This is a genomic window from Halapricum salinum (genome assembly GCF_004799665.1).
Taxonomy (GTDB): domain Archaea; phylum Halobacteriota; class Halobacteria; order Halobacteriales; family Haloarculaceae; genus Halapricum; species Halapricum salinum.
In genome coordinates, this window is record NZ_CP031310.1 from 2928624 (window position 1) to 2982733 (window position 54110).

At 64.7% G+C, this 54110-nt stretch carries 62 protein-coding genes (1 of these 62 only partly in view); 40 read left to right on the plus strand and 22 right to left on the minus strand.

All coding sequences use genetic code 11. The features are described from left to right. Positions 1 to 43: 43 nt before the first annotated feature. The 3 genes from DV733_RS14360 to DV733_RS17395 are packed head-to-tail and all read left to right on the plus strand — an operon-like array spanning position 44 to position 1885. On the plus strand, positions 44 to 1261 hold the full coding sequence (locus DV733_RS14360) for an ATP-binding protein (protein WP_049992675.1): 1218 nt from the start codon (positions 44 to 46) through the stop codon (positions 1259 to 1261). A 12-nt stretch (positions 1262 to 1273) separates the two neighbouring features. Beyond that, on the plus strand, positions 1274 to 1684 hold the full coding sequence (locus DV733_RS14365) for a hypothetical protein (RefSeq protein ID WP_049992676.1): 411 nt from the start codon (positions 1274 to 1276) through the stop codon (positions 1682 to 1684). 39 nt (positions 1685 to 1723) lie between these two features. After that, positions 1724 to 1885, plus strand: coding sequence for a hypothetical protein (locus tag DV733_RS17395; protein ID WP_170178710.1), 162 nt, complete (start codon positions 1724 to 1726; stop codon positions 1883 to 1885). On the opposite strand, the gene DV733_RS14370 is transcribed toward DV733_RS17395, so the two are convergent. From DV733_RS14370 to DV733_RS14380, 3 genes are all read right to left on the minus strand, one after another. Further along, positions 1886 to 2521: a DsbA family oxidoreductase gene (locus DV733_RS14370; RefSeq protein ID WP_049992677.1), complete on the minus strand. Its 636-nt coding sequence runs from the start codon at positions 2519 to 2521 to the stop codon at positions 1886 to 1888. Positions 2522 to 2685: 164 nt separating this feature from the next. Then, a complete protein-coding gene (locus DV733_RS14375) occupies positions 2686 to 4056 on the minus strand; it encodes an FAD-dependent oxidoreductase (protein WP_049992678.1) in 1371 nt (456 codons plus the stop codon). Positions 4057 to 4221: 165 nt separating this feature from the next. Beyond that, a complete protein-coding gene (locus DV733_RS14380; RefSeq protein WP_049992679.1) occupies positions 4222 to 4512 on the minus strand; it encodes a DUF7091 family protein in 291 nt (96 codons plus the stop codon). Between the two features lie 150 nt (positions 4513 to 4662). Between DV733_RS14380 and DV733_RS14385 the strand changes: the two genes are divergently transcribed. Beyond that, a complete protein-coding gene (locus tag DV733_RS14385) occupies positions 4663 to 5595 on the plus strand; it encodes a replication factor A (protein WP_049992680.1) in 933 nt (310 codons plus the stop codon). Position 5596: 1 nt separating this feature from the next. Continuing rightward, positions 5597 to 6196 carry an RPA family protein gene (locus DV733_RS14390; RefSeq protein WP_049992681.1) on the plus strand — a complete coding sequence of 200 codons (600 nt, stop codon included), beginning with the start codon at positions 5597 to 5599 and terminating at the stop codon, positions 6194 to 6196. Between the two features lie 15 nt (positions 6197 to 6211). Here DV733_RS14390 and DV733_RS14395 read toward each other — a convergent pair whose 3' ends face one another. Together DV733_RS14395 and DV733_RS14400 are read right to left on the minus strand one after the other, a co-directional pair. Continuing rightward, positions 6212 to 6628, minus strand: coding sequence for a VOC family protein (locus tag DV733_RS14395; RefSeq protein ID WP_049992682.1), 417 nt, complete (start codon positions 6626 to 6628; stop codon positions 6212 to 6214). Positions 6629 to 6676: 48 nt separating this feature from the next. After that, positions 6677 to 7081 (minus strand): DUF6069 family protein, encoded by a 405-nt coding sequence (locus DV733_RS14400; protein WP_049992683.1) that lies wholly within the window; start codon positions 7079 to 7081, stop codon positions 6677 to 6679. A 108-nt stretch (positions 7082 to 7189) separates the two neighbouring features. Here DV733_RS14400 and DV733_RS14405 point away from each other — a divergent pair, with 108 nt between their 5' ends. Further along, positions 7190 to 7618: a CopG family transcriptional regulator gene (locus DV733_RS14405; protein WP_049994258.1), complete on the plus strand. Its 429-nt coding sequence runs from the start codon at positions 7190 to 7192 to the stop codon at positions 7616 to 7618. On the opposite strand, the gene DV733_RS14410 is transcribed toward DV733_RS14405, so the two are convergent. Next, positions 7615 to 8067 carry a DUF5814 domain-containing protein gene (locus tag DV733_RS14410; RefSeq protein WP_049992684.1) on the minus strand — a complete coding sequence of 151 codons (453 nt, stop codon included), beginning with the start codon at positions 8065 to 8067 and terminating at the stop codon, positions 7615 to 7617. The two genes, DV733_RS14405 and DV733_RS14410, sit on opposite strands and share 4 nt — an antisense overlap. Positions 8068 to 8185: 118 nt before the next feature. Between DV733_RS14410 and DV733_RS14415 the strand changes: the two genes are divergently transcribed. From DV733_RS14415 to DV733_RS14455, 9 genes are all read left to right on the plus strand, one after another. Continuing rightward, a complete protein-coding gene (locus DV733_RS14415; RefSeq protein WP_049992685.1) occupies positions 8186 to 8590 on the plus strand; it encodes a Rieske (2Fe-2S) protein in 405 nt (134 codons plus the stop codon). Positions 8591 to 8658: 68 nt separating this feature from the next. Next, a complete protein-coding gene (locus DV733_RS14420; protein WP_049992686.1) occupies positions 8659 to 9252 on the plus strand; it encodes a DUF998 domain-containing protein in 594 nt (197 codons plus the stop codon). Between the two features lie 57 nt (positions 9253 to 9309). Next, positions 9310 to 10941: a potassium channel family protein gene (locus DV733_RS14425; protein WP_049992687.1), complete on the plus strand. Its 1632-nt coding sequence runs from the start codon at positions 9310 to 9312 to the stop codon at positions 10939 to 10941. A gap of 108 nt (positions 10942 to 11049) precedes the next feature. Then, positions 11050 to 11778 carry an ABC transporter ATP-binding protein gene (locus tag DV733_RS14430; protein ID WP_049992688.1) on the plus strand — a complete coding sequence of 243 codons (729 nt, stop codon included), beginning with the start codon at positions 11050 to 11052 and terminating at the stop codon, positions 11776 to 11778. Between the two features lie 40 nt (positions 11779 to 11818). Next, positions 11819 to 13237 (plus strand): hypothetical protein, encoded by a 1419-nt coding sequence (locus tag DV733_RS14435; protein ID WP_049992689.1) that lies wholly within the window; start codon positions 11819 to 11821, stop codon positions 13235 to 13237. A 44-nt stretch (positions 13238 to 13281) separates the two neighbouring features. Further along, on the plus strand, positions 13282 to 14685 hold the full coding sequence (locus DV733_RS14440; protein ID WP_237560466.1) for a sensor histidine kinase: 1404 nt from the start codon (positions 13282 to 13284) through the stop codon (positions 14683 to 14685). A 37-nt stretch (positions 14686 to 14722) separates the two neighbouring features. Next, positions 14723 to 17131: a penicillin acylase family protein gene (locus tag DV733_RS14445; RefSeq protein WP_049992690.1), complete on the plus strand. Its 2409-nt coding sequence runs from the start codon at positions 14723 to 14725 to the stop codon at positions 17129 to 17131. Then, a complete protein-coding gene (locus DV733_RS14450; RefSeq protein ID WP_049992691.1) occupies positions 17128 to 17463 on the plus strand; it encodes a hypothetical protein in 336 nt (111 codons plus the stop codon). The genes DV733_RS14445 and DV733_RS14450 overlap by 4 nt, the downstream gene beginning before the upstream one ends. Before the next feature lie 93 nt (positions 17464 to 17556). Further along, on the plus strand, positions 17557 to 18147 hold the full coding sequence (locus tag DV733_RS14455) for a DJ-1/PfpI family protein (RefSeq protein ID WP_049992692.1): 591 nt from the start codon (positions 17557 to 17559) through the stop codon (positions 18145 to 18147). Between the two features lie 159 nt (positions 18148 to 18306). On the opposite strand, the gene DV733_RS14460 is transcribed toward DV733_RS14455, so the two are convergent. Both DV733_RS14460 and DV733_RS14465 read right to left on the minus strand, forming a co-directional pair. After that, positions 18307 to 19632 (minus strand): PQQ-dependent sugar dehydrogenase, encoded by a 1326-nt coding sequence (locus tag DV733_RS14460; protein WP_049992693.1) that lies wholly within the window; start codon positions 19630 to 19632, stop codon positions 18307 to 18309. A 41-nt stretch (positions 19633 to 19673) separates the two neighbouring features. Continuing rightward, a complete protein-coding gene (locus DV733_RS14465) occupies positions 19674 to 21419 on the minus strand; it encodes an acyl-CoA dehydrogenase family protein (RefSeq protein ID WP_049992694.1) in 1746 nt (581 codons plus the stop codon). Between the two features lie 191 nt (positions 21420 to 21610). On the opposite strand from DV733_RS14465, the gene DV733_RS14470 reads away from it, so the two are divergent. From DV733_RS14470 to DV733_RS14495, 6 genes are all read left to right on the plus strand, one after another. Next, the gene (locus DV733_RS14470) at positions 21611 to 21862 is read left to right on the plus strand and encodes an MTH865 family protein (RefSeq protein WP_049992695.1); all 252 of its coding nucleotides are present in this window, start codon (positions 21611 to 21613) and stop codon (positions 21860 to 21862) included. Positions 21863 to 21902: 40 nt separating this feature from the next. Continuing rightward, positions 21903 to 22565 (plus strand): metal-dependent transcriptional regulator, encoded by a 663-nt coding sequence (locus DV733_RS14475; RefSeq protein ID WP_049992696.1) that lies wholly within the window; start codon positions 21903 to 21905, stop codon positions 22563 to 22565. 32 nt (positions 22566 to 22597) lie between these two features. Continuing rightward, a complete protein-coding gene (locus DV733_RS14480) occupies positions 22598 to 22885 on the plus strand; it encodes a DUF211 domain-containing protein (RefSeq protein ID WP_049992697.1) in 288 nt (95 codons plus the stop codon). A gap of 2 nt (positions 22886 to 22887) precedes the next feature. Further along, positions 22888 to 23460, plus strand: a complete 573-nt coding sequence (locus tag DV733_RS14485; RefSeq protein ID WP_049992698.1) for a VIT1/CCC1 transporter family protein — start codon at positions 22888 to 22890, stop codon at positions 23458 to 23460. Between the two features lie 106 nt (positions 23461 to 23566). Further along, complete coding sequence (locus tag DV733_RS14490; protein WP_049992699.1) at positions 23567 to 26134, plus strand: heavy metal translocating P-type ATPase; 2568 nt, start codon at positions 23567 to 23569, stop codon at positions 26132 to 26134. Positions 26135 to 26815: 681 nt separating this feature from the next. After that, complete coding sequence (locus DV733_RS14495; RefSeq protein ID WP_049992700.1) at positions 26816 to 27637, plus strand: TrmB family transcriptional regulator; 822 nt, start codon at positions 26816 to 26818, stop codon at positions 27635 to 27637. A gap of 68 nt (positions 27638 to 27705) precedes the next feature. Here DV733_RS14495 and DV733_RS14500 read toward each other — a convergent pair whose 3' ends face one another. Further along, positions 27706 to 28287, minus strand: a complete 582-nt coding sequence (locus DV733_RS14500) for a DsrE/DsrF/DrsH-like family protein (protein ID WP_049992701.1) — start codon at positions 28285 to 28287, stop codon at positions 27706 to 27708. A gap of 2 nt (positions 28288 to 28289) precedes the next feature. Then, positions 28290 to 28544: a sulfurtransferase TusA family protein gene (locus tag DV733_RS14505; RefSeq protein WP_049992702.1), complete on the minus strand. Its 255-nt coding sequence runs from the start codon at positions 28542 to 28544 to the stop codon at positions 28290 to 28292. A 229-nt stretch (positions 28545 to 28773) separates the two neighbouring features. On the opposite strand from DV733_RS14505, the gene DV733_RS17175 reads away from it, so the two are divergent. The 4 genes from DV733_RS17175 to DV733_RS14520 all read left to right on the plus strand — a co-directional run bounded on the left by DV733_RS17175 (position 28774) and on the right by DV733_RS14520 (position 30852). Beyond that, on the plus strand, positions 28774 to 28914 hold the full coding sequence (locus DV733_RS17175; RefSeq protein WP_154019509.1) for a hypothetical protein: 141 nt from the start codon (positions 28774 to 28776) through the stop codon (positions 28912 to 28914). After that, positions 28911 to 29402, plus strand: coding sequence for a YeeE/YedE family protein (locus DV733_RS14510; protein WP_049992703.1), 492 nt, complete (start codon positions 28911 to 28913; stop codon positions 29400 to 29402). Before DV733_RS17175 ends, DV733_RS14510 begins: the two co-directional genes overlap by 4 nt. Continuing rightward, positions 29399 to 29857, plus strand: a complete 459-nt coding sequence (locus DV733_RS14515; protein ID WP_049992704.1) for a YeeE/YedE family protein — start codon at positions 29399 to 29401, stop codon at positions 29855 to 29857. Before DV733_RS14510 ends, DV733_RS14515 begins: the two co-directional genes overlap by 4 nt. A 146-nt stretch (positions 29858 to 30003) precedes the next feature. After that, a complete protein-coding gene (locus DV733_RS14520) occupies positions 30004 to 30852 on the plus strand; it encodes a universal stress protein (protein ID WP_049992705.1) in 849 nt (282 codons plus the stop codon). Between the two features lie 840 nt (positions 30853 to 31692). Here the strand turns inward: DV733_RS14520 and DV733_RS14525 are convergent. Then, positions 31693 to 32691, minus strand: a complete 999-nt coding sequence (locus tag DV733_RS14525) for a sulfite exporter TauE/SafE family protein (RefSeq protein ID WP_049994260.1) — start codon at positions 32689 to 32691, stop codon at positions 31693 to 31695. 29 nt (positions 32692 to 32720) lie between these two features. Continuing rightward, complete coding sequence (locus DV733_RS17400) at positions 32721 to 32870, minus strand: DUF7512 family protein (RefSeq protein WP_170178711.1); 150 nt, start codon at positions 32868 to 32870, stop codon at positions 32721 to 32723. Between the two features lie 326 nt (positions 32871 to 33196). Here DV733_RS17400 and DV733_RS14530 point away from each other — a divergent pair, with 326 nt between their 5' ends. Both DV733_RS14530 and DV733_RS14535 read left to right on the plus strand, forming a co-directional pair. Beyond that, a complete protein-coding gene (locus DV733_RS14530; protein ID WP_049992706.1) occupies positions 33197 to 34390 on the plus strand; it encodes an MBL fold metallo-hydrolase in 1194 nt (397 codons plus the stop codon). 30 nt (positions 34391 to 34420) lie between these two features. After that, positions 34421 to 35590 carry an inorganic phosphate transporter gene (locus tag DV733_RS14535; RefSeq protein ID WP_049992707.1) on the plus strand — a complete coding sequence of 390 codons (1170 nt, stop codon included), beginning with the start codon at positions 34421 to 34423 and terminating at the stop codon, positions 35588 to 35590. 288 nt (positions 35591 to 35878) lie between these two features. Here DV733_RS14535 and DV733_RS14540 read toward each other — a convergent pair whose 3' ends face one another. Beyond that, positions 35879 to 37447, minus strand: a complete 1569-nt coding sequence (locus DV733_RS14540) for a DUF790 family protein (protein WP_049992708.1) — start codon at positions 37445 to 37447, stop codon at positions 35879 to 35881. A gap of 134 nt (positions 37448 to 37581) precedes the next feature. On the opposite strand from DV733_RS14540, the gene DV733_RS14545 reads away from it, so the two are divergent. Then, positions 37582 to 37878, plus strand: coding sequence for an AbrB/MazE/SpoVT family DNA-binding domain-containing protein (locus tag DV733_RS14545; RefSeq protein ID WP_049992709.1), 297 nt, complete (start codon positions 37582 to 37584; stop codon positions 37876 to 37878). After that, positions 37875 to 38312 carry a PIN domain-containing protein gene (locus DV733_RS14550; protein WP_049992710.1) on the plus strand — a complete coding sequence of 146 codons (438 nt, stop codon included), beginning with the start codon at positions 37875 to 37877 and terminating at the stop codon, positions 38310 to 38312. Before DV733_RS14545 ends, DV733_RS14550 begins: the two co-directional genes overlap by 4 nt. Positions 38313 to 38321: 9 nt before the next feature. On the opposite strand, the gene DV733_RS14555 is transcribed toward DV733_RS14550, so the two are convergent. Then, on the minus strand, positions 38322 to 39656 hold the full coding sequence (locus DV733_RS14555; RefSeq protein ID WP_049992711.1) for a DEAD/DEAH box helicase family protein: 1335 nt from the start codon (positions 39654 to 39656) through the stop codon (positions 38322 to 38324). 88 nt (positions 39657 to 39744) lie between these two features. Here DV733_RS14555 and DV733_RS14560 point away from each other — a divergent pair, with 88 nt between their 5' ends. The 3 genes from DV733_RS14560 (at position 39745) to DV733_RS14570 (ending at position 41920) form a co-directional block, all read left to right on the plus strand. Beyond that, the gene (locus tag DV733_RS14560; protein ID WP_049992712.1) at positions 39745 to 40251 is read left to right on the plus strand and encodes a hypothetical protein; all 507 of its coding nucleotides are present in this window, start codon (positions 39745 to 39747) and stop codon (positions 40249 to 40251) included. 80 nt (positions 40252 to 40331) lie between these two features. Further along, a complete protein-coding gene (locus DV733_RS14565; RefSeq protein ID WP_049992713.1) occupies positions 40332 to 41216 on the plus strand; it encodes an aldo/keto reductase in 885 nt (294 codons plus the stop codon). Next, positions 41216 to 41920: a class I SAM-dependent methyltransferase gene (locus DV733_RS14570; protein ID WP_049992714.1), complete on the plus strand. Its 705-nt coding sequence runs from the start codon at positions 41216 to 41218 to the stop codon at positions 41918 to 41920. The genes DV733_RS14565 and DV733_RS14570 overlap by 1 nt, the downstream gene beginning before the upstream one ends. On the opposite strand, the gene DV733_RS14575 is transcribed toward DV733_RS14570, so the two are convergent. Further along, positions 41917 to 42237, minus strand: a complete 321-nt coding sequence (locus tag DV733_RS14575; protein WP_049992715.1) for a cupin domain-containing protein — start codon at positions 42235 to 42237, stop codon at positions 41917 to 41919. The genes DV733_RS14570 and DV733_RS14575 overlap by 4 nt on opposite strands. Before the next feature lie 94 nt (positions 42238 to 42331). Between DV733_RS14575 and DV733_RS14580 the strand changes: the two genes are divergently transcribed. The 4 genes from DV733_RS14580 to DV733_RS14595 all read left to right on the plus strand — a co-directional run bounded on the left by DV733_RS14580 (position 42332) and on the right by DV733_RS14595 (position 47632). Further along, the gene (locus DV733_RS14580; RefSeq protein ID WP_049992716.1) at positions 42332 to 44095 is read left to right on the plus strand and encodes an acyl-CoA carboxylase subunit beta; all 1764 of its coding nucleotides are present in this window, start codon (positions 42332 to 42334) and stop codon (positions 44093 to 44095) included. Positions 44096 to 44173: 78 nt separating this feature from the next. Continuing rightward, the gene (locus tag DV733_RS14585; protein ID WP_049992717.1) at positions 44174 to 45382 is read left to right on the plus strand and encodes an MFS transporter; all 1209 of its coding nucleotides are present in this window, start codon (positions 44174 to 44176) and stop codon (positions 45380 to 45382) included. Positions 45383 to 45464: 82 nt separating this feature from the next. After that, on the plus strand, positions 45465 to 47132 hold the full coding sequence (locus DV733_RS14590; RefSeq protein WP_161569360.1) for a methyl-accepting chemotaxis protein: 1668 nt from the start codon (positions 45465 to 45467) through the stop codon (positions 47130 to 47132). 134 nt (positions 47133 to 47266) lie between these two features. After that, entirely contained in the window at positions 47267 to 47632 is a 366-nt protein-coding gene (locus tag DV733_RS14595; RefSeq protein WP_237560467.1) for a DUF5658 family protein, read from the plus strand. 16 nt (positions 47633 to 47648) lie between these two features. Here the strand turns inward: DV733_RS14595 and DV733_RS14600 are convergent, their stop codons facing one another. Together DV733_RS14600 and DV733_RS14605 are read right to left on the minus strand one after the other, a co-directional pair. Then, entirely contained in the window at positions 47649 to 48098 is a 450-nt protein-coding gene (locus DV733_RS14600) for a MaoC family dehydratase (RefSeq protein WP_049992719.1), read from the minus strand. A 56-nt stretch (positions 48099 to 48154) separates the two neighbouring features. Then, positions 48155 to 48748, minus strand: coding sequence for a protein sorting system archaetidylserine decarboxylase (locus tag DV733_RS14605; protein WP_049992720.1), 594 nt, complete (start codon positions 48746 to 48748; stop codon positions 48155 to 48157). Between the two features lie 114 nt (positions 48749 to 48862). Between DV733_RS14605 and aglJ the strand changes: the two genes are divergently transcribed. Further along, the gene (aglJ, locus tag DV733_RS14610) at positions 48863 to 49855 is read left to right on the plus strand and encodes an S-layer glycoprotein N-glycosyltransferase AglJ (protein ID WP_049992721.1); all 993 of its coding nucleotides are present in this window, start codon (positions 48863 to 48865) and stop codon (positions 49853 to 49855) included. Here aglJ and DV733_RS14615 read toward each other — a convergent pair. Together DV733_RS14615 and DV733_RS14620 are read right to left on the minus strand one after the other, a co-directional pair. After that, positions 49832 to 50158 carry a DUF5789 family protein gene (locus DV733_RS14615; RefSeq protein ID WP_049992722.1) on the minus strand — a complete coding sequence of 109 codons (327 nt, stop codon included), beginning with the start codon at positions 50156 to 50158 and terminating at the stop codon, positions 49832 to 49834. The genes aglJ and DV733_RS14615 overlap by 24 nt on opposite strands. 33 nt (positions 50159 to 50191) lie before the next feature. Next, complete coding sequence (locus tag DV733_RS14620; protein WP_049992723.1) at positions 50192 to 50536, minus strand: winged helix-turn-helix transcriptional regulator; 345 nt, start codon at positions 50534 to 50536, stop codon at positions 50192 to 50194. 142 nt (positions 50537 to 50678) lie between these two features. On the opposite strand from DV733_RS14620, the gene DV733_RS14625 reads away from it, so the two are divergent. Then, positions 50679 to 51098, plus strand: coding sequence for a DoxX family protein (locus tag DV733_RS14625; RefSeq protein ID WP_049992724.1), 420 nt, complete (start codon positions 50679 to 50681; stop codon positions 51096 to 51098). Positions 51099 to 51116: 18 nt separating this feature from the next. Here DV733_RS14625 and map read toward each other — a convergent pair whose 3' ends face one another. Continuing rightward, positions 51117 to 52013 (minus strand): type II methionyl aminopeptidase, encoded by an 897-nt coding sequence (map, locus tag DV733_RS14630; RefSeq protein WP_049992725.1) that lies wholly within the window; start codon positions 52011 to 52013, stop codon positions 51117 to 51119. A gap of 45 nt (positions 52014 to 52058) precedes the next feature. Beyond that, the gene (locus tag DV733_RS14635) at positions 52059 to 52904 is read right to left on the minus strand and encodes an isoaspartyl peptidase/L-asparaginase (RefSeq protein ID WP_049992726.1); all 846 of its coding nucleotides are present in this window, start codon (positions 52902 to 52904) and stop codon (positions 52059 to 52061) included. Positions 52905 to 52987: 83 nt separating this feature from the next. Between DV733_RS14635 and DV733_RS14640 the strand changes: the two genes are divergently transcribed. Next, entirely contained in the window at positions 52988 to 53212 is a 225-nt protein-coding gene (locus DV733_RS14640) for a zinc-ribbon domain-containing protein (RefSeq protein ID WP_049992727.1), read from the plus strand. Positions 53213 to 53249: 37 nt separating this feature from the next. Further along, positions 53250 to 53729, plus strand: a complete 480-nt coding sequence (locus tag DV733_RS14645) for a DUF309 domain-containing protein (protein ID WP_049992728.1) — start codon at positions 53250 to 53252, stop codon at positions 53727 to 53729. 24 nt (positions 53730 to 53753) lie between these two features. Here DV733_RS14645 and DV733_RS14650 read toward each other — a convergent pair whose 3' ends face one another. Next, a protein-coding gene (locus DV733_RS14650; protein ID WP_161569361.1) for a hypothetical protein crosses the window boundary here: on the minus strand, positions 53754 to 54110 show its final stretch. It continues 729 nt past the right edge of the window; only the last 357 of its 1086 coding nucleotides appear in the window; its start codon lies beyond the right edge, outside the window; the stop codon is at positions 53754 to 53756.

Below are 54110 nucleotides of genomic sequence, written 5' to 3' on the forward strand. Positions count from 1 at the left end.
ACCCCCACAAGAGGTTTCCCGGCATGTAGCGTACCACCAGTCGATGAACGACGACGACATCGTCGTCGCCGAGGACGGGACCGCCCTCCCGGCGGTCGACGTCCTGACCGGCCGGGGCTTCATCACGGGCAAGTCCGGCAGCGGCAAATCCAACACGGCAAACGTCGTCGTCGAAGGCTTGCTGGAAGCCGATCACTCGCTGTTGATCGTCGACATCGATGGCGAGTACTGGGGCCTGAAAGAGCGCTACAGCATCCTCCACGCCGGCGGTGGCGGGAGATGCGACGTCACTGTCGACGAGCGCGACGCCGAGACGCTCGTCGACATCGCGCTCGACGGCCAGCCCGTGATCCTCGACCTCTCGGGCTATCTCCGTGCAGAGGAGTCGGCGGCCGTTCTCGAAGCCGTCCTCGAACGGCTGTTCAGACGCGAGACGGAAGTTCGAAAGCCGTTTCTGCTCGTCGTCGAGGAAATCCACGAGTTCGTCCCCCAGAAGGGGAGCCGCGACGACGTCGGCGACGTCCTCTTGCAGATCGCCAAACGCGGCCGCAAACACGGCCTCGGGCTGCTCGGCCTCTCACAGCGGCCCGCAGCCGTCGACAAGGACTTCGTGACCCAGTGTGACTGGATGGTCTGGCACAAGCTCACCTGGGACAACGATACGGACGTCGTCCGGCGGCTGCTCGGCACGGACGCCGCAGAGACGATCACGGACTTCGAGCCCGGCGAGGCGTACCTGCGAACCGACTGGACCGACGAGACTCGCCGGATACACTTCCGCGAGAAGCGCACCTACGACGCCGGGACGACCCCGGGGATGAGCGATTCTGATCCCCCGTCGCTGGTCGACGTGGACAAAGCGATTCTGAAACGATTCGACCGTGAGGACCCGGAACCAGCGAACGAGTCCGGGGACGACTCGGCGGAGCCGACAGCGCCGGGAGCGACAGCGACCCAGCCGACGGCGAGTACGTCGACGACCTCCGACGGCGGGACGGCCAGCGCGACTCCTCGATCACGAACCAGCGCCGAGGAGACTGCTGTGGACATGCTCGTGGAGTTCGCGTTCATGCTGGCCCATCTCGCGGTCCGGGCGGTCCAGGCGAGCGTCCGTGGCCTCCGCCGGGCCGAAGATCGGGCCGTCGACGCCGTCACACAGCGGCTCGACGACAGGGGATGGTCCTCTCTCCCCGTTCGGTTGGTACTCCGCGTGGTCCTCGTGCTCGCAGTAATAGTGGCAATCGTTTTCACCACGGCCTGAGCACCCAGAGCCATGAGCAAGCGAGAGGCGGTCGTCCGCGGAGCCGGGCTGGTCGCGGCCTCGACGGTGATCGTGACGGTCGCGTTCGTCGGGCTGCTCGCGGTCGTCTCCGGCGAAACGTCGGGACTGGCCGATCGGTTTCCCTTCTACGTCGTCGTGTTGAGTAGCGCGTTCACCGCGCTGATCCTCACGCTCGAACGCTATCTCGCCGACGGGCGGAACATCCTCCTGACGGCGGTCGTGCTCTCGATCACGATCGCAATCGTCGTCGGACTCGACGTCGAAGGAATCCTGTTCGCGATCGAAAATCCGGATCAACTGGTGGCCTCGCGACTGCTCCTCTATCTGCTCGCGGCCGGCTGTCTCTGTACGGGACTGGTCTACTGGAGCGTCCACCACTGGCGGGAATTTACGGCGTCCTGACCAGGGTTTTTATCTTCGCGAACCCGTAGTGTCAGATCGATGCCGTTCATGTCGGACTCGGACTTTTCGGTCCACGACGACGACTGTGAGAAACAGGCGAGCGGGTGGATGCCGATCTCTTCGCTCCCGGACGAGGTCTCCGACATCGACGACCTCGACTGTGAGTGCTGGGACGACTACGACTCGCTGGCCGAGATCTGATCACTCGCCGACGAGCCGCGCCAGGTGCTCGGGTGGCACCGCGCCGCGGGCGGCGTGCTCACCGTAGACGAACGTCGGCACGCCTGAGATTCCGAGTTGCTGGCCCTCGGCGAATCGCTCGCGGAGTTCGGCTTCGAGCTGCTCGTCGGTGATCGCGTCCCGGACTGGCTCGGGGTCGACGCCGACGTCCTCGGACAGTTCGGCGATGACCTCGGGATTCTCGATGTTCCGCCCGTCGCGCCAGTAGGCCGCGAACAGCCCCTCGTAGAACGCGCGTGACGTCTCGGCTGACTCCGTCTGCTCGACGAACAGCGACGCCTGCTGGGCGTCCCAGGAGTCGACGTCGGGGACGTCCTCGAAGTCGCGCATCTCGACGTCGTACTTCTCGCGCAGCCGCTGGACGTTCTGTTTGGCCTGCTCGAAGTACGCCTCGTCCTTGCCGTCGTCGACGTCCTCGCGGATGCGTCCATCCGGCGCGCGCTTGTACCCACGAAGATCGAACTGCCGCCACTGGACCTCCGGTGGGTTCTCGGCCGATTCGAGGTACTCTTGGAGTGACGCCCTGCCGAGATAGCAGAACGAGCAGACGGGATCGGCGTAGACTGTAAGTGTCGCTGTCGTCTTCGTGGTCGCCATGTCTCCACGAACGGACTCGACGGCCAAAAGTTGGCTGCTGTGTGCAGCGTCGCTCGACTGAACCCTTCGCACATAAACGTGCTCACGAGCCGGCCGTCGACAAGTCAGGTCTCCCGGCTGGGCTGGCTGCGCATGAACGCGCAGTCGTGCCGGCCGTCGACAATTTAGTCGTCCGCAGCGATCTTCTTCGGCTCTTCTTCGCGCGGGAAGTTACCGATCGTCGCCTCGCGGAACGATTCCTCGTCGAAGCCGTAGTCGGCATCGAGGAAGTCGACCAGCGTCCGAGTGTCGCGCATCGCGTTCTTCAGACAGGTCGAGGCCCCCGGCGACGGCGTGATGTTGAAGATGATCCCGTGGCCGTGGATCTTGGCCTCACCCATGTCCAGGGTCTTGTTGGCGGTGTCGACGATCTGCGGGCGGACGCCACCGTAACCCTTCGCGCGCTTGATGTCGTCTTCCTCGACGGACGGAACGACCTTCTGAACGTGGGGCAGGAACGCTTTCTTGCCGACTTTCGGCACGTCGTAGAAGAGGTTCTTCACGACGTACGGGAAGAGCACGCGGTCGGCGAGGATGTTCGCGTAGCTCAGGAACGACGACGCGTTCAGCCCGAAGACGTCGAAGAAGTCCGGTACCGTGTTCAGACGGCCGCGTTCGAGCGCCGGGACGAGCTTCGCGGTCGGACCGAACCGCGTGGTGCCCTGATCGTGGACGTCGGCGTCGCCGTGGACCGCCGCGAAGGGCAGTTTCTTCATCTGGAGGGTGTAGACCTTGCCGTTGAGCAGTCCCTCTTCGGCGAGGAAGAAACTCCCCGCGACCGGCAGCAGCGACTTGTTCTTGCCGTAGCCCATCTCCTTTGCGACCTGGAGGCTGTGAGAGCCTGCCGCGACGACCGTCGCGTCGGACTCGAAGGTCCGCTCTGCGGTCTCGACGGTGAACCCGTCCATCGTCTCGGCGATGTCGGTCACTTTCGTGCCGGTGAAGACGTCGACGCCCTCGCTGTCGGCGACCGTCTCGACGAAGTCTTTGGAGATCTCGCCGTAGTCGACGGTGTAGCCGTCGGGCGTCTGCAGCGCGAGCAGGTCCTTTCGCGGGTCGCGGCCCTCGACGACCTTCGGTTCGAGTTCGGCGATCCGATCACGGCCGATCGCGTCGAGTTTCGGGAACAGGTCGCCGAATCCTTCGTCGTGATAGCGCGTCTCGAGTTTGTCGACTTCCTCGTCGCCGACCGCCAGCACCATCTTCGAGCGCTTGCTGTGGATCTCACGCTCCGGATCGTTGGCTTCGAGGTAGCCAGCGACCATCTCTGCACCCTCTTTGACTTCCTCGGCCTTTTCGAGGGTGTAGTTCGTCTCGATATCCCCGAAGTGCAGCGTCTGGGAGTTGTTGGTATGGTGGGAGTTGATCGCCGCGATCTCGTCTTCTTTCTCGATGAGTGCGACGCGTTCGATGTCGGTGAACTCGGCCACCGTATACAGGAGTGATGCTCCGCTGATACCGCCGCCGACGATAATGAGGTCGTATTCTTCTGTCATGCGTTGATACCCGTCCGCGCGCGTGTCGCTATCACAAACCGATGGCTGGATCTACAAAACCTCTGCTATCGAGACTGACACTCTTCACGATTTATAATCCGAGATTGCGCACTTCGTCCGCTGATTGCCCAAACAGCGCAAACGTTTATTCAATTTGTCCAATAGTCAGGGCGACCACGTCTCGATACGCCCGTCACGGATGTCTTCGAAACAGCCCTCACAGTCCGGGTGGCCGGCCTCGTAACACCCCGGCCGCCCCTCGGCGTCGACCCCGATCGCACGCTGTTCGGCGTAGCGTCGACAGACGATACGGGCGTTCCCGTCGTCGTCGGTGGGAAGGTCGACGGCGGCCGCGTATTTGGCCCGTCGATAGGCGTCCTGGGCCTGGGCGACTTGCTCGCCCGCAGATCGAAGTTTCGCCCGCAGGAAGCGCTCGACGCGCCCGTCCTCGTCCATGACTGGCGTTCCGAACTGGATACACATAGGCCTTCTCCGACCAGGCGAATCGCTGCTTCACTTTCACCGAGGTCGCCGAGAGTTTATAAGCCATGCCGACCAACCGTCGAATGTCTCCCATCGAAAACCAAGGCGGAGACAGTGAGACCAATGAGTGATTTGCGTACCCATGCGGAAGAGATACACGAGCAGTTCGCCGACCAGCTAGACGTCGACGTCGAGACCGTCGAGGAGCGCCTCGACACGCTGGTCAACGAGTACAAGGTCCCAGTCGAGGAGGCGCGTCGCAGCGTCACCAACAGTTACCTCGACGAGGCCGGGATGGACCGCGACGAGCTGGGTGGTGGAGGTGGCAACGAACACGTCGAGCTCGCGAGCATCGACACGGCCGAGCAGTGGGTCGACGTGACCGCCAAAGTCGTCGAGCTGTGGGAGCCCCGGAGCGACGCCGTCGGGCAGGTCGGTCTGCTCGGCGACGAGTCCGGGACGATCAAGTTCACCAAGTGGGCCAAGTCCGACCTCCCCGCGCTGGAGGAGGGCACGGTCTACAACCTGGGCAACGTCGTCACCGACGAGTACCAGGGCAACTACTCGATCAAGCTCAACCGAACGACCACCATCGAGGCGGTCGACGAGGACATCGAAGTCGGCGACAATAGCGTCACCGTCGAAGGCGCGCTAGTCGACATTCAGTCGGGCAGCGGCCTGATCAAGCGCTGTCCCGAGGAAGACTGCACCCGCGTCCTCCAGAACGGCCGCTGCAGCGAGCACGGCGAGGTCGAGGGCGAGTTCGACCTGCGGATCAAAGGCGTACTCGACGATGGTAACGATGTCCACGAGGTCATCTTCGATCAAGAGGCTACGGAAGCGCTGACCGGGATCGAACTCGAAGAGGCCAAAGAGATGGCCATGGACGCGCTGGACACGACCGTCGTCGCAGACGAGATGCGGGGTGACACGCTCGGACAGTACTACCGCGTCACGGGGCCGACCCTGGGTCGATACGTCCTCGTCAACGACCTGGAAGTCCTCTCCGGGCCGGTCGACGCAGAGAGCGTGCTGATCAAAGCGAGGTCGATCTAGTATGAGTCAGGCACCCACCCGCGAAGTCGCACGACGCGTCTTCGCACGCGAGTTCAACGACGCGACGTACACCTTCAAGGAGAGCGACGACGAGCGAGCGCCGGTCTACGCGCTGTTGCCCACGGGAGAACGCGCGAACCGAATCTTCATCGTTGGCACGCTGACCGAGACCGAAGACGTCGGCGAAGACAGCGAGTACTGGCAGGGGCGCGTCGTCGACCCCAACGGCGGGACGTTCTTCGTCTACGCCGGTCAGTACCAGCCCGACGCCGCGAGCATGCTCCGGGAACTCGAACCCCCGGCCTACGTCGCGATCGTCGGCAAGCCCCGGACCTACGAGACCGACGAGGGTGACGTCAACGTCTCCGTCCGACCCGAATCGATCACCCGCGTCGACGAATCGGTCCGTGATCGCTGGGTCGTCGAGACCGCCGAGCGGACCATTGAGCGTATCCAGGCCTTCGAGAGCGACACTCCGAGCGAGTACGTCGAGATGGCCCGCGAGCACTACGACCTCCCCGTCGAGAACTACCGACGGGCGACGGTCGAAGCACTGGAGAGCCTCGAAGAGCCGGAGACGGCCGCCGAACCGAGTCCCTGAGATCGACCGCCGATTTCAGATCTCCAGCAGTTCGACGAGGTTGTTTTCGGGATCGCGGACGAAACAGATCTTCGTCCCGCTTTCGGTCGTCTGTGGCTCGCTGAGTGTGTCGACGCCATTTGGTAGCGCGTCGTAGACCGCGTCGAGGTCCTCGACTTCGAGGCCGACGTGAGTCGCACCGGGTTCGTGCAGCGACGGCTCGTTTCTGGTATCGCCCTCGGGATCGTAGCTGACCAGCTCGATCCGTGCGTCGCCAGCGTCGAGATGGGCGAATTCGGCGCTCGCACCGTCGACGTCGACCCCGGTCGCGAAGGCGTCGCCGCCGACGGAGAATTCAGCAATCACTTCCAGTCCGAGGACGTCACGGTAGAATTCGACGGCACGATCGAGGTCAGAGACGGTTATGCCGTAGTGGTGTGCAGTGAGATTCATATCAGATTCGGCGCTCGCCGGTCGCTAAACAGCTTCGACATCCGCTGCTCAAAGACGCGTCAGACTCGCGACAGAGACGGCTGCGACGACAACGTGCATGACCATCAGTACGACAACTGCACCCAGTGTCGCGGCCTCGTCGAAAACGAGAATCGCCAGATCGGGCACGAGCGAGACGACGAGGACGACGGCAGCGAGTCGCTGGAAGGTCCGGTTGGGGTCGGAGACACGCCGGGTCAATAGGCCGTAGACAAGAGTCGCCCCGACTGCACTGGCTACTGTGAGAAAGAGCACTGGCGGATACGAGAGTGCCATGAACGGTTCGACGAGGTCGGTTTCGAGGACGGCCCATAGCAAGGCAGCGTTGGCCAGCGCCGACAGCACGGCCGCGACGCTGCCTCTGATCGCGAGCGTCTGGACGTCGATCGGTGTCTGTGTGGCAGTCGACGACATGTTGAACGCCCATTCACTTCGAAAGAATACATAATTTCCGCCCGGGAACGGATCGTGTGATCGTCTGACGAAAGGTTAAGTGTGATGCGTGACGACCATAACGCAACGATGGGCAACAAGAACAAGACGATCTCCTTTCGCGTAAGCGAGGAGAAGTTCGAAACTCTCCGGGAGATCGCCGAAGAACGCGATATCTCGCTGTCGGCAGTCTTCCGGGACTACGTCGATTTGCTCGTCGCCCACGACGGTAAAGTCGAGGTCGTCCCCGAACACGAGCTCAACCAGGGCAGCGGGAGCGACGAGAAGAGCTTCCCGCCCAAAGTCGAGGTTCCCAAGAGCTTCATCCGGGAGCACGAGCGCCTCGAACTCGAAGCCGACCACCTCCGCGAACAACTGGAAGAGTACAAGCGCTACGCGACGGAGCTCCACGAGCGCGTCGACCAGAAAGACGAGGACGAGGTCATCCAACTGGAGGACCTCGACGGCGAGGAAGAGGAGGAGAAACCCTATCGGATCGGCGACTTCGACGACATCTAGCTGAGGTCTTTTCGCGCCTGGTGGGCCGCCTCGCGGGCGGCCTGTTGCCCATCGACATCGGCCAGCGTCTCGATCGCCTCGAGCCGCCGGATCGAATCGTCCAGGAACGACCGAACGTCACCCGGATAGGCGTAGACCATGTAGTCGTCGCCCATGACGTCGACGATGGCCTGTGGGCCGAGCCCACCCTCCCGCAGTTCGAGTAGGTAGGAGATGAATTTGCGTTGGGGACACCCACAGTGGGGCGCACCCTCGCAGTCGCAGTCCATGAAGTCCTGTGCGAAATCGAGGATGCGATCCTGCGTCGTGTCGTCGAGCTTCGCCAGGTTCTCGCCCTGGAAGAGCAGATCCAGCGTCGCGCCGGAGAACGCCCCCTTCGGGAAGTTCGTCTCCATCTGGGAGGCGAGCTGGCGATGGTTTTTGACGTAGATCTTGTCCGTGATAGCCACGCGTATCTGCGAAGAGAGGCTGGACGGCGAAAAAGACCGCGATCGACACTCACGTCGTCGATCCGGAGCGTCTCGCTCGACCCCGAAATTTTAGGCCGAGCGTATCCCGAGTCGGAGTATGCCGACCCAGTTGACTACTGTCGAGACCGTCCACGAAGCGGGATCGTGGCTGTTCACCGCGACCGACGCCTACGGCTCTGACGAGGAGATCCTACTGGTACCTTGTGAGGACGGCGTCCAGGCGTGGATCAACCGCTGCACCCACGAGGCCCAGCGGTTCGACACTGGCAGGGGTGCGCCGATGCGCGAGGGCCAACTCATCTGCCCGAAACACGGCTCGCTGTTCGACGCCTGCTCGGGCGAGTGTGACAACGGTGAAGCCGCGGGGACGACCCTCCCGGACGTCTCTGTGGCCGTCACGAACGGCCAGGTTTATCTTACGGACGACGACTTCACCTTCCAGCACGAGGGCGGTCTCGACGAAGACGACGGCCCGAGTTCGACCTCACATATCGGATTCTGACGCCTCCGGCAGCGATGCGATCTGCCGAGAGCCGAACAACTTTACTATCGTGGTGAGTGGTCGTCGATATGGGCCAGTTCGAAACCGACCGGGTGGGGCAACTGCTCGGCGTGGCAGCGATCGTCGTCACGTTCGTCGGGATCTTCGGCGCGGTCGCGCTATCTCCGTCGTTCGCCTGGAGCGAGAACGCCCTCTCGAATCTCGGTGTGGCCAGTCACGCTGCCGGAACCGGAACGACCGTCCTGCTGTTCAACGGTGGTCTGCTACTCGGTGGCGTGCTCGGAATCGGCTTTGCAGTCGCGCTCGCCCTCCGGGAGGCACGTCTGCTCGGCCGACTCGGGGCCGCCCTCTTCGGCGTGGCGATGGCTTCGATGGCCGGTGTCGGCGTCTTTCCGCAAGGCCACTCACTCCACTTCGGGGTCGCCTCGGGACTGTATCTGCTGTTCTCGGTCGCGACGATCGTCTACGCTGGCGGACTGGTGATCGACGGCGACCGACGGGCAGGGGCCCTCTCGGCTGGACTCGGCGTCGTGAACCTCGGGATCTGGATCGGCTGGGTCGGGGCTGTCGGGATCGAGGCCCCGGGGCTGGCGATCCCGGAGATTCTGGGCGCAGGCTGCGTTGGGGCGTGGGCGCTCTGGCAGGCCCGAGAACTCGGATAGAGCGCGACCGCGGAGAGACCGAACTGTTTACTCTCCGGGGGCGAAACCCTCGGTCGAATGAACCAGTGGTATCGGCGGACACTCTACTATCTCGTGACGCTGTTCGTCGTCATCATCGCGTACGCAGGTGCCTACGATTACGGGATGACCGCCTTCGAGGGGCGGTCCCAGAATTTCCTGCACTCGTTGCAGATTGTCGTCGAAACCTTCACCACGACCGGATTCGGTTCGGACGCTCCCTGGTCGTCCTGGCAGATGAACGTCCTCGTCATCGTGATGGACCTGACCGGGGTCTTCCTCATCTTCCTCGCACTCCCGGTGCTCGTGTTCCCGCTGTTCGAGGAGGCCCTGTCGACGACCGTCCCGACCAGCGTCACCGGCTACGAAGACCACGTCGTCATCTGTTCGTATACCGCGCGTGCCGACGCACTGATCGACGAACTGGACTCCTGGGACGTCGAGCACGTTCTGATCGAGCCGGATCGTGATACAGCAACCGACCTCTACGAGAACGACTACGACGTCATCCACGAGGATCCCACGTCGGTGTCCGGGCTCGAAAATGCCGACCTCGGGTCGGCACGCGCGGTCGTCGCCGATCTCTCCGACGAGGTCGACACGAGCATCGTCCTGACGGCACAGGAGGTCAGCGAGGACGTCCGGATCGTCAGCGTCGTCGAGGAACCGAGCCACCGCCGGTATCACGAACTCGCGGGTGCCGACGTGGTCCTCTCGCCGCGGCCGTTGCTGGGAGCGAGCCTCGCGTCGAAGGTGACGACCAGTTTCCGGACGGACGTCAGCGACGCGGTCGACATCAGTTCCGACCTCCAGATCGCCGAGATTCCGATCCGCTCTAACAGCCCGCTCGAAGGGACGACGCTGCTGGACAGCGACCTCCGTGAGGAGACCGGCGTCAACGTCATCGGGGCCTGGATGCAGGGCACCTTCGAGAGCCCGCCCGATCCGACGGCGACACTCCGACGGGGATCGGTCCTGCTGGTCGCGGGCCGGCCCGACCAGCTCGCAGCCCTCCGCGATCTCACGCTCTCGGAGATCCGGCGCTACGACGGCGGACACGTCCTCCTGGCCGGGCACGGCGAAGTCGGGAAACGCGTGGCCGAGCGTCTCGACGATGAGGAGATTCCCTACACCGTCGTCGACATCGTGGACAAGGAGGGCGTCGACGTCGTGGGCGACGTGACCGATCCCGCGACACTCGAGGCGGCCGAAGTCCACGGCATTCGGACCGTCCTGCTCGCGATCCCGGACGACACCGCCGCGGAGTTTGCCACGCTCGTCGTCAGAGATCTGAGTCCCGAGACGGAGATCATCGCCCGGACCGAGGAAGCCGAAAGCGTCCAGAAGATGTACCGCGCCGGGGCAGACTACGTCCTCTCGCTCGAAACTGTCACCGGCCGGATGATCGCCTCGGCAATCCTCGAAGACGAGGAAGTGATGTCCGTCGACACGCAGGTCGACGTCGTCCGGACGACCGCCCCGGAACTGGTCGGACAGTCAGTGGGCAGCGCCGACGTGCGCGCCCGAACCGGTTGCACGATCGTCGCCGTCGAACGCGACGGCGAGACTCACACCGATCTCGATGTAAACTTCCGAATCCGCGAGGGCGACGAACTGGTCATCGCAGGGACCGACGAGGGCACCAACCGCTTCATGGACGCCTTCCGGTAACGCGGACCCGCCGAGACGAGCCCAGGGGCCGAACTTTCAAGAGAACCGCCGGGAATTGTCGAACGTGACACGCGTTGTCGTTCCCGGCCACGGAGACAGGAGGCGACGATGACCGCCATCGAGACAGAGGGGCTCACCAGACGCTACGGCGAGGTGACGGCGCTCGAAGATCTCTCGCTCACGGTCGACGAAGGAGAGTTGTTCGGGTTGCTTGGCCCAAACGGGTCTGGCAAGACTACCACTATCGAGATTTTGACTGGCCAACTCACCCCGACGTCAGGGTCGGCCACGGTTCTGGGCCACGACCCCGTCGCGGAGCCGCTGGCAGTCCGAGAGGCTATCGGGATCCTCCCAGAGCGCGAGGATCCGCCGAGTTTCCTCACGCCACGGGAGTACCTCCAGTTCGTCGGTGACGTCCGGGATCTCGCCGACGTCGCGGGGCGGATCGAGACGTGGGCCGACCGACTCTCCTTTTCGCACAAACTCGACACGCTGGCGACCGATCTCTCGGAGGGTGAGCGCCAGCGAGTCATGCTCGCTCAGGCGTTCCTCCACGAGCCCTCGCTCGTGTTCATCGACGAGCCGCTGGTGAACCTCGATCCGATTCTCCAGGAGGAGGTCAAAGACCACCTGCAGGAGTACTGCGACGCCGGCAACACGCTCTTTCTGTCGACGCACTTCGTCGACGTCGCCGAGGAACTGTGCACCGACGTGGCGATCCTCCGGGAGGGTGAGTTGCTGGCGACACGGGACCCACGAGAGCTGGCCGGCGAGGAGACGCTTCTGGAGTACTTCATCTCCACAGTCGGGGCCGATCCGGCGGAGGTGACCCGGTAGTGATCGTCGCGAAACGTCGGGTCCAGGGAGTGACCGACGGATGAGCACGCCGACGCGGACCATCTTCGTCGCGATGCTCAAAGAAGAGTGGCGACTGCAATCGACGCTGTTCGGCGGCCGCCGGTTCGCCGCCTTCCCGCTGGCCGTGCTCGCACTCGCCGTCGGTGGGTTCGTCCTGCTCTCGGAGGCAGGGACTGGCCAGGAAGCGATCGTCGCTGGCCTGCACGCGCTGGTCGTCTTCTTCGGGCTGCAGGTCGGGACGATCGGGCTCGTCGGCCGTGACGCGATGCGCGACGTCCTCGGGGACATGACGTTGCTCGTGTTCAGCTCCCGGACGCTGCCGATCACCTGGCGACGCCTGCTCGCGATCTTTCTGGTCAAGGATCTGCTGTACTACTCGATCCTGTTCGTCGGGCCGGTCGCGCTGGCGTACACACCAATCGCCATCGCCGGCGGACAGCCACCGCTCGAAGTGGGCCTGCTGTGGCTCACCCTCTCTGGCGCGTTCGCACTCGGGGTCGGATCGAGCCTGACGCTGATCGGACTCGGCAGCCACCACCGCCTCGTCGGTCTCGGCGCAGTGGCTCTCGTCACTGCAGGCGTCGTTCTCGGTGGCGTCGATCCCGTCACGCTGACGCCCTACGGCACCTACACCGACGCGACGCTCGCCAACGCCGTGGCCGGATTCGCGCCGGTCGTGGTCCTCGGTGTGTTCGGCGTCCTCCTGTTCGAGCCTGGGGAGCGCTCACAGGGGCGCAAGCGCTTCGCACTCGTCGACCGTCTCGTCCGTGCCGTGCCGGACGACCGCGGAATCACACACAAGGCGTTGTTCTCGGTCGTCCGCTCCAGCGGCTCGGTCTGGAAGGTGCTGTTCTCGATGGGGGTGTTGTTCGGCGTGGCCGCACTCCTGCTCTCGGAACTGTCGAGGGCGACGGCGATCGAGCCCCATCGAGGGATCGCATTCGGCGCATTGCTCGGACTCGGCGGGTTCACGACCTACGCCTGGCTCACCCAGTTCGAGGACGAGGGCGCGACGCTACGCTATCCAGTCACGACTGCCGCCGTGTTCGCGGGGATCCGGCGGGCGTATCTCGCGCTGGTCCTTCCGACTGGGCTGGTCTACTTCGCAATCGCGACGGTGTGGGTCCCCATCTCGGAGTTGCTCGTCGGCGTCGTCGTCTTTCCACTCGTCGCAGTGTACGTCTACGGGCTGACGGCCTACGTGGCCGGCTTCTCGCCCACGGAACTGCTGTTCGACACGCCGCTGTTCCTGGCGTTCGGGTCGGGATTGTCGCTGATGGCACTGCCAGTGCTGATCGCGTCGCTGGCGAGTTCGGCCGCGCCGACGATTGCGATGGGCGTCGCCGTCGGTGTCTCGACAGTGGCAGCGGCGATCGGCATCGTACTCGGTCGACTGGCTGGGCCTCGGTGGGAGTCGCGGCTGCGGACGTCGTCATGACGAAAATACTTTCGTCAGTGCCGCCGATGCGATAGACGACTGACGTGGCTACCGAGACACCGCCGGACGAGAGCGCTCCGGGCTCGAACGCGATTCACGTACTCGTCGTCGACGACAGCGAGTTCTTCGCCGAGATGACCGCCGAGACGCTGGCCAACGAGCACGAAATGGTCACCCACGACGTCAACGACGTCGACGAGGCCAAAGCGTACCTCTCCGACACGCGAGTCGACTGTATCGTCAGCGACTACGAGATGCCTGGCGAGGACGGCCTGGCGTTTCTGGAGTGGGTCCACGACAACTTCGACGCGCTCCCGTTCATTCTCTTGACTGGGCGCGGCGACGAGGAGATCGCCAGCGAAGCGATCGCCGGCGGCGTCGCCGACTACCTGCTCAAACTGGAGGTCGTCGAAGACAATCAGTACGGTCGACTCGCCAATCGAATCCGGAGTGTCGTCGACCAGCAGCGAACCGAACAGAAGTATCAACATCTGGTCGAGAACACCCCGGATGCGGTCGCGCACGTCGGGGAGAGCGGCGAGATTCTCTCGGCCAACGACGCGCTCGCCGATCTCGCAGGCACGTCGTCGGACGCGCTCGCCGGGGCGAATCTCCAGTCGGTTCTCGGAGAGGACGTCGGCCAGGAGTGGATCGAGACGGGCCGGAAAGCGATCGAACACGGTGAAGCGACGAAAGCCGAGACCGTCTATCGCGGCCGACACGTCCACAACATCTTCGTTCCGATGGACGACCGGAGTCCGCTAGAGTCGTTTCAGCTCATCTCGCGGGACATCACCGCCCAGAAAGAGCGCGAGCGAGAACTCCGACGGCAGAACGAACGGCTGGAGACGTTCGCCAGCGTCGTGACGCACGACCTGCGCAACCCGCTGAACGTCGCTGCCAGTTCGCTCGAACTGCTCGAACCGGAGGTTGGGGACACCGAAGAGTACGACCGGATCACGCGCTCGCTGGAACGGATGGACGACCTCATCGACGACGTCCTCATGCTGGCGCGACACGGCGAGCACGCCCACGACCCCGAAGACGTTTCCCTGCAGGCAGTCGCCGAGGACGCCTGGGCGAACGTCGACGGCGAGGTGGCGACGGTGGAGGTCGTCTCGACGGCGACGATCCACGCAGACAGGGGACAACTCCAGGAGCTGCTTGAGAACCTGGTCGCCAACGCTATCGAACACGCGGGTCCCGACATCACCGTCGAGGTCGGCGTCCTCGACGGCGGATTCTACGTCGCCGACGACGGTCCCGGGATCGATCCGAGTGCCCGCGAGACGGTCTTCGAACTCGGCTACTCGACGAACGCGGCGGGGACGGGGATGGGTCTGGCGATCGTCGAGCAGATCGCCGACGCCCACGACTGGTCGGCCACCGTGACCGACAGCGAGTCCGGCGGTGCGCGGTTCGAGTTCACCGACGTCGATTCCTCCTGACGGTAGCTTTTTGATCGGGTCGCCCGCCTGTAGAGATATGGCAACGTGGGGCACGCGCCTGTTCGCGGTCGGCTGCGTCGCGGTGCTGGTCGTCGCGAGTGTCTTCGGGAGCGGGCTGCTCGCGCTGACGGCACCCTTCAGTGGGACCGCCTGGGAGACGGTCGATCGCGGCGAGCGAACTGTCGAGACGCCGTACGGGCCGGCGACGGTGACCTACGTTCGTCACGGCGTCCCGCACGTCGAGGCGGATTCGACCGAGGCACTGTACTTCGCGATCGGGTATACGCAGGCCCGGGATCGGCTCTTCCAGATGGACCTGTTCAGGCGACAGATGGCGGGAAACCTCTCGACAGTCGCTGGCGAGGCCACCGTCGAGAGCGACCGTTTCCACCGGCAGATGGACTTCGAGAGCGCGGCCGAGACACAGTGGGAGCGCCTGCAGGGGACCGAAGTCGAAGAGCCACTGCAAGCCTATACCGCAGGCGTCAACACGTACATGGATCGCGGAACACTCCCACTGGAGTTCCGGTTGAACGACTACCGACCCACGGAGTGGACGCCGGCGGACACGCTGCTTGTCGGCAAGCGCGCGACCTGGGGACTCTCCGGGGAGTTCTCTGACCTCCGGCGGGCAACGGTTCGAAACCGGGTTCCTAATGCGTCCGAGCTGTATCCCGATCAGCTCGATCATAATTCGAGCATTTTCGAACTCGCACGCGAGGGGCGGACGGACAGTCCGGCGACGAATCGGCCCACCGGAGCGACTACCGACCGTGAGAGTGCAGCCGACTACGGCGCGCTCTACGACTCGCTGGCCCGCTACGAGCGGGGACAGGGAATCGGATCGAACAACTGGGTCGTCTCTGGAAACCGATCGGCGACGGGCGAGCCGATGCTGGCGAACGATCCCCACCTTCAGTTGTTCGCGCCGCCCGTGTGGTACGAGATGCAGCTGTCGGGTCCCGAGACGGAGATTCGCGGCGTCGCCTTCCCGGGCGTCCCGATGCCGTTGATCGGCCAGACCGACGAGGTCGCCTGGGGGATCACCAACGTCGGCGCGGACGTGACCGACCTCTATCGCTACGAGTGGCGCGGCCAGCAGTACTACCACGATGGGGAGTGGCAGAACGCGACCGTCGAGACCGAGACCATCGACGTTCGAGACGGGCCGGACGAGACGGTCGAGATCCGCAAGACGGTCCACGGGCCGGTGCTCGAACGCGAGGACCAGACGGTCGCCGTCTCCTGGCTCGGGCTGACCGGCACGCGCGAGCCACTGGCGTTCTACGGGTTCGGTCAGGCCGACGGGATGGACGAGTTCCGCGACTCGCTGCGGAACTTCGATATTCCCGCTTCCAGTATCGTCGCCATGAGCGACGACGGTCAGACCTTCTATCGACCGTCGGGGACGTATCCCATTCGCCGGACGAACGGGACGGTCGTCCGGGGTGATCGGGTCTTCAACGGCTCGGCCGACGAGGGGACCTGGCGCGGGTTCGAGCCCTACGACACCTCGAATCTCACTGGCACGGGCTTCGTCGACTACGAGCGGGTGCCCCGCATCGAGAACCCGGAGGCCATGGGCACGGCCAACCAGCGGGTGGCGGACGATCTCGACTTCTATCTGGGGACGAGTAGCCACTTCGCCGACTCCTACCGCGGCCAGCGCGTCGACGAGATGCTCGAATCGAGTCTGGAGGACGGCGAGATCACCCGCGAAGAGATGCGAGCCATGCAACGGGACACCCGCTCGCTGGCGGCCGAGCAGTTTGTCCCGATCGCGCTGAACGCCACGGACGAGATGTCCGACGAGGCTCGTCGGGCCACCCAGCAACTCGACTCGTGGGACTACGAGATGCGCAAAGGGTCCCGGGCGGCGCTGGTGTACGATCGCTGGCTCACCCACTACCGGAACGAGACCTTCAGTGACGAGTTCTATCCCAACGGCCTCGACGAAAGTTACTATCCCCACGACTGGACACTCGGGAGGTTGCCCGCCGACAGCCGGTGGTTCGACGATCGCTCGACCATCCCCGTCGAAACGCGGGTCGACATCGCGGCGCGAGCGATGAACGCCACGGTCGAGGAAATCGATCGAGAGGGCTGGGACGACTACGGCGATGTCAATCAGTTGCGGATCAATCACCCGTTCGGCGGGACCGACGCCGCAGCGTTCCTGAACTACCCCCGCCAGCCGATGGACGGCGGGCCGTACACGCTGTTCAACTTCCGAGCATCGTCGAATCCGCAGGCCGGTAGTTCCTGGCGAATGATCGTCGGGCCAGACTTCGGAATCGGCGTCCGCCCGGGCGGCAACATCGGGCATTACTGGTCGGACCACTACGTCGGCGATGATCTCCGGCGATGGCGACTCGGGGAGTATCGCCAACTCTGGACCAACCCAGGCGGCGAGCCCGACATCAGGTTCGTGGAGGGATCGGGATGACGCCACGTGAGCGAATCGGGTGGGCGCGGACCGGACCGCGGTCGGAACTCGTGACGCTGGTCGTGTTCCTCGTGGCGGTTCCGCTCGGGACTGTTCACTGGCTGGGGCTGGCCGCTGGCGGCGCGCTCGTGGGCCTGACGGCCGCCTCGACGCGGCGTGCGCTCGTGCTCGGCGTGTATCTCGGGGCCGCAGCAGTCCTCGTGTTCGTGGGCTGGTTGTGGCTCGCAGGCGTTCTGGGGAAGGCGATCGCGACAGGGCAACTGTTCGGTGCCTCGCTGGCAATCGCGTTCGTCTTTCCGATTCTGGGGGCCGCTGTCCGCGGGTTCGGGTGACGATCGCGCACCGTCTCTCGCGAAGTCACATTCCTGTCAGCTTGGCAAGCGAATAAGTAGTCTCCAGACGGAGTTTTAGATGGTGTGTTACCGATGTCCAAACAGATCCTGATGATCGTCGGCGATTTCGGGGAAGACTACGAGATCATGGTGCCGTTCCAGGCGCTGCAGGCAGTCGGCCACGAGGTCCACGCGGTTTGTCCGGAGAAAGAGGAGGGCGAGACAGTCAAGACAGCCATCCACGACTTCCGCGGGGATCAGACGTATCTGGAAGAGCGCGGTCACGACTTCCAGGTGACGGCGACGATGGCAGACGTGGAACCGAGCGACTACGACGCGCTCGTGGTTCCGGGCGGACGTGCCCCCGAGTATCTCCGGGGCTACGAGGAAGTACTCGACGCGGTTCGACACTTCTTCGAGGCTGACAAGCCTGTGGCGGCTATCTGTCACGGCCCGCAGATCCTCGCTGCGGCGGGCGTGCTGGATGGCTACGAGATGACAGCCTATCCCGCGGTCCAGCCCGAGGTCGAGGCCGCCGGATGTTCGTGGGTCGACGAGGTGACGACCGACGGGAATCTCGTGACGGCCCAGGCCTGGCCGGACCACCCCGAGTGGATCGCCCAGTTCCTCGACGTGCTGGGGACCGAGATCGAGCACGGTGCAGTTGCTGCCGCAGATGACTAGCTTTGTCGACGGCGGCACGGCTGCGCGTTGATGCGCAGCCAGTCCAGCCGGGAGAAGTGCGTTGTCGACGGCCGACACGGCCGCGCTTTCATGGGCGAACAGTCCAGCCGGGAGACATGCCCTGTCGACGGCCGGCTCGTAAACACGACCACCAACTGTTCAGGCGACGATCCGGTAGACGGCACCTGAATCGCCGCTCGGCCCGGACCGGTTCGTGGTACAGATGACGAGTTCCCCGTTGTGCATTCGCCCGAGTGCAAGTGCGTTCTGGGGCACGTCGCCGCCGTCGCGCTGGAGGTCCACGACCGAGGTGTTCCAGAGACCATCCTCTCGTTCCTCGGCGGCGTAGAGCTGCCCGTTGAGTATCCAGTCTGCGAAGACGAACGTCCCGTCGAGATCGGGGAACAACGCGCCACGATAGCGATAACCGCCGATGACGGCCGCGCCGTTGGGTGGGTCGCCGCCGTGGTCGTACTCGACGATCGGATCACGCAGACGGGTTCCATCGGGCGTCTCGCGCGGACAGTTCTGCGCGTCGTAGCAGTGGGTCGCCTCGCGGACGTTCCAGCCGTAGTTGCCGCCCGCCTCGACGAGATTGACTTCCTCGTACTGATTCTGGCCGACGTCAGCGGCGTACAGGTCTTCGCCGTCGAAAGACATTCGCCAGGGGTTGCGCAGACCCCACGCGTAGTGTTCGTCCAGGCCTGCCTGCCCGACGAGCGGATTGCCCGGCGGAATCGCGTAGGGTAGTTCATCGTCGCGATCGTCGACGTTGATCCGGAGGATACTCCCCAGGAGGTTCGACTCGACGTCCTGGCCGTTGCCGCCCTGGTTCGCGTCGTACCAGTCGCTGACGTGGCCCCTACCCCTGTCGCCAGCGCCGCCGCCGTCGCCGACGGCGACGTAACAGTAGCCGTCGGGGCCGAACGCGACTGCACCGGCGTTGTGATTCGATTGGGGCTGCGGGATTTCGAGGAGCGTGCGCTCGGAGTCGAGCGGGACGGTCGTCCCGGCAGGATCCATCGTGAACTCAGAGAGGACGAAAGTGTGGCTGTAGTTCGACGGCGTCCCAGGGCGGGAGGGCGCGCTGTAGCGGACGTAGAGTTGTCCGTTCGCCGGGAAATCGGGATGAAACGCCAGTCCGAGCAGGCCGCGCTCGTCGTACCCTTGATTGAGGTCGACCATTCGATCACGGACGTCCAGCAGCGGCGTCTCTCGAAGACCGGATTCCTCGTGCAGCCAGACCCGCCCGTCCTGGTCGACGATGGCGGCCTCGTCTGTCCGGCCAGGGATCGGCTCGAATCCAACTGGTGCGGCGAAGCCGCTGGCGAGCTGGCGGAGCTGTACGGAGTCGGGGATCGAATCCGGAGGCGGCGTGTGCGTCGCGATGTCCGTGGTCGAGGGCGGCTGTTCCTCGCTACACCCCGCGACCCCGAGCGCGAGACACCCACCGCCCAGGCGAAGGAACCGTCGGCGTGATAGCATATCCCTACTCGGGGTCGGAACAACCCAAAGCGTTTCGCCGGTCAGAGGTCGCTCGACTCGACCGGCGCGTACCGGACGATGGCGTCGAAGTGGTCGTCGGCAGGCGTCTCGCCGCTGGTGATTCCCCTATCGGTCTCGAACCGCTCGCGGACGAACGACCGGGCGACGAGCGCCATCCGGCCGTCGTGACCCTCGTCGAGTCGCGACTGGGCGGCCTCCAGCAGGTGCGTCCCGGCGACGACGTCGAACACGAGGTCCGCGAGGCGCTTGGCTTCGTACTGGGCTTCGCGCCGCTCGGCTGTGGCGAGATGTGCGAGTGCCGTCTGCAGATCGGCGAACGCGCTCTCGACGGTACCGGCAGTCGGAAGCAACGCCTCACGCTCGATCTCGTTCAGGCGCGTTCGGACGTGCGGGAGGAGCGCCTCGTGAGCGTCCTCCCGATCGAGCGCCCTGAGGACATCCAGCGAGAGAATGTTCGAGGTCCCCTCCCAGATCGGCAGGACCTGGGCGTCTCGGAGCATGCGCTCGGTGACGAATCCCTCGACGTAGCCGTTTCCTCCCAGGACCTCGCAGGCATACGACGCCGTCTCGACGGCCTGTCGGGCCGTGCGATACTTCGCAATCGGCGTCAGCAAGCGCACCAGTTGGTAGGCTCGCCGTTGCTCGTCGCTGCCGTCGGGCGCTGCTCGCCGGTCGTCGAGCGCCCCGGCGGCGGCGAAGACGAACGCGATGGCGGCCTCGTGATCGACGGCCATCTCGATCAGATCCCGACGCATGAGCGGGTACTGGTCGATCGTTTCGCCGAAGGCTTCCCTGTTGGCGGCGTGGATCTTGCTCTCCAGCAGGCAGCGACCGACGATCCCGATCGAGGCGAAGGCGTTGTGGAGGCGCTCGAGATTGAGCATCTCGGTCATGTATTTGAACCCGCGTTCGGGTTCGCCGACGAGATACCCCGTCGCGCCCTCGAAGACCACCTCGCCCGTGGGGACGCTGATCGTCCCGAGTTTGTCCTTCAGGCGGCGATAGGTCTGATCGTTGAGCGAGTCGTCGTCGAGCGTGTGCGGAACCAGAAAGAGCGAGAGTCCGCTGGTCCCCTTGGGTGCGTCGGGACGGCGAGCCAGCGCGAGCGTGCCCTGGGCGTCGATGTTCGAGCAGAACCACTTCTCGCCGGAGAGTCGATACGTGCCGTCGTCGGCCTGTTCGGCGACGGTTTCGTTCGCGCCGACGTCACTGCCACCTTGCTTTTCGGTGAGGAACATCGCGCCTTCGATCACGTTCTCGTAGTCCCGGGCAGTGAGGCCGTGGAAGTACGAGTCGAGATCACCATCGTCGAACCGATCGAGGACGAGTGCGACGCCACCGGTCATCGCAACGGGACAGGCAAAGCCCGGGTCGGCGTACGACAGCAGGCCGTTCATCAGGAGATGATGGGTGAGTCCGAGACGCTCGTTCCGGTCGGGCGGTGGCCGAAAGGAGTCGGCGACGATCCCGTGTTCGTAGGCCAGCCGTTCGTTCTCGAACTGTTTCGGGTGGTACTCGACGTCGTTGGCCCGGTCGCCGTGTCTGTCGTAGGTGTGCAGTTGCGGGCCGTGGCGGTCGATCACGTCGGCGTTGTCGGCGATCGTGGTCCCGACGATCTCGCCCCACTCGTCCAGACGCCCCCGTGCCCACTCGAAGTCCGCGTCGGAGTACGTGCGTTCGGCCGCGAACCTGAGCGAGCGATCCAGTCGCCAGTAGTTGCACTCCCGAGCGGCCTCGAACTGACTGTAGTCGATCGGTGTCTCCATCGGTAGACGTGTCCTGTGATATCTGTTGACAGGCCGGCCTCGATAATAAACGCTCGCCAAGATGACACAGCCGGAATCGCAAGACGTGATTTAAACAGCTGAAAACAAAACTATCGTTCAAACACCCAACAACAGGTAAGTTTCTAAACGCGAATAGTTTTTTAGGGTGGTATCCGAACGTATGTGACGTCATGGTAGACAAAGCCGACCTTCGCGAACAGTTCGAGGACGCGTTCGGTGGCGCAGACTATCCGATCTCGAGTCCGATGGACCTCGTGCCGGCGCTGCCCAACGGTCCGGGCACGAAGTTCGAGTCGGGCGAGTTCTCGATGACGGCGATGGAACTGAACACGAAACTCGGGAGCGGCAACTTCCCCTACGAGGACGTCGAGTCGTTCGTCGACGACGTGATAGCCCAGCTCGAAGACCAGGACCTGATCTAACGACAGCCTTTATTTTACCGGTCCTCCGAATTCCGGGTAGATGCTCAGCCCCGAGATGGAGGACTATCTGAAGACGATCTACGAGCACCAGCGCGAGACCGAGGGGCCAGTCTCCACGTCTGCGATCGCCGAGAGCATGGACGTGACGCCGCCGACGGCCACGAGCATGATGGAGAAGCTCGAAGACCGCGGCTTCGTCGAGCGCGAGAAGTACAAGGGCGTTCGACTTAGCGACGAAGGCCAGACCATCGCGATCGAGGTGATTCGCCACCACCGACTGCTCGAAACCTATCTGACCGAGAAACTGGGCTTCGACTGGGCGGAGGTCCACGACGAGGCCGACCGGCTCGAACACCACATCTCCGAGGAGTTCGAACGCCGCGTCGCCGCGAAGCTGGGCGAGCCGGATGTCGACCCGCACGGCGACCCTATCCCGAGCGACGCGCTCGAACCCGTCAACGAGGCCGCTGGTACAGTGCTGAGCGAGTGCGAGGAGGGAGACGTCGTCGAGGTCAATCGTGTCAGAGACCGCGACCCGGACGAACTCGAATATCTGGACAAGGTCGGAATCGTCCCGGGGACGACGCTCACTGTCGTCGAGATAGCCCCGATCGGGATGGTGGAGATCGAACTCGACGACGGCTCGACGGTCTCGTTACCCGAGCACGTCGCCGCGACGATCCGCGTGGTCGGGTCGTCCTGAACGCTTTTCAGGGAGAGGCGTGACCACGAAGTATGGCACCGATTCGCCGCCTCGTCCTCGACGTGTTGAAACCCCACGAGCCATCGCTGACTGATCTGGGCCGCCGGATCGCCGACGTCGACGGCGTCCGCGGCTGTAACTGTGGACTCGTCGAGATCGACAAGAAAGTGATCAACGTCAAACTCACTGTCGAAGGCGACGGCATCGACGAGGATGGGGTCGTCGAGGTGATCGAGAGCCACGGCGGGACGATCCACTCTGTCGACGAAGTCGCCACTGGCGAGGAACTGATCGAGGCCAGTCAGACGCCCCAGGACTGATCATGGGACTCATCGAGCGGTTGAAGACGACGCTGGCGGGCGATGACGCGATGTCCAGACGCTACTTCGTCTCCAACGGCTTCGACGGGACGCTGACCGGAATCGGCGTCGCCGTCGGCGCGTATCTCTCGGGCGTACCGACGGGACTGATCGCGATCAAGATCGGTCTCGGCGCAGCCGTCGGTCTCGGTACCTCCGGCGTCTGGAGCGTCTGGGAGATCGAGCGCGCCGAGCGCCGGATCGAACGCATGGAACTCGAAGAGCACATGCTCGAATCCCTCGACGGCACCTGGATCGCAGACCAGCACGTCGAGACCAGGCGGATCAACGCTGTGCTCAGCGGACTCGGGCCGATCATCGGCGTCCTCGTCCCGATGTCGGCGTATCTGCTGGAGGCGGCGTTCCTCACGATGCTGGAAGCGACGCTGCTGGCGATTGCCCTCGGCGTCGCGTTGCTGTTCGTCTTCGGGGCGTTCCTCGGTGATCTCTCCGAGCAACGCTGGTACGTCGCCGGATTACGAATGGGCGTGGCCGGAATCGTCGTCGCCGCGATCAACCTGCTGTTGCCTGGATAACCAAAATCTGGTCCGGTTTCGAGTTTGGATTCGAAGATTTCTGTGGATGTCTACGAGGGGGTCAAAGGGACAAACCGCATGAACAGGGACCCCGTAGTATGAAGTAATGAGTTCACGGACCACCCAACTGCAGCTAGAGGGGATGAGCTGTGCGAACTGCGCAGCGACGATCGAAGACGCCGTGGGCGACCTGAACGGCGTGTCCTCGGTGTCAGCCAACTACGCGACCGACGAGGGCACGGTCGAGTACGAACCCAACGTGGTCTCGCTCGGCCGGATCTTCGCTGCGATCGAGGACGCGGGCTACGAGGTGGCAAGCGAGACGGTGACGATCGCGATTACGGACATGTCCTGTGCGAACTGTGCGGAGACCAGTGAGTCGTCGCTCGAACGCACACCTGGTGTGGTCGAGGCCGACGTCAACTTCGCGACCGACGAGGCGCAGGTCCGGTACAACCCCGCAGACGTCGGGATGGCGGATCTCTACGAAGCGATCGAGAACGCCGGCTACACGCCGGTCCGGGAGGACGACGGTGACGAGGAACTATCGAGTCAGGAGCGCCAGGACATCGCGCGGACGGCGGAGATCCGCCACCAGCGCAACCTCACACTGTTCGGGGCGGTACTGTCGCTGCCGTTGCTGCTCTTTATGGCCGACCACCTGTTCGAACTCGGTGTCGTCCCCGAGACAGTCGCGGGCGTCTCGGTCGGCTGGGTCGCGTTCGCGCTCGCGACGCCCGTGCAGGTCCTCCTCGGGCGGCAGTTCTACGAGAACTCCTACAACGCACTGGTGAACAACCGCAGGGCCAACATGGACGTCCTGATCGCGATGGGGTCGTCGACGGCCTACCTCTACTCCGTCGCCGTCCTCGTCGGGCTGATCGCCAGCGAGGGACTGTACTTCGACACTGCAGCGCTGATCCTGGTGTTCATCACGCTCGGGAACTACCTGGAGGCTCGCTCGAAGGGCCAGGCCAGCGACGCGCTCCGGGAGTTACTCGAACTGGAGGCCGACACGGCGACGGTGGTTCGTGAGGACGGCTCGGAAGCAGAGATCCCCCTCGAAGACGTCGAGGTGGGCGACCGCCTGAAGGTCCGGCCGGGCGAGCAGATCCCGACCGACGGCGAGGTCGTCGACGGCGAGAGCGCGGTCGACGAGTCGATGGTCACCGGCGAGTCCGTCCCCGTCGAGAAGAGCGAGGGCGACGAAGTGATCGGCTCGACCATCAACGAGAACGGCGTGCTCGTCGTCGAGGCGACGAAGGTCGGCTCGGAGACGGCGATCCAGCAGATCGTCCAGCGCGTCAAGGAGGCCCAGTCGCGCCAGCCGGAGATCCAGAACGTCGCCGATCGGATCTCGGCGTACTTCGTACCCGCAGTGATCGTCAACGCGCTCCTGTGGGGGACGCTCTGGTACACCTTCCCCGAGACGCTGGGCGGGTTCGTCGACGCGCTCCCGCTCTGGGGACTCGTCGCCGGTGGGCCGACGATCCTGGGCGGGGCGATCCCGCTCTTCGAGTTCTCGGTGATCGTCTTCGCCTCGGCGGTCCTGATCGCCTGTCCGTGTGCCCTCGGGCTCGCGACGCCGGCGGCGACCATGGTCGGAACGTCGATCGGCGCGCGGAACGGCGTCCTGTTCAAGGGCGGGGACATCCTCGAACGCGTCCGCGACGTCGATACCGTCGTCTTCGACAAGACGGGGACGCTGACCGAAGGCGAGATGCAGTTGACCGACGTGGTCGCGCTCCCGCAGGCCGACGGTGGGGAACTGGTAGCCGGCCACGAGGTCGACGAGTCGTTCGTACTCGAAGTCGCCGCCAGCGCCGAGCGCGGCAGCGAACACCCGCTCGCGAAGGCGATCGTCGAAGGCGCACGCGAGCGCGGGATCGATCCCGAAGAACCCGACTCCTTCGAGAACGTGCCCGGCCACGGCGTGAGAGCGACGACCAGCGACGGCGAGGTGCTGGTCGGCAACCGAAAACTGCTCGAAGACGAGGGCGTCGATCCTTCGCCCGCGGACGACGCGATGGAGCGCCTCGAATCGGAGGGCAAGACCGCGATGCTCGTCAGTCTGGACGGCGACCTGATCGGCGTGCTCGCCGACGCCGACACCGTCAAAGAGAGCGCGAAGCAGGCCGTCTCGGATCTCCGGGCGCGGGGCGTCGACGTCTGGATGCTCACCGGCGACAACGAGCGGACGGCCCGCGCGGTCGCCGAGCAAGTGGGAATCGACCCCGAGAACGTGATGGCCGAAGTCTTGCCCGACGAGAAGGCCGACGCTGTCGAGGAGATCCAGGACGACGGATCCAGGGCGATGATGGTCGGCGACGGCGTCAACGACGCGCCCGCGCTGGCTGCCGCCTACGTCGGGACCGCCATCGGCAGCGGGACCGACGTGGCAATCGAGGCCGCCGACGTCACGCTGATGCGCGACGACCCCGCGGACGTGCTCAAGTCGATCCGAATTTCGGAGGCCACCCTCCAGAAGATCAAGCAGAACCTCTTCTGGGCGCTGGGATACAACACCGTGATGATCCCGCTGGCGAGTCTTGGTCTGCTCCAGCCCGTGCTCGCGGCGGCCGCGATGGCCGCCTCTAGCGTCTCGGTGCTGACGAACAGTTTGCTGTTTCGCGGGTACGAACCCGACGAGGACTACTCGTTGCTAGGGCTGTAACCGCTGCGCGGAACGTAGGGCCACCCCTCGGCGAGTCGACATCGCTTCGCGCGGTGGTGTCGTTAAAGCGGTAGCGGGTGAGGCGGTGGAACGGAACCGGTGGATCCCCCGGAGCCTGTCCAGAGCGTCCCCCAACGACCGTCGAGGCGTCCTCTGAGGAAATCGCGGTCCGTTCCGAGTCATGTCGTCGCTACCGGACCGAGTTCAGTGAATTTGCTTGTCAGAGGCGATGTTCACCGAATCCGGCATCTGACGATAGGAGCATCTGCATGATAAGTTGTAACTATTTTAACGAGATTCGAACGTTTGAGGAACTGAGTGACAGCGCTTGCGGTGGCACGAGATCGATTGAGAATAGTCGTCATCTGGCAAGTGCGGGTCGCCACGACACTTCGAAGGCTACCGTCTCGGTAGCCCCAGCACGCGGAACCAGTGAGGTTGGGACCATCCCTGAATCGCGTGCCATCTGGTACTCTGACTGCGTCCCTCTTAATGCTGTTGTGATTATTTGAGTTAACATCTAGAACAAACGTCGCGTCTGGGGTACGACGGGGCGATCGAATACCGAAGAATTAGAATCCGAATAGAAACGAGTCTGGATAATCCAGCAGAAACCCATTTCCGTCTGCCAGAGAAACCTCTCATTGCTACTGGAGAATCCGGTAGCGAGGTTGGGACCCTATGCACGACCTATCAACAGATCCGCAGCCGGTCGAATTACTACAACAGCTCGGCTTGAAAGAGTACGAGGCGAAATCCTTCGTCGCGCTCTCGCGAGTCGAACATGGCACTGCGAAAGATATCAGTGACCTCTCTGAGGTTCCGCGAACGCGCGTCTACGACGCAGTCCGCGTTCTGGAATCGAAAGGGCTCGTCGAAGTCCAACACTCGAGCCCACAGGTGTTTCGTGCTGTCCCAGTCGACGAGGCCGTCGAGACGCTCGAAGCCGAATACCGTGAGCGCTTCGAGTCACTCCGAACCGAGCTGAGAGGACTCGAGCCGGCAGACCACACTGACGGTGAGCAGATCGCCCACGAGGTCTGGTCACTCAGCGGGACAGCAGCCATCGCCAATCGAGTCACCGCGAGCATCGAAGCGGCGACCGACGAGATTCTGATGATCATCGGTAACGAGGAAATCTTCACCGAGGAGCTGTCCGCAGCACTCGAACAGGCCCAGAAAAGCGGTGTCGAGATCATCCTCGGAGCGATTACTCCCGAACTGCAAACGACGATTCGGTCTCGACTCCCGCAGGCCGAAGTCTTCGTGACGGGACTGGAGTGGTTGCGTGGGTTGCCCGAAGTCGAGGATACGACGGAGATCGGTCGTCTGCTCCTGATCGACCGATCGAAGATCCTCGTGAGCACGTACTACGAAAATCATGACGAGGCACCAGCGAGAGAGGTCGCTGTCTTCGGAACCGGGTTTCACAACGGTGTCGTCACGATCGTGCGGCGGATCCTCGCTATCGGATTCTCCCAACAACCTCTCAGCGGAGAGTAGGGCTCGTCAACGGCGTATCCATCGGTTACACTCGCTCGCGGTGGGAGAGACGATGTCCGGAATGCCGGTCAGACCAGTAGCTGAATGTCTGCCTCGGCCATGTCCTGAATCGCCGTCGCCGCGCCGACGCCGGTTCTGACGCCGTCGTAGAAGTCGTCCTCGTCGTAGTCCAGCAGGTCGATCGTCATCTGGCAGGCCTGGAATTCGACACCCATATCCAGCGAGGTTTCGATCAGTTCCTCGATGGTCGCGGTGTCGTTGCCGTCGATTTTCCGTTCCATCATCGAGGTCGTCACGCGGTCCATCCCCGGCAACGCGGCGACGACGTTCGGGACGGGCATGTTCGGATTGCCGACCGAACTCAGTTTGAGGTTCTTCGAGTGCTCCTCGTGGAGGATATCGAGTCCCCAGAAGGTGTGAAAGACCGTCACGTCGTACCCGAACGCGGCGGCCGTGCTCGCGAGGATCAACGGCGGGTAGGCCATGTCGAGGGTGCCTTTCGTCGCGATGATGGACATCTTCTGTCCGTCGTCGCCCGTCTCGGCTTCGACGTCGCTCAACCGCGATTCGAGTTCCTCGACGCGGGCTTGCAGTTCCGCACGCGACAGCTGTTCCGTCTCGTCCTCGACAGGCGGTGTATCAGTACTCATCGTCACTCGACGCGGACGTAGTGAGTGTAGACCGTCTCGCCGTCCATCTCGGTCTGGTCCTGTTCGAGTAGCGCGACGCCGTCGGTCGAGTCGGCCCAGCCACCGAGGTCGCTCTCGCTCCCGGGATCGGTCGCCAGCACCTCCAGCACGTCGCCGCTCTCGAGGTCGTCGACCGACTGCTTGGTCTTGACGACCGGCATCGGGCAGTTCTGTCCGCGCACGTCCAGCGTCTCAGTCGTTGTGAACTCCTGTGTCATGGTTCTATTTTGGGCGTGGTGCACAATATTGCGGGCGTATACAAAAGTTTGTTGCTTGGTGGATATCGCGAATTACTATAGCTACTAATCAATCAATATCCTCGCGATTAAGGGCTTTTATACCATGGTATGCGCTGTAAGCGAGAATTCCACAGACATTGGTATTGCGTTATAGATGAATTACTATCCAAACGTTTTAGTAGTCAGATCGGGTACGCACGAGTAAGACATGACGAAGCCGTTCGCACTGGACGAAGACGGAGGTATCACAGTGGTCGGTCTCCCGATGCTGGAGTGCTTTCTCGAGGGTGACGAACGACGGACCGATCAGCAGGCAGCGCGAGTGACTGACCAAACGGACGACCGATGATCGAGCCACTGCAACTCACGATCGACGCGTTGTTTCCGAACGGCGTCGGCCACTACGCGGCCGGCGGGCTGTTAATCGGCCTGGGCGTCGCAGTCATCTACGCCGGGACGGGGATCATCGCGGGCGCGAGCACGTTCCTCGAGTCGACGTGGTCGTACGTCTCCTCGGTCCCGCGACTCAACAGGCCGAGTTACGTCGCCACTCGCGACTGGCGCGTGGTCTTCACCCTCGGTATCGTCGGCGGGGCGGCGATTTACGCGCTGACGCTCGGTCCCGGCGGCTGGACGACCGACGTCCAGTGGTGGCGACTGCTCGTCGGCGGGATTCTCGTCGGCATCGGGACCCGCCTGGGCAAGGGCTGTACCTCCGGCCACGGCGTCTGTGGCGTCGGCTCGGGGTCGAACACTTCCATCCTGAACGTCGCGACGTTCATGGCGTTCGCCATCGGGACGGCACAGCTGGTCTCCGCTCTGGGGGTGGCACCGTGAGCGACCGCTCGCCCGCCTTCTACGGCGTGATCCTCGTCGGCGGCCTGATCTTCGGTTTCGGCCTCGGACTGAGCCAGATGGCCCGACCGGAGGTCGTGCTGGACTTCCTGCAGTTCGAGGACTTCGGGCTGCTGTTCGTGATGGGCGGCGGTGCGATCACGAGCGCGATCGCCTTCGCGGTCGTCCCGCGGCTGTTCGGACGCGCCCCGCTCACCGGCGAGATCTTCAGCAGACGGGACAAGTCCATGGACAAGAACGTGATCGTCGGCGGCTCGATCTTCGGCGTCGGCTGGGGGCTGTCGGGCATCTGTCCCGGCGCGGCCTACGCCAGCGTCGGCGTCGGTAACTACCCCATCCTGATCGCCATCGGCGGCATGTTCCTCGGGGCGTACGTCCACGGGCGCTGGCGGTCCTCGCGCCAGGGGACCGACGTCGGTGCCGCCACCGCCGACTGATCGGGGCGGTTCGGAATCCGCGGCTCCGCGTTTTTCGTCTGCGTTCGCTTTCCACGCGTTCGGCCAGCCGGTGCTGTTCGCCGCTGTTTTGCGTAGTATTGGATGAAATCAACAATACTATATTGGGCCGGTTCGTATGGATGCGTATGCGAGCAGTGTACGCGACCGACCTGTCTTCGGCCATCGACACGGCGATCGAGTCCCGGATCTGTCTGGAGTGTCTGGGCCGGTACGGGATCGACGAGATCGACCTCATCACCGTCACGAGCCCGAACGTCACGACCGGGATGCCCGGCAGCGACGTCGGGGAACGAACCCGCAAGGGACTAAATCGCCAGCGAGAGCACCTGGAGGCCGAGGGGTTCACCGTCAACACGCACGTCGTCCGGGGGACGCCTCACCGGCGGATCAACGGCCTGGCCGAGCAGGTGAACGCCGACCTGCTCATCGCCGGCTCGCGGGGACAGAGCCCGTTGAAACAGCGGTTCGTCGGCGGCACGATCAAGAACCTGGCGCGGACGGCAGTCAGACCCCTGCTGGTCCAGCGGATCGTCGACGGCGAGAACGGGCTGGAGGTCGCGAACCGTCACCTGTTTCAGCGGATGTTGTACGCGACGGACTTCTCGGAGAACGCCGAGCGCGCGTTCGAGCAGTTCCACCGGACGAAGAAAGCGACCCAGGAGGCGACGCTGTTGCACGTCCAGCCCCCGGAACGCCGGTCGAGCGGGGAGGTCGTCGAGGACGCCGAGCAGCGCCTCGAAGCACTCGCCGACCAGCTCCGCGAGATGGGCATCGAGACCGAGACGATCGTTCGCGACGGGGCGGCCGTCGACGAGATTCTGGCCACCGAACGCGAGGTCGACCCGACGTCGGTTCTCATCGGCGGGCGCGGCCGCAGTCGTCTCCGGCGGCTCCTGCTCGGGAGCACCTCGGAGGACGTGATCGCGCGGGCCGAGAGTAACGTCTTGCTGGTGCCGCCGGCCCGCGTGCGGTAACTGATTGGGGTCATAGTGATTACTGTCGGTCTGTTCCACATCGACCGCCCGGAGTCGGGTGGTCGTAATGGGAACTCGCTACAGTAATTACTATCAGCCCGACGCCCTCGGATCTGTTGTGTCTTTCGACCGTCCCGATACTGTTACTCCGGACCGAAGGAGGACGTCCTTGTCTGGCTCGGCTTCTGAGAGGCTACTGATTGAGACCACAAGCCGCGAAAGCCCTCCCCTCGCTGGCGGTCGCTCTGCCGGATAGAGCCGGTCAGAGCGACTATATAAACGCCAGCGAGTCTCGCCCTTTCATAGTGATTACTGTAGGTCTGTTCCGCATTGACCGCACGAAGGCGTGCGGTCATAGCGGTAAATCGCTACAGTAATCACTATCAGTCCCCCAGGAACCGCGACCACAACCGCACCAGCAGACCTGCCCTTCCCCGAGTTCCTGCGGCTGCGCCGCAGGGTACGGGAGACGGGGTCTCCCGGCACACTCGGTCGCGGCAGATGCCGCGACATTCGCTCCCTCGGGAAGACGGTCCCGCTCGCTTCGCTCCCGGGCGCCGGCGCCGCGGGCGCCGGCTGCCAGCGGGACCTTCGGTCCCGCCCTGCTCACGAGAACGGCCACGGCGGGGCGGTCAGGAAGCGCTGCTTCCGCTGGTCACGATTCCTAACGAGCGTGATAAAAGCGTTCGAGAGGAGTCGAGGATAGCGTTCCTCTGGCTGTCGGTTGTGACGGTTCACACACAGCTCGAACACTCGCGAACGAGATCGCGACCGGCTGACTCAGCTCGGCACGTCCAGCGAACGACGAGCCCGAAAACAGGGCGACGACAGCGATCACTATCAGTCGGCCGGCGTGGCTCTCGTCGACGACTCCGAGCGAAGTTCCCGGATCGAACTGACGACGACGGCCCCGCTGACCAGCGTCGCCGCACCGAGGATGATCACCAGACTCACGATGTCCAGCACCGGCATCTCGAGGATGCCACCGACCTCTCGGACGGCGACCGCGACCGCGCCGAGCAACAGCATTACGCCGAAGTAGACCTTGATGTCGTCCTCGTCGACGATGCTCGTCGCCGCCGCGCCCAGGCGTGCGCCGAAGGCAGAGCCGGCCAGCAGCGGGATCACGATTCCGAGGTTGACCGCGCCGTCCATCGCGTAGAGGAAGCTCCCGATTCCGCCCGAGAAGACAATCTCGAACAGGTCGGTCCCCACCGCGACGGGGACGGGAACGCCCACCAGATAGAACAGCGCGGGCATGCGGATGAACCCGCCGCCGACGCCCAGCAGTCCCGACAGCAGGCCGGTGGCGAACGCCACCAGAAGGATCATCCACAGCGACACCTTGATGCCCCCGCGCAGGGACATCATCGGCGGGATATCGTACGACTGGATCGTCTTGGCGATCTCGGGGATGTCGTCGGCGTCGACGTCCTCGTCGACGTCGTGGCTGATCCCGCCGCCGTCGTCGCCCATCGCGCGGTAGGTGACGAACATACCGATCCCGCCCAGCAGGGCGACGTACGTGACGCTGACGAACGTGTTTGCGACGCCCAGGTCCTGCATCCAGTGGAGGCCGATCCGTCCCACCTCGATTCCCGCGGTGGTCCCGGCGATCATCAACACGCCGAGCTTGTAGTCGACCTGCCCCAGGTCACGGTGTTTCAGCGTCGCGATCACCGACGTTCCGAAGACGAACGCCAGGCCCGAGGCGACAGCAACGTCGGTCTTGTAGCCCATCACGATGAGCGCGGGCGTGACGAGGAAGGAGCCACCCATCCCGAAGAAACCGAACAGGAGGCCGATCAGCACGCCGAAGCCCACGAACAATCCGAGCATGCTCACGGCGACGCCCAGAAACTCCACGGTCAGTCACCCCGCAACATGCGGGCGATGCGTGGCCCCAGGAGTTTCTCGAGAGCGCCGTAACCGACGTACAGCACCAGCGCCTCAACCAGGACGATCCCGATCAACACTGCGGCCCCCGTCGGGCCGGTCAGCGATTCAACACCGAACATCGTCGTCCACCTCTGCAAGTCTTGTACACATCATGGGTTTCTGCTCGAATGGTCGTATCCGGCGACGGGTAATAACGGTTTTGGAAGTACCGCACAATACTATATCTCCCTACCCCACACATGGATATACATAAGTTATGGATATCGTATCGATATACGGGCGCCCGTTGATGTACATTTCCCCCACAGTCAGGGGTGTTTTTATTGATTCGAAGCTCTCCCGGATGGCCCAACCTGACGTAAGAAGGTGTGTAGTCTGGAACGGAATTGTGACTTTCATACAAAACTCTTTTACCATTCCCCCCAGTACGAGGTGATGAGTACCGATGAATCCAGACGATTTCCCCACCCCGGACGAACCGGTCGACGAAATCACCCCGGACGCGCTTCGCGATCAGATCGAGGCTGGCGAAGACGTGACCATCCTCGACGCCCGCGCGAGCGGGGACTTCGAGGAATGGCACATCGACGGCGAGACCGTCGAGATCGAGAACGTGCCCTACTTCCACTTCCTGGACGACGACCTCGACGCGGACGTGCTCGCGGACGTTCCCGAGGGCGACCCGCTGGTCGTCCTGTGTGCGAAAGGCGGTGCCAGCGAGTACGTCGCGGGCACACTCGCCGAAGAGGGCCGTGACGTCGTCCACCTCGAGGAGGGCATGAACGGCTGGGCGAGCATCTACGACGCCGTCGAGGTCGAGCGCTACGACGGCCCCGGCACCGTGCTGCAGTACCAGCGCCCCTCCAGCGGCTGTCTCGGCTACCTCGTCTACGACGACGAGGAGGCCGCCGTGATCGACCCGCTGCAGGCCTTTACCGACCGCTACCTCGACGACGCCGAAGAACGTGGCGTCGAGCTGACCTACGCCTTCGACACGCACATCCACGCCGACCACGTCAGCGGCGTTCGCGCGCTCGACGAGGAAGGCGTCACCGGCGTCATCCCCGAGGAAGCAGTCGACCGCGGGGTCACCTACGCCGAGGAGATGGAGACCGCTGCCGACGGCGACACCTTCGCGGTCGGCGACGTGGAAATCGAGACCGTCTACACGCCCGGGCACACCTCCGGGATGACCTCCTACCTGGTCGGCGACAGTCTCCTGACGACCGGCGACGGGCTGTTCGTCGAGAGCGTCGCCCGCCCCGATCTCGAAGAAGGTGACGACGGCGCGCCCGACGCGGCCCGCCAGCTCTACGAGACCCTCCAGGAGCGCGTCCTGGACCTGGACGACGATGTGCTCGTCGGCGGCGCACACTTCAGCGACGCCGCCGAAGCCGCCGAAGACGGCACCTACACGGCGCCGATCGGCGACCTCCGCGAGGAGATGGACCCACTGGAGTACGACCGCGAGGAGTTCGTCGAGACCGTGCTGGCGGACATGCCCCCGCGCCCGGCCAACTACGAGCAGATCATCGCGACCAACCTCGGCCAGCGCGACACCGACGAAGACGAAGCTTTCACCCTGGAACTGGGCCCGAACAACTGCGCGGCCAGTTCCGAGTCGATGACCAGCGACTGATCGGCATCTGCACTGTCTTTTCATTCTCTCATGGACGCTGCTACACTCGGAGTGTTCTTGCTCGCCGGCGGCGCGAGCCTGTTCATGGCGTGGGTCATCGGCGCCGGCTCCAGCGGCGCGACCCCCTTCGCGCCCGCGGTCGGGGCCAACGCCATCTCGACGATGCAGGCCGCCTTCGTCGTCGGCATCCTCGGCTTCCTCGGGGCCGTCCTCCAGGGCGGCAGCGTCACCGAAGCCGTCGGGTCGGGACTGATCCGTGGGACTGCGCTCACCCCCACGGCCGTGATCCTCGCACTTCTCACGGCAGCGGGCCTGATGGCCGTCGGCATCGCTACCGGCTACCCGATCGCGACCGCCTTCACCGTCACCGGCGCGATCGTCGGCGCCGGCCTCGCGCTTGGCGGCCTCCCGGCCTGGGAAAAGTACGCCGAGATCGGCGCGATGTGGACGCTCGCGCCGCTGGTCAACGCCGGTCTGGCCTACGGCCTGGCCAGCGTCCTCCCCCGCGAGGACGTCCCCGAGTCCCGGTCGGTCCCGGTGCTCGCGGCCCTCACCGGCGGGGCGGTCACGCTGATCCAGTTCGCCATGCTCGCGCCCGGCGACGCCAGCCGCTCGGTGGCCGAGACCGTCGCCAGTGTCGGGCCCGTCGGCGGTGTCACCGGCCGTGCGGCGGTAGTCCTGGTCGTCGCGGTCGCCTCGGCACTGCTCGTCCGGCGGGCGATCCGCACCGACGAGGAACGCGGTCTCCGGCGGTTCCTCCTCGTGCTGGGGTCGCTCGTGGCGTTCTCGGCGGGTGGGAGCCAGGTCGGGCTGGCCGTCGGGCCGCTCGTGCCGCTGCTCGCCGACGTCGACGTCTCGCTGCTGGCGGTGCTGACCGGCGGCGCAGTCGGGATGCTCGTCGGCTCCTGGACTGGCGCGCCCCGCATGATCAAGTCCCTCTCCCAGGACTACGCGTCACTGGGGCCGCGACGGTCGATCTCGGCACTGTTGCCCACGTTTCTGTTCGCCCAGGTCGCGGTCGCGCTCGGGACGCCCATCTCGTTCAACCAGGCGATCGTCACGGCGATCATCGGCAGCGGCGCGGCCGTCGCTGGCGGCGATGGGATCAGTCGCGCAAAGATCGGCCGGACGATCGGCGCGTGGGCCGGCTCGTTCGCGCTGGCGTTCGTGATCGGCTTCGGCGTCCTCACCTTCGTCTGAGGTCCCAGTCGGTCATTAAAATCAGGATTTGAGTCTCGAACAGGCCTATAATACTGCCTCGTGTACGGACGAGTGTCGACGAGAGTCGACGTGGTCCCATGGACGCTGACGCCGACACCGACAAAGACGTCGCAGACAGTATCGCCGCCCAACGGTCCCGCCAGCGCCGCGCTGCCGAACCCGAACGCGAACGCGAAGCGTAGTTCGGTGTGTGGTGGGGCAGACGACCATTCGGTCCGGGTCTGGACCGTCCGTTTCCTTCGCTGAGCGATCATTTCGCCGCCGAGGCTACCCCTCTCGCCGAGCGAGCGTTCCGCCACCGAGGCCCTGCCACTCGACCCGGAAGTCGAGACGTGCGAGCACCGCGCTCGCGTCGTCGATCCCGCGGTCGTCGAGGAGCGCTTCGGCGTCCGACAGCGCCATCCCCGACTCGATCTCGCCTGCCAGTTCCTCCAGCACCGCGGGCCGGACGAGCGTCCGTCCGACGCGCTCGTGGTCGGGGAAGGACTTGTCCTCGATCGCGTCCTCGCTGACGCCGTGGGCAGCCGCGACGGCCGCGATGGTCGTCACATCTCCGTCCGGGGCTAATTCTTCGGGCAGGTCGGCCGCGCTCGCGGCCACGAGCGTATCCTCGTAGCGCCTGAGCGCGTCCCGGACGTCTTTCATTCTGACCGTCCCCGAGTAGGGAATTGCTCGATGGCCCCGTGCCTCGATCTCCGCGTCCGCAGCCCCGGATTCGCTCAGTACGTCGACGTCGTCTGCCTCGCCGACGCCGAGCGTCTCGTCTACTGCGACGAGCATCTCGACATCCTCCAGGTCGGCCAGCCTGTCGAGTTTCTTCGCGACGTACGCCGGCGTCCAGAAGCCCATGATCTCGAAATAGACACGAAAATCGGCGTGCTCGTAGTCGAACGCGAAGTCGGGGATGACGACGTGTGCCCCCGAGGCGAGAGGGTCAGGCTCGCGAACGAGTTCCCAGTCGAGACCCAGCGACTCGAACCGGGTGGCGAAGTCGGCCTCGACACCGCTGTCGAAGGTCACCTCGGTCACTGGCTCGTGGTCGGGGACCGAGACGTCTTCGTCGGTGAGCAGCAGGCGGCGCTCGGTCCCGTCGTCGTCGATGGTCGCTTCGAGCCGCCACGTTGCGGTCTTCGCGACGCTTCGCAGGAGGCGTGCAAAGCCCGTCCCGTACCGGCGCGTCCGCCGGAACAGCGTCGTCGGCCCCGTGACGACGACCTCACGGTTCGCGATCGCTCCCTCACTCGTCTCCGTCCGTTCGATCTCGTACATGAGTCGCAGTCGTTTGACCGCCGAGATCACTGCTTTTGGATCGTCGCTGCGGATCCGAACCTCGGTCGCGTCGAACAGGGCGGTCTGGGCAAGCGAGAGATCGTACTGCCGACAGAGGGACTCCGGATCGTAGCGCGTCGAGACGTCTGTCAGGATCTGCCGATCTTCGAGGTCGGCGTACAGCGACGTTTCGACGGCCGTGGAGTCAGTCGCGAGCCGATCAGCTGCTTGCGAGAGTGCGCGCTCGCGGTCTGTCTCGCTCACGACACCGACCTCCTCTGCGGCCTCGAAGGCGGCGCGGCGGGCGCGCTCCGGGGGCAGTGGTGATCGCGTCTCGACGGTCGCCTCCCGATCGAGGAGTTTCGCGAATCCGCGCACGAGCTTGAAGTCGGGCGCGTCACGTTCGAGATCGGTCAGCGCCGACTCAAGATCCGCGCGGGACTCGCCGACGTGACCCTGATAGGTTCCGATGACCTGTGCGGTCAGTTCGCGGTGGGCCTCGCCGACGAACTGCGGGTGGTAGCCACCACCAGCTCTGGAGACGCGAAGCAGGTCCTTCGTCAGCACACGAGAGGATGTGCCTGCCGGCCGCTTAAACCGCCCGGTGGGGGTTCGACACCGCCACCAGAGACAGAAGTTCGTCCAGCAGGCCCTGTGAAGTATTACTAATATTGAAGTAATACTGTCGCGTACACTTACCTATGAGCGAGTCAGAAGACGGGCGGACCGTCACCGTCACGAGCAAGGGACAGGCGACGATCCCCAAGGAGTTTCGAGACAAACTCCACATCGACACGCCGGGTCGCGTCCGATTCGTCGAAACAGCGGCCGGGGAGATCGTGATCCGGCCGGTCGAGCGCCCGTCTGAACTCCGTGGCGCGCTGGCATCTGACGAGGATGACACAGACAGCGAGAAGTCGGCCACGGAACTGCTCCGCGAGGAGCGAGAACGAGACGAGATCGGCCACGAGCACGGTCCCTCGGAGCAGACGGAATGACGGTCGTCTTCGACGCCGAGCCGCTGCTGGCGTTCTCGTTCGACGAACCGGGGGCTAGCGACGTAGAACGCTGGCTCGATCTGGTGTACGACGGGGATCGGGACGGCTACATCGCCACGATCAACCTCGCAGAGTTTCGGTACGTCGCGGCCCGGTTGACGTCCATCGAACGGGCCGACGCTCACATCGACGCGCTCCGAGATATCGGCGTCACCACCTACGATGTCGACGGACTCTGGAGACAAGCCTCGGATCTGAAGACTACCTACAGCCCGGCGCTCGGGGACGCATACGCCCTCGCCGCTGCCAGAGACCTCGACGAGGACAGGCAAGGTGTGACGCTACTCGTCGGTGCAGACGACGACTACGACGTCCTCGAAACTGACGCTGGATTCGACCACCTCATCGAACGCTTCCGAACCGAGCCAGGCTGAAGGGCACCTTCACCGCCGCCGGCGCGCGACCCGTTCTTCGGCCGTCTCCTCGGTGACGACCTCGTACAGCAGGGCTCGTGAGCCGTCGTCGGTCGGTCGCAAGATGCGACCGAGCCGCTGGGTGAACTCCCGTTCGCTGCCGCTTCCGGAGAGGACGATCGCCACGTTCGCGTCCGGGACGTCGACGCCCTCGTCGAGGACGTTCGCGGTCACGATACGCGAATAGCTTCCGTTTCGAAAGGCCCGGAGAATCTCTTTGCGCTCGGCCGCGCCCGTCTCGTGAGTGATCGCCGGCAACAGGAAGCGCTCGGAGAGGCGATAGACGAGGTCGGTGAAGGCGGTGAAGACGATGATCCGGTCGGCGGCGTGACGATCTAGCAGGTCGGCCAGGACCTCGACCTTTCGGTCGGCGTTCATCATCACCTCACGGGCTCGCTGTTTGGCCAGCAGCGCCTCTCTGGCTGCGGGATCGGTCCCCGAGCGCATGACGAGCTTGCGGTAGTCAGCGCCGCTCCGTAGCTGGAGGTTCGACCGGGCGAGATAGTCCGTAAATGTTCCCTGAAACTCCTCGTAGCGCTCGCGCTCGTCGGGGGTCAACGCCACCTCGATCCGTTTGATGTCGTAGTCGGCCAGGTGCTCGCCGGCCAGCTCCTCGGGGTCGATCTGGACGACGCGGGGGCCGACGAGGTCGGTGATCGTCTCGTGTGCGCCGTCCGGCCGTTCGAACGTCGCCGTCAGCCCCATCCGAGCGGGGGCGGCGAGAAGGCGCGCGATCTCCTGGTAGCCCTCACCGCCGAGATGGTGGACCTCGTCGAAGACCACGAATCCGAATCGATCCCCGAGTTCGTCGGCCCGGAGATACGCTGAATCGTAGGTCGCGACGGTCAGCGCCTCGACGCGCTGGGTGCCGCCGCCGAGCTGGCCGATGGGAACGTCGAACTCCCGCTGAAGCTCCTCGCGCCACTGCTCGAGCAGATCGATCGTGGGCACGACGACCAGCGTCGGCACGCCCAGCTGGGCGATGGCGGCGATGGCGATCACCGTCTTGCCGCTCCCCGTGGGTAGTTCGAGGACGCCGCGGTCGCCGGCCGCGCGCCAGGAATCGAGCGCGCCCTGCTGGTACTCGCGGAGTTCGTACGCGGTTTCGAGATCCAGCGTCGTTCCGTAGTGAACCTCGTCAGTGTAGGCGATACCGGCGTCGTCGAGTGCGGCCAGTAGCTCGGCGTACTGGAACGCAGGGGCACGTCCCGTCTGACTCCGGGGATCGCTTTCGACGTATGGGAGGTCGGGAACATCGCCGTCGATTCGGATCGTCCCCTCCTCGAAGCGTAGCCGCGTCGGCATCACTCGTGGTTGGCGGATCGGCGGGAAAACACTGCCGGCTGCCAGCGGCCAGCCAAACGGTAAGAGAGTGGGGACCGAACACGGTGGCATGGACCTCCAGGACGTCTTCGGCTCGCTTCCGGACCCCCAGTCGTACTCGCTCCCCGACTACTCACTGCCGAAGGGCGAGCCGGTCCTGCCCATCGCGCTCACCGCCGAGGAACTGGAGACCCTGCTGGCGCTGTACGACCAGTTCGCGAGCGTCGATCCGACCGGCATCGAGTCCAATCCGTTTCTCCAGGCCACCGTCGAGTCGTTCCAGCAGGTGTTCGGGTCGGCTGCCGCGCGGCCGGATCAGCAACTGCTGGACGACGTCGGCGACATGCTCAACGACTTCGCGTCCGATCTCGGCGGCTCCGAACTTGGCGTCGTCGACGCGACGCCGGCCCACCACCGGACGCTCTATCTGTTCTTGACGACGTGCAAGGGCTACCACCTCGCGCCGCACATCACGTTCTCGCCACCGCCGGCGGCCGTCGAGACGCTCTACGAGGTGTTCCAGCGCGTCGTCGACCAGGAGGTCTATCTCAAGCGACCACAGAGCGTCCTGGAATGAAGCGGCCGGCAGTACGAGACGTGGGTCGGCTGCCTCGACCGTCCCCACTGGTTTTTACGCGGGCGTTCCTCGATTCGAGTATGGAGACGCGTCCACTCGGCACGACGGGACAGGAGAGCACGATCTGTACGTTCGGTGCGATTGCACTCAACTGGCTCGAACAGGAGGGAGCCGATCAGTTGGTCGAACTGGTCCTCGATCACGGCGTCAATCACTTCGACGTGGCGCCCGCGTACGGGGACGCCGAACGCAAACTCGCCCCGAAACTCGGGCAGCACCGCGAGGAGATCTTTCTCGGCTGCAAGACCATGGAACGGGACTACGAGGGCGCTCGCGAGAAACTCGAACGCTCGCTCGACAGGCTCGACGTCGAGACGATCGATCTCTACCAGGTCCACGGGCTGGAGTACGAGCACGAACTCGACGAGATCACCGGGCCCGACGGTGCTCTCGCCGCGTTCCGCGACGCACAGGAGGAGGGCCTGATCGACCACATCGGGCTGACCAGCCACGGCGAGCCCGACCTGATCCTCGACGCGATCGACCGGATCGACGATCTGGAGAGTCTCATGTTCCCGATGAACCCGGTCGTCGCCGGGGCGGGCGAGGACGAGGTGGGCTACGACGACGTTCTGGAACGCGCCCAGGCCGAGGACATCGGCACACTCGGTATCAAGGCGTTCGCGAAGGGGCCGTGGCCCGGGACCGACGAACTCCCCGAGGAGGACCGTCCGTACGCGAACTGGTATCAGCCCGTCGACACGCAGGCCGAGATCGACGAACGGTTCGCGTTCGCGGCGTCACGCGGTCTGACAAGCGTCGTCTCGCTCGGCGATCCGAAACTGGTCCGGATGGTCCTCGACGCCGCCCAGCGATTCGAACCGCTGTCCGACGCCGAACAGCGGGCACAGATCGAACGATCACGCCACGAGGAGAGTCCTGTCCCGACGCAGCTGCACCACTGATGAGCGTCCCCGAAACCGTCCGAACCGCGCTCTCCGATCAGCCTGTCGAGGGCCGCGTCTGCCTCGAAGCCGGTGCTGGCGTCGGGAACGCGACTGCCGCCCTCGGTGAGGCCGGTGCAGCGGCCGTCTACGCGATCACCGACGATCGTTCTCACGCCCGGACGGTCCGTGACCGCGTCTCGCACGAGGGCGTCGACGTCCTCCGGGCCGACCTCCGTGCGATCCCGCTTCCGAGCGACGCCGTCGACTTCGTCACCGCGCACGCGCTGTTCAACGTCGTCCCACCGCCCGACGCCGACCCTATCGTGTCGGCACTCTCGCGCGTCGCCAGCCCCGGCGCGAAGCTGGTGGTCGACGACTATACGCCGATCCCCGACGCCGAGATTCGGGAGTTGTTCGCTCTCGAGAACGCCGCGGCCGAGCTGGCGACCGGTCGGCCGGCACTCGCGTTCTATCCGGCGTCACATCTCAGTGCCCTGTTCGAGGACCGCGGGTGGACGTTCGAGCGCCGGCGATCACTGCTGGACCCGGTTCCCTGGACCGCATCGCACGTCGAGGCACATCTCGACGTCACGCGTGAGTACGCAGACGCACTCCCGGACGCGGTCGCTCGCCCGCTCGTCGATCGTGCCGAGCGACTGGCGGCTGACATCGAAACCGATCAGGCCGGCGAAATGTACAGTCTCGCCTTCACGCGGGACTAGGGCGCGCCGACGAGCACGAACGTACTCTCGACGCCGCGATTCTGGATCTGGCGCTGACTCTCGGGATCGATTCGCAAGGCGTCGCCCTCGTTCATCGAGACCTCCTCGCCGTCGACGACGACAGTCGCGCGACCCTCGACCAGCAGGTACACCTCCTCGTGCTCGTTCTCGGCGTGGTCGTGGGGCTTGCCTTCCCAGTGCGGCTCGCACTCGACGATAGTGAGTCCCAGCTGCTCGCACCCCAGCGGGTCCCGCAGGAAGTGCATCGCGTCTGCGACCGGTTCGACGTCCTCGTAATTGATTTTCGTGTACGCCATGTCGCGACGTTCGGCGGCGTCACTGAAAGAGGTTCGTGGCGCGTCGGGTCGGGGGTGGCAGAAACGGTTTCACGACAGGGATTCACGTGGGCCTATGCAGGTCCGGATCGACGCGCAGGCTACCCGGGAAGAGGCCGAGGCGATCGCCACCGTGCTGGCCGAGGAACACGGCGTCTCCGTCGAGGTTTTCGTGGGCGAGAGCGACGAACCGCTGGTCAGCCGTGACGCGCCGGCAGAGACCGAACCGACCGGGGCGACCGACCGAGTCGACGAAGGCCAGACTGGAGGCCCGACCGAGCGCGAACGACGGCTCCGCGAACAGATCGCAGACATCGACGAGGGCGGCCCCGAAAAGTACCGCCAACGCCTCTCCGAGCAGGGGAAACTGTTCGTTCGCGACCGCCTCGATCTGTGGTTCGGCGAGGACGGCTTCGTCTTCGAGGACGGAAAGTTCGCTAACTTCGACGCGTGGCACCCTGACGGCGACGATCCTCAAGAAGATCAGCGTCTGCCCGCCGACGGCCTGCTCACGGGCGCGGCCGACTTCGAGGACCGACTCGTGCACGTCATGGCCAACGATTTCACCGTGAAAGCGGGCTCGATGGCCGAGAAAGGCGTCGAAAAGTTCCTCCGGATGCAACAGCGCGCGCTCAAAACAGGGCGGCCAGTGCTGTACCTGATGGATTCGTCGGGTGGGCGGATCGACCAGCAGACCGGCTTCTTCGCCAATCGCGAGGGGATCGGCAAGTACTACTACAACCACTCGATGCTCTCGGGTCGGGTCCCCCAGATCTGCGTGCTCTACGGGCCCTGTATCGCTGGTGCAGCCTACACTCCCGTCTTCGCGGATTTCACCGTCATGGTCGAGGGGATGTCGGCGATGGCCATCGCATCCCCGCGGATGGTCGAGATGGTGACGGGTGAGGAGATCGACTTACAGGAACTCGGTGGTCCCGAGATCCACGCCAGACACTCGGGATCGGCGGATCTGATCGCCACGGACGAAGAACACGCCCGCGAACTCGTGGCCGACCTGCTGACGTATCTGCCCGACAACTGTGATGAGGAGCCGCCCCAAACGGCAGGGGCAGCACCGGCGAAATCACCCGGGGGGATCGACTCGATCGTGCCCCAGGAACCGAACAAGGGCTACGACATGACCGAGATCATCGAGCGCGTCGTCGATTCGGAGTCGTGGTTCGAACTCCGCCCGCAGTACGGTCCCGAGATCCTGACTGGGTTCGCGAGAATCGACGGCCGTCCCGTGGGAGTCGTCGCGAACCAGCCGAGCCAGCGCGCCGGTGCGATCTTCCCCGACGCCGCCGAAAAGGCCGCGGAGTTCGTCTGGACCTGTGACGCCTATGGGATCCCGCTGCTGTATCTCTGTGACACCCCCGGGTTCATGGCCGGCTCGCAGGTCGAGAAAGAGGGGATCCTGGAGCAGGGCAAGAAGATGATCTACGCGACCTCGGCGGCGACGGTCCCCAAACAGTGCGTCGTCGTGCGGAAGGCCTACGGTGCGGGGATCTACGCCATGTCGGGGCCCGCCTACGATCCCGAGTCGACGATCGCGCTCCCCTCTGGCGAGATCGCGATCATGGGCCCGGAAGCGGCGATCAACGCCGTCTACGCCAACAAACTCGACGCGATCGACGATCCCGACGAGCGCGAACAGCGCGAGGCCGAACTCCGCGAGGCCTACCGCGAGGACATCGACGTCCACCGGATGGCCAGCGAGGTCGTCATCGACGAGATCGTCCCGCCGAGCGACCTCCGGGACGAACTCGACGCACGGTTCGAGTTCTACGAGACCGTCGAGAAAGATCGACCGGAGAAGAAACACGGGACGGTACTGTGATCGAGTCGCTGGCCCCAAACTGACCAGATAGTCAGCCTTTTCGAAAAGTGTATCCGGGAGAGCGAGGGAGAGAGGGACGTGAGCGAGGGGACCTCACTCGCCGAGGCGAGTCGGGAACACCGCATCCTGATCTGGAAGTTCTACCTCTACCGCGCGACGCTCTCTGAAGGGTTCATCTATCCGATCATCACCCTGTATCTGCTCTCGCGCGGCCTCTCCGAAGGCGGCGTCGGACTGGTCAACGGACTCTTCTTCGCGGGCGTCGTCGCCGCGGAGATTCCGACGGGCTACGTCGGCGACAAGATCGGCCGTCGGAACAGCCTGATCGTCAGCACCCTCCTGATGTCGATCTCGATGTTTGCCTTCACCGTCACGGGATCACTCCTGGGGTTCGCGGCCGTGTTCGTCTTCTGGGGCGTCGCGCTGACCTTCCGATCGGGGTCTGGCTCGGCGTACCTCTACGACATGCTCGACGAACGACTGGACACCGACGAGTACACCACGATCACCGGCCGCGGCGGTGCGGCCTTTCTCGTCACTTCCGCTGTCACGTCGATTCTGGGTGGGTATCTCTACACGATCGACCGTCGGATCCCCTTCGTCGCGGCCGGCCTGATCACCGGCTCGGGCGCGCTCGTCCTGCTCTCGATGCCCCAGACCGAACAGTACGCAGCGGGCGAGGGTGGCGAGGCCTTCTCCGCGCGGGACGCCTGGCACACTGTCAGAGCGAAGTTTCTCGCACCCGAACTCCGCCTGTTCATCGTCTACACCGCCCTGTTGCTTTCGATCCCGGAACTCGCAGATCTGTACATCCAGCCGATCGTCGTCGACGCGGGCGTGCCCGAGGCGTGGCTCGGCTATCTCTACGCGGCGTTCATGCTGCTGACGGCCCTGGCGTCGTACAACATCGACCGCGTCCGGGACGCGGTCGGAATCGGCGGCTGGTTCGCGGTCGCGCCCATCCTGCTGGCTGCGGTACTGGCGGGGATGCTCGTCGAGCCCTGGCTCGCCATCCCCGGATTCGTCGGCATGCGGATCGTCAAGAGCCTCTCGTATGCCTTCCGCGGGCAGTACCTCAACGACCACCTGCCGTCGCTCGGACGGGCGACCGTCCTCTCGACGGCGTCGATGATCTACGGGGTCTCCTTCGTCGTCTTCCGCGTCGGCGGCGGCGCAGTCGCCGACACCGTCGGTCCGGAACTGGCGATCGTGGCATTGGCTGTCGTTGTGGCCACCCTTTCGGTGCTGCTCCAGGTCGTCGGCACGCCTGTCAGACCGTCCGATTGAGCGAGTGTCGGGCCGATGGCATTATTGGCACTGAGAATGGGGTGCCAACGGTTTACTACGATTGCCCGTTATGTGGGTCAGAATGAGTACTGATGTCGGCTCGGGATCGACTACCGAGCGCCGGTTTCTGTCTCCGTCGCCGTCGGGGAGTGCGCGGCTGTGGTCCGGGATGGCGCGCCTCTCGAAAGCGATCAAGTATCTGGTGCCATCTGCGTTGCAATCGACGTTGAACAGGCAACTGTGGGTGTTCGCCGGGACGGCCGTGCTGGTTCCCGTAGTGATCGCAGCCTACGAGGGCGCGTGGCTGACTGTCACCGCTCTCTTCGTGATCACGTTCGGGATCGGCGCCGGTATCTACGGCGAGATGTACGTCATCATCGAGACCCTGCAGGCGGCGGTGCAGGCGATCAAGAACGAACAGTATCACTTCGAGATCGAAGAACAGCGCGACGACGGCATCGACGACGTCTACCGCGGGTTCGAGACGACGGCCGCGACGCTCGCCGAGCGGATCGCCGAGGCCGAAGACGCGACCGCCACTGCAGAGACCGAAAAAGAGCGTGCCGAAGAGGCGCGTGAATCAGCCGAGGCTGCTCGGAGAGACGCCGAACGGACGTCTTCGCGGCTCAAAGAGCAGGCGCGGGCGTACAGCACTGTCATGGCGGCAGTCGCAGCAGGCGACCTCACGCGGCGGCTGGACGAAGACGCCGACAACGAAGCGATGGCCGAGATCGCCACGTCGTTCAACGAGATGCTCGACTCGCTGGAGGGGACGGTCGTCGACGTCACGGAATTCTCCGAAGACGTTGCGAGTGTCAGCGAGGACGCGGCGACCAGTGGTCAGGAGATCGCCCGCGTGAGCGACGACGTCAGCGACTCGATGGAGCGTATCGCCTCGGGCGTCGACGACCAGCGAGACCGACTGGGCGACGCGTCGGCCCAGACGAACGATCTCTCGGCGACGATCGAAGCCGTCGCCGCCTCCGCCGCCGACGTCGCCGAGACGACCCGAGAGGTGACCGACACCGCACGCTCGGCCCGAGCCGATTCGGAGACAGCCGTCGCAGAGATCGAGTCGATACGATCGCAAGCCAGTAGCGCCGCCGCGGAAGTCGCGGCCCTCGACGACCGGATCGAGGAGGTCGACGACGTCGTCGACCTGATCGACGGAATCGCAGAACAGACGAACACGCTCGCGCTGAACGCCTCGATCGAGGCTGCGCGGGCCGGCGAGGCTGGCGACGGGTTCGCGGTCGTCGCCGAGGAAGTCAAAGGCCTCGCCGAGGAGACTCAGGAGGCGACACGGGAAGTCGAGCGTCTCATCGATGAGATGCGCGAGCAGGCGGAGTCGGCCGTCGACGGCATGGTCGAGATGGAGTCCAGCGTCGAAACCGGGGCGGCGACGATCGAAGACGCGATGGGGGCCATCGAGAACGTCGTCGAACAGATCGAAGACGTCAATGCTGGCATCCAGGAGATCGACCAGGCCACCGACAGCCAGGCTCGCACGACCGAAGAGGTCGACCAACTGATCGGAGAGATCGCAGAGATCAGCGACGAGACGGCCTCCGAAGCCCAGTCGGTGTCTGCCTCGGCCGAGGAGCAGACGGCCGCGATATCCGAGATGACCGACACAGTGAGCGAACTCGCCGAGGAGGCGACACAGCTCCAGTCGATGCTCGACGAACTGGCGACGACGAGCACCGCGGCCGGCGGTACCGGGGCCAACAGTGTGCGTGCGAACGACTGAGCAGCCTATTCGTCCCGGCAGCCGACCAGTTGGGATAACAATATATTTGTGCCCACAGTAGTGACACTCTGTACCAACAGTTCGCCAGTTCGGACAGTCCGGGGAGACTGTCGATGGTGGCTGTGGGGGTGTCCATGTCAACCCAGAAGTCGACAGCCGTCGACCAGGGGTATCGAGCGAAAAGCACGGGAAAGGATCGGTTCGTCGGCCGCCTCGCCTCCGTCGAGCCGTATCTGTGGGTCGGACTGGTCGCGGTCCTGCTGGCCGATGTCGTCTCGACGTACGCGGGACTGCAGGCGGGCATGACCGAAGGGAACCCGGCGATGCGAATCGCGATCGAGACGGCCGGGATCGCCGCCCTGGTCGCGGTGAAGCTGGTGGTGCTCGGGTTCGGCGCGGGCGTCCGTACGCTACTCGACGAGCGCGGCGCGGTCGTGCCGTTGGGACTGGCGATTCCGTGGTTCGTCGCCGCCGCGAGCAACGCGACACACCTTCTGTAGGGTCCCTTTTCGGTAGCTATTCAGGTCGTCGTTGGGCCAGCACCGTCCGGTCGAACGAACAGACCAGCGTGTCATCCTGATCGAACACTTCGACGTGCATGGTGACGACGCCGCGCTCGCCGTCACTGGTTTCGCGTTTGGACTCGACCGTGGTCTCGGCGCGGATCGTGTCGCCGTGGAACACTGGATTGGGGTGCTCGACGTCGTCGTAGGAGAGGTTCGCGACGATGGTCCCGTCGGTCGTGTCGGGGATCGTCAGGCCGACCGCGAGACTCATCGTGTAGAGCCCGTTGACGACGCGCTCGCCGAACTGCGTCTCGGCGGCGAACTCGCCGTCGAGGTGCAGGGGCTGCTGGTTCATCGTCAGATCACAGAAGCGCTGGTTGTCGCTCTCGCTGATGGTCCGGCGCTTGTCGTGGACGATGGTCTCGCCCTCCTCGAAGTCCTCGTAGAACTTCCCGGGCATACTGGCCCGTCGTCGCCGATCCTCAAATGGTTATCCCGGCTCGTGGGCCGCCAGCCTCAGGGCTCGACGAACACCGACTGACCCGCGCGGACGCGCTCGCCGCGCTCGACCAGCAGCTCATCGCGCTCGATCTCGGGCGGGAAGAGGACGTCGACACGACTCCCGAAGGAGATGTGGCCGATCCGCTCGCCCCGGTCGACGGTGTCGCCGGTCTCGACGTAGGGATGGATCCGTCGGGCGAACGCCCCCGCGATCAGCGTCACTCGATAGTCGGGAAAGTCGACGTGGACGCGTTCGTTTCGGTCGGAGTCTTTCGAGAACGCCGGCTTGTGCGCGCCCGGCGTGTGCGTCACGTCTTCGATGGGTCCCGCGGTAGGTGCGCGATTGACGTGGACGTTGTGGACGTTCATGAATACGCCCACGCGGAGGCGGCCGTCTTCCTCGCGAATCACCGAGACTTTGCCGTCCGCGGGCGAGACGTACCCCGACTCGGGTACGTCCCGGTCGGGGTTACGATGGAAGACGAGGACGGCGATCCCGGCCAGTGCTGCGCCCGCGCCAAGGGAGGGGTCGAGCCACAGCAGCGGCCCGGCGAGCAGCAACAGGGGCAGGGCGTACCACCACGTCCCGGGTGCGAACCAGCGCGACATACTCGGAGTCGGGTGCGAGAGGTGCATAAGGGATTCGACCCGCGTTGCAGGGCCGGCGCTCTAGCGCGGAGCAAGACCACACCTTTTTGCGCGCCTGGGGTGCACAGTAGGGTGATGGGCGAGTGGAGCGACGTCTGCGTGTTGATCCCGACGTACAACGAAGCCGCGGCCATCGGCCAGGTTCTCGACGGATTCGAAGCACAGGGATTCGAGCACGTCCTGGTCATGGACGGCGGCTCCGACGACGGCACGCAGGAGATCGCTCGCGACCACGGCGCAGACGTCCGCGAACAGACCGGTTCGGGCAAGGGCCAGGCGATCCGAGAAGCAGTTCAGCTGATCGACCAGCCCTACGTGCTGATGCTCGACGGCGACGCCACCTACCGCCCGGACGAGGCGCCGGCCATGCTCGAACCGCTGCTCGACGGCGAGGCTGAACACGTCATCGGCAATCGCTTCGCCGACATGGAGTCGGGGGCGATGAGCCGGCTCAACAGGGTCGGTAATCGGCTGATAAACCGGGCGTTCCGGGTCGTCCACGGCCGGGATTTCGTCGACATTCTCAGCGGCTACCGGGCGTTCACGATCGAGTCGGCACGGCGGTTCGCGCTGACGGCCGACGGCTTCGGTATCGAGACGGAGATGGCCGTCGAGTGTGTCAAACACAACGTCACGACCGAGGTCGTCCCGATCACCTACGAGTGTCGGCCCGAGGAGGCCGAGACGAATCTGAGTCCGTTCCGGGACGGAGCAGTCATCCTGATGACGCTGTACCGGATGGCCAAGACAAACAATCCGCTGTTTTACTTCGGGAGCGTCGGGATCGTGAGTACACTCGTCGGGATCATGCTGGGTGGATACGTCGCTGTCGAGTGGTTTACACGTGGCATCTCTCACGAGGTGATCGCCATCGTCTCCGCGCTCGGGATCATCTTCGGCGTCCAGTTGTTGATCTTCGGCGTCCTCTCGGACATGATCGTCACGCTCCACCGCGAGCAGTTACACTACATCGAACGGCTGAGCGCGGAGAACCAGCCGAACGACGCCGGCCGACCGGGTGATTCCGGTCGTCGCGAGCCCTCTTCAGAAGGGGACGAGCGCTCGTAACTGCCCGAGAATACTATTGCTCGTCGACTGCCGACGTTTCTCGAAGACCGGGTAGAGATCGTTTTTCAGTGCCTGGGCGGACTCGAAGCGGTCGGTGTCGACCTCCGCGACCGCGTCGGCGAGACGAATACTGTTGCCCGAGGCATCGTACGGGACCGACTGGTCGCCGATCGCCTGGACGACGGTCTCACGGTCCGCCGGAAACGAGACTGACGCGTCCGCGAGCACGTCGTCGAGGACCGCAATACCGAACTCGATCGCATCCGGGTCGGAAGTGTCGCTGCTAGGTGGCCTGACTCCCATCGCCTGAACCCAGGGAAGACTGGCAGGAAAAACCTACGCTCGATCGAGCGCCCACTCGTCGCCCCACTCCCCCAGCGCGTCGAAGACCGGGCACAGTGACTCGCCTTTCTCTGTCAGGCGATAGTAACTCGCGACCGGCGCGTCCTCTTCCAACCGGCGGTCGACGAACCCCATCTCCTGAAGGTCGTCGAGCACGCGCGAGAGAGTTCGTGCGCTCGCGTCGGTCTCTCGCTTGAGTTCGTTGAACCGGCGCTCGCCGTCTTGCAGTTCGTGCAAGACGACCAGCCGCCACTGCGACCCGATCTGGTCGATCGTCTTCACAACCGAGCACGGCCCGGGTTTGTCCTCGTCTGTCGTGTGAGTGAGTTCCGATGACATCGGCGTTACCTGGTGGCTTCTATGTCCGGGAATCGATAAATAGGTTCGCATTCGAACTAGGTAACGTAATGAAAGCAACTATCGCGGTGCAACCAGTCGAGGTATCGAACGAGAATCAGCGGCTGCTCGGAGGTGCCCAGTAATGGTCCTCGAATCGGCCGGTGTCGCCGAAGCGTTCCTGTTTGCTCGCCTGCTGTTCGGGGGCGTCCTGGCGTTTCTGGGACTCAACCATCTGTTGAACGCCGAGCAGATGGTCGGATACAGTCAGGCCAAGGGGATTCCGGCAGCCGGCGTTCTCGTGCCGGCCAGCGGCCTGCTGCTGATCGGTGGCGGGCTCGGCGTCGCTGCCGGGGTCTTTCCCGTGGTAGCCGCGGGTGCGATCGCGGGCTTTCTCGTGATCGCCACGGTGACGATGCACGACTTCTGGGCCGTCCCAGAAGACCAGAAGCAGGACGAGATGACGCACTTCCTGAAGAACACCGCGCTAGTGGGCGGGACGCTGGTGCTGGTGGCTCTGGGCACCGCAGAGTGGCCCTACGCCGTCGGCGTCGGCTTGTTCTAGGCAGTCTCTCGCTGTCGACTATCGCGACCGGGTCGTGACTTCACAGCCGTCTTCGGTCACGATGACGGTGTGCTCTTTCTGACTCACGAGACAGCCGTCCTCCTCTTTGAGGACGGGATACCCGTGCACGATCCCCTGGCGTTTGAGGCGACGTAGCGCCATCTTCGGCCGGGAGACGTCCAGCCAGCGCGTCGCGAAGGGCAGCGTCTTGAAGTCGTCGACGATCTGTTCGAGGGCCTGGCGAGCCGAGCGATCCCTGACCGAGCCCTCGCTGTCGAGTGCGAAGATCTCTTCGTCCTGGCCCTCGCTGACCTTGCCGCCGCCGTCGGTCGCGAACGGCTCGATCGCCACCACGTCACCGACTTCGAGCGCCGAGCTCTGTGAGACTTCGCGGTTGGGGATGTTCGGTGTCGTGTGCTGCTCCCAGTGGCCCAGGCCGTGGCCGGTCAGATTGACGACGGGGTTGAAGCCGTAGCCATCGATGACCTCCTCGATGGCCGCGCCGATCTCGCCCGTCTCGACGCCGGGCTCGACCGTCTCGATCGCGGCGTCCAGCGCTTCGGCGGAGGCCGCAGCGAGTTCGTCGTGTCCCGAGAGGTCGACCGTCACGGCCGTGTCCGCGAGCCAGCCGTCGACGTGGACGCCGATGTCGAGGTTGACCATGTCCTCGCCGAAAGTCGAGTCGTCGTCGATACTGGGGGTCGCGTGGGCAGCCTCCTCGTCGATCGAGATGTTGACTGGGAACGCGGGCTCGCCGCCGAGTTCGCGGATGCGGTCTTCGGCCCATTCGGCGACTTCCAGGTGGGAGACACCGACTTCGACTTTCTCGGCGGCCTCGTCGCGGACCGCCGCGAGGATCTCGCCGGCTTCACGGCACTTCTCGTACTGCTCGCTCGTCAGGTCGACGTCGCTCATGTAGCCGACTTCGACCGCCGCTCCCGAAAGCGTTTGCGTTCCGACCTACTCGGTGGCGACTTGCATCGACTCGCTGTTGTACGCGCTCCCGGCGTCACCGTCGACGCTCATCACGATCACGCCTGCGTCGCCCGTTCGAGCGACGTCGAAGTCGGCGATCGTCCGATCGGCAGCCGTCTGGGCGTCCGTTCCGTCTTCGAGGTGAGAGACTGCCTCGCGAGCGAGCGTCTCGCGGGCGATGTCCTCGCCGGCGCCCGTCGCGCTCGCCCCACCGGCTTCGCTGGCGTAAAATCCCGACCCGATCTGTGGGACGTCACCGACTCGTCCGGCGAGCGCGAACCACCGCCCGCCGGTCGAGGTCGCGGTCGCGACGCGCTCCCCGTCGGTCGCGACCGCGCCGACGGTGTCGTGGCCGCCGAAGTGCTCGCGAACCCACGCCAGTTGGTCTTCGAGACCAGTCATCGGCGGCTCGACCTCGGCCCAGCGCTCGCGCGTCCGTTCAGTCCAGAGGTCGACCCGAGTCGGAATCCCGAACGATGCCGCCAGATCGACGGCGTGTTCGCCCGAGACGAGTACGTGCGGCGTCGAGGCCATCACGACCCGCGCGACCTCGATCGCGTGCTCGACCCCGGGCATCGAGCAGGCCGCACCCGCCGATCCGCTCCCGGTCATCATCCCGGCGTCCGTCCGGATCGTCCCGTCGCTCTGGACGGCACTGCCGACGCCGGCGTTGAACTGTGGCGTCGACTCCAGCCACCGAACCGCCGCGACTACGGCGTCCACCGGCGAGGCAGCGTCTGCTCCCCTGCTGGCTGCCTTCTCCAGCGCCGACGCACGTCCCTCGGGGTCGGCCGGGTCCGATCCTGCACCGCCGTGCACGATCACGTCCATGGGTTGGCATTTCGTGGCACGGAACTTAAACACGCCCCCCGATCCGCACAACGCTTACCTGGCTGGTGGCCCCATCCGCTGGCATGGTCGTGCCACTGGCGGTCGAGTCGACGTGGATCCTCGCGAGTATCCCCGTCGTCGGTCTCGTTCTCCTCGTGCTGATCGGACGCGCGTTTTCAGGCGGTGGAGACGAGTGGTCGACCGGCCGACGCGGGGGGAGCGGCGGCGAAGACGTCGTCTGCCCGCGGTGTCATCACCGGACGCCACCCGACGCGACGCGCTGCCCGGAGTGTGGGAAATCCCTCTAGCGGTGGAGTTTCCCGTCTCGACGCCCTCTCGAGAACTATGGACGACCACACCCGCGACGACAGCGTCGGTCCACCCGTCGGGTCGCCGACGGGCTGGAGCGAGGGGCGCTGGGAGCACGCGACGCTGCGCCGGGCCGTCGTCCACGGTGTTCGACTGTTCAACAGCGGCCACTACCACGCCAGCCACGACTGTTTCGAGGACGAGTGGTACAACTACGGCCGCGGCACGACCGAGAGCGCCTTCCTTCACGGGATGGTCCAGGTCGCGGCCGGCGCGTACAAACACGTCGACTTCGAGGACGACGACGGCATGCGGAGCCTCTTCGGTACTGCGCTACAGTACTTTCAGGGCGTTCCGCGTGACTTCTACGGCGTCGACGTCCTCGACGTCCGGACGGTACTCACGAACGCCCGTGCCGACCCCGACGTGCTCGAGGGCTGGGCGATCCGTCTCGACGACGACCGCCCGACAGCCCGCGAGGAAGACCACGCGTTCGTCGCCAGTCTGGATCACTGATCGCGATTCCTGGCCGCGGCTCGGTCACGATTCGCGCAGCGTCGCTCTGACCGGGACCGCCGTTCGCGCCTCGCTGACTGCCGCCAGTGCGTCGCCGATCGGTTGTGGTTCACCCGCGCGGTAGACCTTCGCGAGTTCGTGGGCTCGCTCGTAGTGCTGGACGGCCGTCCGGTAGGCGTCACCGGCGTCGAGCGGTCGGTCAGCTCGACGGGCGTTCTCGGCGTAGGCTGCGGCTGCCTCAGCGATGTCTACTCTGAGGTCGATCACCTCGCTGGCCGTCGCTTCGACGCGTTCTTGCAGGCGCTCCCGATCGAGGCCGAACGTCCCTTCGTCGGACCACACGACATCGAGGAGTGTCTGATACCGGTCGAGAGCCGTCTC

Bases quoted from the DNA above. Each gene is read 5' to 3' on its own strand.
- DV733_RS14380 (WP_049992679.1), bottom strand. From the start codon at position 4,512: ATGGACGAGGACGGGCGCGTCGAGCGCTTCCTGCGGGCGAAACTTCGA.
- DV733_RS14620 (WP_049992723.1), bottom strand. From the start codon at position 50,536: ATGTCATCGGAACTCACTCACACGACAGACGAGGACAAACCCGGGCCG.
- DV733_RS14375 (WP_049992678.1), bottom strand. From the start codon at position 4,056: ATGACAGAAGAATACGACCTCATTATCGTCGGCGGCGGTATCAGCGGA.
- DV733_RS14465 (WP_049992694.1), bottom strand. From the start codon at position 21,419: ATGGAGACACCGATCGACTACAGTCAGTTCGAGGCCGCTCGGGAGTGC.
- DV733_RS14595 (WP_237560467.1), top strand. From the start codon at position 47,267: ATGTCAACCCAGAAGTCGACAGCCGTCGACCAGGGGTATCGAGCGAAA.
- DV733_RS14570 (WP_049992714.1), top strand. From the start codon at position 41,216: ATGAGCGTCCCCGAAACCGTCCGAACCGCGCTCTCCGATCAGCCTGTC.
- DV733_RS14580 (WP_049992716.1), top strand. From the start codon at position 42,332: ATGCAGGTCCGGATCGACGCGCAGGCTACCCGGGAAGAGGCCGAGGCG.
- DV733_RS14565 (WP_049992713.1), top strand. From the start codon at position 40,332: ATGGAGACGCGTCCACTCGGCACGACGGGACAGGAGAGCACGATCTGT.
- DV733_RS14395 (WP_049992682.1), bottom strand. From the start codon at position 6,628: ATGAATCTCACTGCACACCACTACGGCATAACCGTCTCTGACCTCGAT.
- DV733_RS14495 (WP_049992700.1), top strand. From the start codon at position 26,816: ATGCACGACCTATCAACAGATCCGCAGCCGGTCGAATTACTACAACAG.
- DV733_RS14460 (WP_049992693.1), bottom strand. From the start codon at position 19,632: ATGCTATCACGCCGACGGTTCCTTCGCCTGGGCGGTGGGTGTCTCGCG.
- map (WP_049992725.1), bottom strand. From the start codon at position 52,013: ATGAGCGACGTCGACCTGACGAGCGAGCAGTACGAGAAGTGCCGTGAA.
- DV733_RS14405 (WP_049994258.1), top strand. From the start codon at position 7,190: ATGGGCAACAAGAACAAGACGATCTCCTTTCGCGTAAGCGAGGAGAAG.
- DV733_RS14485 (WP_049992698.1), top strand. From the start codon at position 22,888: ATGGGACTCATCGAGCGGTTGAAGACGACGCTGGCGGGCGATGACGCG.
- DV733_RS14400 (WP_049992683.1), bottom strand. From the start codon at position 7,081: ATGTCGTCGACTGCCACACAGACACCGATCGACGTCCAGACGCTCGCG.
- DV733_RS14480 (WP_049992697.1), top strand. From the start codon at position 22,598: ATGGCACCGATTCGCCGCCTCGTCCTCGACGTGTTGAAACCCCACGAG.
- DV733_RS14445 (WP_049992690.1), top strand. From the start codon at position 14,723: ATGGCAACGTGGGGCACGCGCCTGTTCGCGGTCGGCTGCGTCGCGGTG.
- DV733_RS14505 (WP_049992702.1), bottom strand. From the start codon at position 28,544: ATGACACAGGAGTTCACAACGACTGAGACGCTGGACGTGCGCGGACAG.
- DV733_RS14370 (WP_049992677.1), bottom strand. From the start codon at position 2,521: ATGGCGACCACGAAGACGACAGCGACACTTACAGTCTACGCCGATCCC.
- DV733_RS14455 (WP_049992692.1), top strand. From the start codon at position 17,557: ATGTCCAAACAGATCCTGATGATCGTCGGCGATTTCGGGGAAGACTAC.
- DV733_RS14590 (WP_161569360.1), top strand. From the start codon at position 45,465: ATGAGTACTGATGTCGGCTCGGGATCGACTACCGAGCGCCGGTTTCTG.
- DV733_RS14560 (WP_049992712.1), top strand. From the start codon at position 39,745: ATGGACCTCCAGGACGTCTTCGGCTCGCTTCCGGACCCCCAGTCGTAC.
- DV733_RS14640 (WP_049992727.1), top strand. From the start codon at position 52,988: ATGGTCGTGCCACTGGCGGTCGAGTCGACGTGGATCCTCGCGAGTATC.
- DV733_RS14530 (WP_049992706.1), top strand. From the start codon at position 33,197: ATGAATCCAGACGATTTCCCCACCCCGGACGAACCGGTCGACGAAATC.
- DV733_RS14605 (WP_049992720.1), bottom strand. From the start codon at position 48,748: ATGTCGCGCTGGTTCGCACCCGGGACGTGGTGGTACGCCCTGCCCCTG.
- DV733_RS17400 (WP_170178711.1), bottom strand. From the start codon at position 32,870: ATGTTCGGTGTTGAATCGCTGACCGGCCCGACGGGGGCCGCAGTGTTG.
- DV733_RS14365 (WP_049992676.1), top strand. From the start codon at position 1,274: ATGAGCAAGCGAGAGGCGGTCGTCCGCGGAGCCGGGCTGGTCGCGGCC.
- DV733_RS14435 (WP_049992689.1), top strand. From the start codon at position 11,819: ATGAGCACGCCGACGCGGACCATCTTCGTCGCGATGCTCAAAGAAGAG.
- DV733_RS14430 (WP_049992688.1), top strand. From the start codon at position 11,050: ATGACCGCCATCGAGACAGAGGGGCTCACCAGACGCTACGGCGAGGTG.
- DV733_RS14520 (WP_049992705.1), top strand. From the start codon at position 30,004: ATGCGAGCAGTGTACGCGACCGACCTGTCTTCGGCCATCGACACGGCG.
- DV733_RS14425 (WP_049992687.1), top strand. From the start codon at position 9,310: ATGAACCAGTGGTATCGGCGGACACTCTACTATCTCGTGACGCTGTTC.
- DV733_RS14360 (WP_049992675.1), top strand. From the start codon at position 44: ATGAACGACGACGACATCGTCGTCGCCGAGGACGGGACCGCCCTCCCG.
- DV733_RS14525 (WP_049994260.1), bottom strand. From the start codon at position 32,691: ATGCTCGGATTGTTCGTGGGCTTCGGCGTGCTGATCGGCCTCCTGTTC.
- DV733_RS14385 (WP_049992680.1), top strand. From the start codon at position 4,663: ATGAGTGATTTGCGTACCCATGCGGAAGAGATACACGAGCAGTTCGCC.
- DV733_RS14490 (WP_049992699.1), top strand. From the start codon at position 23,567: ATGAGTTCACGGACCACCCAACTGCAGCTAGAGGGGATGAGCTGTGCG.
- DV733_RS14475 (WP_049992696.1), top strand. From the start codon at position 21,903: ATGCTCAGCCCCGAGATGGAGGACTATCTGAAGACGATCTACGAGCAC.
- DV733_RS14470 (WP_049992695.1), top strand. From the start codon at position 21,611: ATGGTAGACAAAGCCGACCTTCGCGAACAGTTCGAGGACGCGTTCGGT.
- DV733_RS14575 (WP_049992715.1), bottom strand. From the start codon at position 42,237: ATGGCGTACACGAAAATCAATTACGAGGACGTCGAACCGGTCGCAGAC.
- DV733_RS14625 (WP_049992724.1), top strand. From the start codon at position 50,679: ATGGTCCTCGAATCGGCCGGTGTCGCCGAAGCGTTCCTGTTTGCTCGC.
- aglJ (WP_049992721.1), top strand. From the start codon at position 48,863: ATGGGCGAGTGGAGCGACGTCTGCGTGTTGATCCCGACGTACAACGAA.
- DV733_RS17175 (WP_154019509.1), top strand. From the start codon at position 28,774: ATGACGAAGCCGTTCGCACTGGACGAAGACGGAGGTATCACAGTGGTC.
- DV733_RS14550 (WP_049992710.1), top strand. From the start codon at position 37,875: ATGACGGTCGTCTTCGACGCCGAGCCGCTGCTGGCGTTCTCGTTCGAC.
- DV733_RS17395 (WP_170178710.1), top strand. From the start codon at position 1,724: ATGCCGTTCATGTCGGACTCGGACTTTTCGGTCCACGACGACGACTGT.
- DV733_RS14545 (WP_049992709.1), top strand. From the start codon at position 37,582: ATGAGCGAGTCAGAAGACGGGCGGACCGTCACCGTCACGAGCAAGGGA.
- DV733_RS14600 (WP_049992719.1), bottom strand. From the start codon at position 48,098: ATGCCCGGGAAGTTCTACGAGGACTTCGAGGAGGGCGAGACCATCGTC.
- DV733_RS14420 (WP_049992686.1), top strand. From the start codon at position 8,659: ATGGGCCAGTTCGAAACCGACCGGGTGGGGCAACTGCTCGGCGTGGCA.
- DV733_RS14535 (WP_049992707.1), top strand. From the start codon at position 34,421: ATGGACGCTGCTACACTCGGAGTGTTCTTGCTCGCCGGCGGCGCGAGC.
- DV733_RS14450 (WP_049992691.1), top strand. From the start codon at position 17,128: ATGACGCCACGTGAGCGAATCGGGTGGGCGCGGACCGGACCGCGGTCG.
- DV733_RS14500 (WP_049992701.1), bottom strand. From the start codon at position 28,287: ATGAGTACTGATACACCGCCTGTCGAGGACGAGACGGAACAGCTGTCG.
- DV733_RS14635 (WP_049992726.1), bottom strand. From the start codon at position 52,904: ATGGACGTGATCGTGCACGGCGGTGCAGGATCGGACCCGGCCGACCCC.
- DV733_RS14645 (WP_049992728.1), top strand. From the start codon at position 53,250: ATGGACGACCACACCCGCGACGACAGCGTCGGTCCACCCGTCGGGTCG.
- DV733_RS14555 (WP_049992711.1), bottom strand. From the start codon at position 39,656: ATGCCGACGCGGCTACGCTTCGAGGAGGGGACGATCCGAATCGACGGC.
- DV733_RS14615 (WP_049992722.1), bottom strand. From the start codon at position 50,158: ATGGGAGTCAGGCCACCTAGCAGCGACACTTCCGACCCGGATGCGATC.
- DV733_RS14510 (WP_049992703.1), top strand. From the start codon at position 28,911: ATGATCGAGCCACTGCAACTCACGATCGACGCGTTGTTTCCGAACGGC.
- DV733_RS14415 (WP_049992685.1), top strand. From the start codon at position 8,186: ATGCCGACCCAGTTGACTACTGTCGAGACCGTCCACGAAGCGGGATCG.
- DV733_RS14390 (WP_049992681.1), top strand. From the start codon at position 5,597: ATGAGTCAGGCACCCACCCGCGAAGTCGCACGACGCGTCTTCGCACGC.